The 54,435-nt window shown below is 57.9% G+C and carries 59 protein-coding genes, 1 tRNA gene and 1 riboswitch (2 of these 61 only partly in view); of the genes, 25 read left to right on the forward strand and 35 right to left on the reverse strand.

The window, feature by feature from the left end:
- The 4 genes in view from ACR0JI_RS00265 to cbiE are tightly spaced (each overlapping or abutting the next) and all read right to left on the reverse strand, a layout consistent with a single transcriptional unit that may run on beyond the window.
- Positions 1-660, reverse strand: the 5' end (the start) of a protein-coding gene (locus tag ACR0JI_RS00265) for a cobyrinic acid a,c-diamide synthase CobB (protein WP_480473509.1). It extends 663 nt beyond the left edge of the window; the window shows 660 of its 1,323 coding nt (coding positions 1-660); it begins with the start codon at positions 658-660; the stop codon falls past the left edge of the window.
- The gene (gene cobM / locus ACR0JI_RS00270; protein WP_480473508.1) at positions 647-1,441 is read right to left on the reverse strand and encodes a precorrin-4 C(11)-methyltransferase; all 795 of its coding nucleotides are present in this window, start codon (positions 1,439-1,441) and stop codon (positions 647-649) included. Before cobM ends, ACR0JI_RS00265 begins: the two co-directional genes overlap by 14 nt.
- Positions 1,438-1,806: a cobalamin biosynthesis protein gene (locus tag ACR0JI_RS00275; protein WP_480476793.1), complete on the reverse strand. Its 369-nt coding sequence runs from the start codon at positions 1,804-1,806 to the stop codon at positions 1,438-1,440. The genes cobM and ACR0JI_RS00275 overlap by 4 nt, the downstream gene beginning before the upstream one ends.
- The gene (gene cbiE / locus ACR0JI_RS00280; protein WP_480473506.1) at positions 1,803-3,002 is read right to left on the reverse strand and encodes a precorrin-6y C5,15-methyltransferase (decarboxylating) subunit CbiE; all 1,200 of its coding nucleotides are present in this window, start codon (positions 3,000-3,002) and stop codon (positions 1,803-1,805) included. The genes ACR0JI_RS00275 and cbiE overlap by 4 nt, the downstream gene beginning before the upstream one ends.
- Between cbiE and ACR0JI_RS00285 the strand changes: the two genes are divergently transcribed.
- Entirely contained in the window at positions 3,001-3,732 is a 732-nt protein-coding gene (locus tag ACR0JI_RS00285; protein WP_480473504.1) for a cobalt-precorrin-6A reductase, read from the forward strand. The two genes, cbiE and ACR0JI_RS00285, sit on opposite strands and share 2 nt — an antisense overlap.
- On the opposite strand, the gene cobJ is transcribed toward ACR0JI_RS00285, so the two are convergent.
- The 7 genes from cobJ to ACR0JI_RS00320 are packed head-to-tail and all read right to left on the reverse strand — an operon-like array spanning position 3,723 to position 11,687.
- The gene (gene cobJ, locus ACR0JI_RS00290; protein ID WP_480473502.1) at positions 3,723-4,487 is read right to left on the reverse strand and encodes a precorrin-3B C(17)-methyltransferase; all 765 of its coding nucleotides are present in this window, start codon (positions 4,485-4,487) and stop codon (positions 3,723-3,725) included. The two genes, ACR0JI_RS00285 and cobJ, sit on opposite strands and share 10 nt — an antisense overlap.
- A complete protein-coding gene (locus ACR0JI_RS00295; protein WP_480473500.1) occupies positions 4,484-5,212 on the reverse strand; it encodes a precorrin-2 C(20)-methyltransferase in 729 nt (242 codons plus the stop codon). Before ACR0JI_RS00295 ends, cobJ begins: the two co-directional genes overlap by 4 nt.
- Complete coding sequence (locus tag ACR0JI_RS00300) at positions 5,209-5,838, reverse strand: precorrin-8X methylmutase (RefSeq protein WP_480492895.1); 630 nt, start codon at positions 5,836-5,838, stop codon at positions 5,209-5,211. Before ACR0JI_RS00300 ends, ACR0JI_RS00295 begins: the two co-directional genes overlap by 4 nt.
- Positions 5,838-6,959, reverse strand: a complete 1,122-nt coding sequence (locus tag ACR0JI_RS00305) for a cobalamin biosynthesis protein CobG (protein WP_480492896.1) — start codon at positions 6,957-6,959, stop codon at positions 5,838-5,840. Before ACR0JI_RS00305 ends, ACR0JI_RS00300 begins: the two co-directional genes overlap by 1 nt.
- A complete protein-coding gene (gene cobN, locus ACR0JI_RS00310) occupies positions 6,956-10,249 on the reverse strand; it encodes a cobaltochelatase subunit CobN (RefSeq protein ID WP_480492897.1) in 3,294 nt (1,097 codons plus the stop codon). The genes ACR0JI_RS00305 and cobN overlap by 4 nt, the downstream gene beginning before the upstream one ends.
- A gap of 3 nt (positions 10,250-10,252) precedes the next feature.
- Positions 10,253-11,308: a cobalamin biosynthesis protein CobW gene (gene cobW / locus ACR0JI_RS00315; RefSeq protein WP_480473492.1), complete on the reverse strand. Its 1,056-nt coding sequence runs from the start codon at positions 11,306-11,308 to the stop codon at positions 10,253-10,255.
- Between the two features lie 4 nt (positions 11,309-11,312).
- Positions 11,313-11,687 (reverse strand): DUF1636 family protein, encoded by a 375-nt coding sequence (locus ACR0JI_RS00320; RefSeq protein WP_480473491.1) that lies wholly within the window; start codon positions 11,685-11,687, stop codon positions 11,313-11,315.
- A 94-nt stretch (positions 11,688-11,781) separates the two neighbouring features.
- Positions 11,782-11,986, reverse strand: a riboswitch (cobalamin riboswitch).
- A gap of 102 nt (positions 11,987-12,088) precedes the next feature.
- Between ACR0JI_RS00320 and ACR0JI_RS00325 the strand changes: the two genes are divergently transcribed.
- Positions 12,089-13,084: an NAD(P)-dependent oxidoreductase gene (locus ACR0JI_RS00325; protein WP_480476791.1), complete on the forward strand. Its 996-nt coding sequence runs from the start codon at positions 12,089-12,091 to the stop codon at positions 13,082-13,084.
- A 177-nt stretch (positions 13,085-13,261) separates the two neighbouring features.
- Here the strand turns inward: ACR0JI_RS00325 and ACR0JI_RS00330 are convergent.
- Positions 13,262-13,335: transfer RNA gene (locus tag ACR0JI_RS00330), tRNA-Cys, on the reverse strand.
- A 224-nt stretch (positions 13,336-13,559) separates the two neighbouring features.
- On the opposite strand from ACR0JI_RS00330, the gene ACR0JI_RS00335 reads away from it, so the two are divergent.
- From ACR0JI_RS00335 to ACR0JI_RS00345, 3 genes are all read left to right on the forward strand, one after another.
- The gene (locus ACR0JI_RS00335; RefSeq protein ID WP_480473486.1) at positions 13,560-14,213 is read left to right on the forward strand and encodes a protein-L-isoaspartate O-methyltransferase family protein; all 654 of its coding nucleotides are present in this window, start codon (positions 13,560-13,562) and stop codon (positions 14,211-14,213) included.
- Between the two features lie 94 nt (positions 14,214-14,307).
- On the forward strand, positions 14,308-15,726 hold the full coding sequence (locus ACR0JI_RS00340) for a TolC family outer membrane protein (protein ID WP_480473485.1): 1,419 nt from the start codon (positions 14,308-14,310) through the stop codon (positions 15,724-15,726).
- 73 nt (positions 15,727-15,799) lie between these two features.
- Positions 15,800-16,573 carry a hypothetical protein gene (locus tag ACR0JI_RS00345; RefSeq protein ID WP_480492899.1) on the forward strand — a complete coding sequence of 258 codons (774 nt, stop codon included), beginning with the start codon at positions 15,800-15,802 and terminating at the stop codon, positions 16,571-16,573.
- 3 nt (positions 16,574-16,576) lie between these two features.
- Here ACR0JI_RS00345 and ACR0JI_RS00350 read toward each other — a convergent pair whose 3' ends face one another.
- A complete protein-coding gene (locus ACR0JI_RS00350) occupies positions 16,577-18,034 on the reverse strand; it encodes a cobyric acid synthase (protein ID WP_480492900.1) in 1,458 nt (485 codons plus the stop codon).
- Positions 18,035-18,196: 162 nt separating this feature from the next.
- Entirely contained in the window at positions 18,197-18,517 is a 321-nt protein-coding gene (locus ACR0JI_RS00355; RefSeq protein WP_037310273.1) for a DUF6280 family protein, read from the reverse strand.
- 219 nt (positions 18,518-18,736) lie between these two features.
- Here ACR0JI_RS00355 and efp point away from each other — a divergent pair, with 219 nt between their 5' ends.
- Positions 18,737-19,300, forward strand: a complete 564-nt coding sequence (gene efp, locus ACR0JI_RS00360; protein ID WP_480473482.1) for an elongation factor P — start codon at positions 18,737-18,739, stop codon at positions 19,298-19,300.
- A gap of 53 nt (positions 19,301-19,353) precedes the next feature.
- Here efp and ACR0JI_RS00365 read toward each other — a convergent pair whose 3' ends face one another.
- Complete coding sequence (locus ACR0JI_RS00365) at positions 19,354-20,295, reverse strand: ABC transporter transmembrane domain-containing protein (RefSeq protein WP_480492902.1); 942 nt, start codon at positions 20,293-20,295, stop codon at positions 19,354-19,356.
- A 106-nt stretch (positions 20,296-20,401) separates the two neighbouring features.
- Complete coding sequence (gene ygfZ / locus ACR0JI_RS00370; protein ID WP_480473480.1) at positions 20,402-21,145, reverse strand: CAF17-like 4Fe-4S cluster assembly/insertion protein YgfZ; 744 nt, start codon at positions 21,143-21,145, stop codon at positions 20,402-20,404.
- A 73-nt stretch (positions 21,146-21,218) separates the two neighbouring features.
- Between ygfZ and ACR0JI_RS00375 the strand changes: the two genes are divergently transcribed.
- Positions 21,219-21,893: a TIGR04283 family arsenosugar biosynthesis glycosyltransferase gene (locus ACR0JI_RS00375; protein ID WP_480473479.1), complete on the forward strand. Its 675-nt coding sequence runs from the start codon at positions 21,219-21,221 to the stop codon at positions 21,891-21,893.
- Between the two features lie 1,003 nt (positions 21,894-22,896).
- On the forward strand, positions 22,897-23,736 hold the full coding sequence (locus tag ACR0JI_RS00380) for an EamA family transporter (RefSeq protein ID WP_480492904.1): 840 nt from the start codon (positions 22,897-22,899) through the stop codon (positions 23,734-23,736).
- 28 nt (positions 23,737-23,764) lie between these two features.
- Here ACR0JI_RS00380 and ACR0JI_RS00385 read toward each other — a convergent pair whose 3' ends face one another.
- The 3 genes from ACR0JI_RS00385 to parE form a co-directional block, all read right to left on the reverse strand.
- Entirely contained in the window at positions 23,765-24,736 is a 972-nt protein-coding gene (locus tag ACR0JI_RS00385) for a UDP-glucuronic acid decarboxylase family protein (RefSeq protein WP_480492906.1), read from the reverse strand.
- A gap of 314 nt (positions 24,737-25,050) precedes the next feature.
- Positions 25,051-25,965 (reverse strand): abortive infection family protein, encoded by a 915-nt coding sequence (locus ACR0JI_RS00390; RefSeq protein ID WP_171228422.1) that lies wholly within the window; start codon positions 25,963-25,965, stop codon positions 25,051-25,053.
- Positions 25,966-25,980: 15 nt separating this feature from the next.
- Entirely contained in the window at positions 25,981-27,939 is a 1,959-nt protein-coding gene (gene parE / locus ACR0JI_RS00395; RefSeq protein ID WP_480492908.1) for a DNA topoisomerase IV subunit B, read from the reverse strand.
- A 152-nt stretch (positions 27,940-28,091) separates the two neighbouring features.
- Here parE and ACR0JI_RS00400 point away from each other — a divergent pair, with 152 nt between their 5' ends.
- A complete protein-coding gene (locus ACR0JI_RS00400) occupies positions 28,092-28,700 on the forward strand; it encodes a carboxymuconolactone decarboxylase family protein (RefSeq protein ID WP_480484211.1) in 609 nt (202 codons plus the stop codon).
- 70 nt (positions 28,701-28,770) lie between these two features.
- Here ACR0JI_RS00400 and ACR0JI_RS00405 read toward each other — a convergent pair whose 3' ends face one another.
- Positions 28,771-29,649, reverse strand: coding sequence for an alpha/beta fold hydrolase (locus ACR0JI_RS00405; protein WP_480492910.1), 879 nt, complete (start codon positions 29,647-29,649; stop codon positions 28,771-28,773).
- A gap of 121 nt (positions 29,650-29,770) precedes the next feature.
- On the opposite strand from ACR0JI_RS00405, the gene ppk2 reads away from it, so the two are divergent.
- Both ppk2 and ACR0JI_RS00415 read left to right on the forward strand, forming a co-directional pair.
- On the forward strand, positions 29,771-30,694 hold the full coding sequence (ppk2, locus tag ACR0JI_RS00410; protein ID WP_480473473.1) for a polyphosphate kinase 2: 924 nt from the start codon (positions 29,771-29,773) through the stop codon (positions 30,692-30,694).
- A gap of 107 nt (positions 30,695-30,801) precedes the next feature.
- A complete protein-coding gene (locus ACR0JI_RS00415) occupies positions 30,802-32,172 on the forward strand; it encodes an MATE family efflux transporter (RefSeq protein WP_480476787.1) in 1,371 nt (456 codons plus the stop codon).
- On the opposite strand, the gene ACR0JI_RS00420 is transcribed toward ACR0JI_RS00415, so the two are convergent.
- Both ACR0JI_RS00420 and ACR0JI_RS00425 read right to left on the reverse strand, forming a co-directional pair.
- Positions 32,169-32,570 (reverse strand): hypothetical protein, encoded by a 402-nt coding sequence (locus ACR0JI_RS00420; protein WP_480473472.1) that lies wholly within the window; start codon positions 32,568-32,570, stop codon positions 32,169-32,171. The two genes, ACR0JI_RS00415 and ACR0JI_RS00420, sit on opposite strands and share 4 nt — an antisense overlap.
- A 2-nt stretch (positions 32,571-32,572) precedes the next feature.
- On the reverse strand, positions 32,573-33,775 hold the full coding sequence (locus ACR0JI_RS00425) for a pyridoxal phosphate-dependent aminotransferase (protein WP_480473471.1): 1,203 nt from the start codon (positions 33,773-33,775) through the stop codon (positions 32,573-32,575).
- Positions 33,776-33,867: 92 nt separating this feature from the next.
- On the opposite strand from ACR0JI_RS00425, the gene ACR0JI_RS00430 reads away from it, so the two are divergent.
- From ACR0JI_RS00430 to ACR0JI_RS00440, 3 genes are all read left to right on the forward strand, one after another.
- Positions 33,868-34,260 (forward strand): helix-turn-helix domain-containing protein, encoded by a 393-nt coding sequence (locus ACR0JI_RS00430; RefSeq protein ID WP_480473470.1) that lies wholly within the window; start codon positions 33,868-33,870, stop codon positions 34,258-34,260.
- 29 nt (positions 34,261-34,289) lie between these two features.
- Positions 34,290-34,514, forward strand: a complete 225-nt coding sequence (locus ACR0JI_RS00435) for a succinate dehydrogenase assembly factor 2 (RefSeq protein WP_480476785.1) — start codon at positions 34,290-34,292, stop codon at positions 34,512-34,514.
- 78 nt (positions 34,515-34,592) lie between these two features.
- Entirely contained in the window at positions 34,593-35,090 is a 498-nt protein-coding gene (locus tag ACR0JI_RS00440; protein ID WP_480473469.1) for a MarR family winged helix-turn-helix transcriptional regulator, read from the forward strand.
- Here ACR0JI_RS00440 and ACR0JI_RS00445 read toward each other — a convergent pair whose 3' ends face one another.
- Genes ACR0JI_RS00445 through ACR0JI_RS00455 form a run of 3 tightly spaced genes read right to left on the reverse strand, consistent with a single transcriptional unit; the run spans position 35,091 to position 36,927 of the window.
- Entirely contained in the window at positions 35,091-35,804 is a 714-nt protein-coding gene (locus ACR0JI_RS00445) for a DUF1194 domain-containing protein (protein ID WP_480492912.1), read from the reverse strand.
- Positions 35,801-36,502: a DUF1194 domain-containing protein gene (locus ACR0JI_RS00450; RefSeq protein ID WP_480492914.1), complete on the reverse strand. Its 702-nt coding sequence runs from the start codon at positions 36,500-36,502 to the stop codon at positions 35,801-35,803. Before ACR0JI_RS00450 ends, ACR0JI_RS00445 begins: the two co-directional genes overlap by 4 nt.
- Positions 36,499-36,927, reverse strand: a complete 429-nt coding sequence (locus ACR0JI_RS00455) for a VOC family protein (protein ID WP_480473466.1) — start codon at positions 36,925-36,927, stop codon at positions 36,499-36,501. The genes ACR0JI_RS00450 and ACR0JI_RS00455 overlap by 4 nt, the downstream gene beginning before the upstream one ends.
- 176 nt (positions 36,928-37,103) lie before the next feature.
- Between ACR0JI_RS00455 and thyX the strand changes: the two genes are divergently transcribed.
- Both thyX and ACR0JI_RS00465 read left to right on the forward strand, forming a co-directional pair.
- Positions 37,104-38,012 (forward strand): FAD-dependent thymidylate synthase, encoded by a 909-nt coding sequence (gene thyX / locus ACR0JI_RS00460; protein ID WP_480473465.1) that lies wholly within the window; start codon positions 37,104-37,106, stop codon positions 38,010-38,012.
- Positions 38,013-38,161: 149 nt separating this feature from the next.
- Positions 38,162-38,374 (forward strand): hypothetical protein, encoded by a 213-nt coding sequence (locus tag ACR0JI_RS00465; protein ID WP_480625024.1) that lies wholly within the window; start codon positions 38,162-38,164, stop codon positions 38,372-38,374.
- 84 nt (positions 38,375-38,458) lie between these two features.
- Here the strand turns inward: ACR0JI_RS00465 and ACR0JI_RS00470 are convergent, their stop codons facing one another.
- A complete protein-coding gene (locus ACR0JI_RS00470; RefSeq protein WP_008758035.1) occupies positions 38,459-38,665 on the reverse strand; it encodes a cold-shock protein in 207 nt (68 codons plus the stop codon).
- A 215-nt stretch (positions 38,666-38,880) separates the two neighbouring features.
- Here ACR0JI_RS00470 and ACR0JI_RS00475 point away from each other — a divergent pair, with 215 nt between their 5' ends.
- Complete coding sequence (locus ACR0JI_RS00475) at positions 38,881-39,198, forward strand: ArsC/Spx/MgsR family protein (RefSeq protein WP_480473464.1); 318 nt, start codon at positions 38,881-38,883, stop codon at positions 39,196-39,198.
- Positions 39,199-39,239: 41 nt separating this feature from the next.
- A complete protein-coding gene (locus tag ACR0JI_RS00480; protein ID WP_480473463.1) occupies positions 39,240-39,608 on the forward strand; it encodes a hypothetical protein in 369 nt (122 codons plus the stop codon).
- Between the two features lies 1 nt (position 39,609).
- Here the strand turns inward: ACR0JI_RS00480 and ACR0JI_RS00485 are convergent, their stop codons facing one another.
- The 5 genes from ACR0JI_RS00485 to thrS all read right to left on the reverse strand — a co-directional run bounded on the left by ACR0JI_RS00485 (position 39,610) and on the right by thrS (position 44,295).
- A complete protein-coding gene (locus tag ACR0JI_RS00485; RefSeq protein WP_480473462.1) occupies positions 39,610-40,128 on the reverse strand; it encodes a DoxX family protein in 519 nt (172 codons plus the stop codon).
- Positions 40,125-40,886 carry an HvfC/BufC family peptide modification chaperone gene (locus tag ACR0JI_RS00490; protein WP_480473461.1) on the reverse strand — a complete coding sequence of 254 codons (762 nt, stop codon included), beginning with the start codon at positions 40,884-40,886 and terminating at the stop codon, positions 40,125-40,127. The genes ACR0JI_RS00485 and ACR0JI_RS00490 overlap by 4 nt, the downstream gene beginning before the upstream one ends.
- Positions 40,883-41,740, reverse strand: a complete 858-nt coding sequence (gene bufB / locus ACR0JI_RS00495; protein WP_480492916.1) for an MNIO family bufferin maturase — start codon at positions 41,738-41,740, stop codon at positions 40,883-40,885. The genes ACR0JI_RS00490 and bufB overlap by 4 nt, the downstream gene beginning before the upstream one ends.
- A 72-nt stretch (positions 41,741-41,812) precedes the next feature.
- A complete protein-coding gene (locus ACR0JI_RS00500; protein ID WP_267365389.1) occupies positions 41,813-42,115 on the reverse strand; it encodes a BufA1 family periplasmic bufferin-type metallophore in 303 nt (100 codons plus the stop codon).
- Positions 42,116-42,336: 221 nt separating this feature from the next.
- Positions 42,337-44,295, reverse strand: a complete 1,959-nt coding sequence (thrS, locus tag ACR0JI_RS00505) for a threonine--tRNA ligase (protein ID WP_480492917.1) — start codon at positions 44,293-44,295, stop codon at positions 42,337-42,339.
- Between the two features lie 194 nt (positions 44,296-44,489).
- Here thrS and ACR0JI_RS00510 point away from each other — a divergent pair, with 194 nt between their 5' ends.
- From ACR0JI_RS00510 to ACR0JI_RS00525, 4 genes are all read left to right on the forward strand, one after another.
- Positions 44,490-45,239, forward strand: a complete 750-nt coding sequence (locus tag ACR0JI_RS00510; protein ID WP_480473458.1) for an alpha/beta fold hydrolase — start codon at positions 44,490-44,492, stop codon at positions 45,237-45,239.
- Positions 45,239-46,231: an alpha/beta hydrolase gene (locus tag ACR0JI_RS00515; RefSeq protein WP_480492919.1), complete on the forward strand. Its 993-nt coding sequence runs from the start codon at positions 45,239-45,241 to the stop codon at positions 46,229-46,231. The genes ACR0JI_RS00510 and ACR0JI_RS00515 overlap by 1 nt, the downstream gene beginning before the upstream one ends.
- 41 nt (positions 46,232-46,272) lie before the next feature.
- Positions 46,273-46,887 carry a hypothetical protein gene (locus ACR0JI_RS00520; RefSeq protein ID WP_480493155.1) on the forward strand — a complete coding sequence of 205 codons (615 nt, stop codon included), beginning with the start codon at positions 46,273-46,275 and terminating at the stop codon, positions 46,885-46,887.
- An 82-nt stretch (positions 46,888-46,969) separates the two neighbouring features.
- Positions 46,970-47,686, forward strand: coding sequence for an alpha/beta fold hydrolase (locus tag ACR0JI_RS00525; RefSeq protein ID WP_480492921.1), 717 nt, complete (start codon positions 46,970-46,972; stop codon positions 47,684-47,686).
- Here the strand turns inward: ACR0JI_RS00525 and ACR0JI_RS00530 are convergent.
- Together ACR0JI_RS00530 and phaZ are read right to left on the reverse strand one after the other, a co-directional pair.
- The gene (locus ACR0JI_RS00530) at positions 47,677-48,264 is read right to left on the reverse strand and encodes a DUF6151 family protein (protein WP_480492922.1); all 588 of its coding nucleotides are present in this window, start codon (positions 48,262-48,264) and stop codon (positions 47,677-47,679) included. The genes ACR0JI_RS00525 and ACR0JI_RS00530 overlap by 10 nt on opposite strands.
- 5 nt (positions 48,265-48,269) lie before the next feature.
- Complete coding sequence (phaZ, locus tag ACR0JI_RS00535) at positions 48,270-49,541, reverse strand: polyhydroxyalkanoate depolymerase (RefSeq protein ID WP_480492923.1); 1,272 nt, start codon at positions 49,539-49,541, stop codon at positions 48,270-48,272.
- 111 nt (positions 49,542-49,652) lie between these two features.
- Here phaZ and ACR0JI_RS00540 point away from each other — a divergent pair, with 111 nt between their 5' ends.
- The 3 genes from ACR0JI_RS00540 (at position 49,653) to phaR (ending at position 52,720) form a co-directional block, all read left to right on the forward strand.
- Positions 49,653-51,455: a PHA/PHB synthase family protein gene (locus ACR0JI_RS00540; protein ID WP_480492924.1), complete on the forward strand. Its 1,803-nt coding sequence runs from the start codon at positions 49,653-49,655 to the stop codon at positions 51,453-51,455.
- Positions 51,456-51,586: 131 nt separating this feature from the next.
- On the forward strand, positions 51,587-52,033 hold the full coding sequence (locus tag ACR0JI_RS00545) for a phasin family protein (protein ID WP_209503426.1): 447 nt from the start codon (positions 51,587-51,589) through the stop codon (positions 52,031-52,033).
- A 135-nt stretch (positions 52,034-52,168) separates the two neighbouring features.
- Positions 52,169-52,720, forward strand: a complete 552-nt coding sequence (phaR, locus tag ACR0JI_RS00550) for a polyhydroxyalkanoate synthesis repressor PhaR (protein ID WP_480473452.1) — start codon at positions 52,169-52,171, stop codon at positions 52,718-52,720.
- 48 nt (positions 52,721-52,768) lie between these two features.
- Here phaR and ACR0JI_RS00555 read toward each other — a convergent pair whose 3' ends face one another.
- Both ACR0JI_RS00555 and ACR0JI_RS00560 read right to left on the reverse strand, forming a co-directional pair.
- Positions 52,769-53,983 carry a DegT/DnrJ/EryC1/StrS family aminotransferase gene (locus tag ACR0JI_RS00555; protein WP_480492925.1) on the reverse strand — a complete coding sequence of 405 codons (1,215 nt, stop codon included), beginning with the start codon at positions 53,981-53,983 and terminating at the stop codon, positions 52,769-52,771.
- Positions 53,984-54,096: 113 nt separating this feature from the next.
- Positions 54,097-54,435 carry the end of an NAD(P)/FAD-dependent oxidoreductase gene (locus ACR0JI_RS00560; RefSeq protein ID WP_480492926.1) on the reverse strand. Its footprint extends 966 nt past the window's final position, so 339 of the gene's 1,305 nt are visible here — the last part of the coding sequence; its start codon lies off the right edge, out of view; the stop codon is at positions 54,097-54,099.

Below are 54,435 nucleotides of genomic sequence, written 5' to 3' on the forward strand. Positions count from 1 at the left end.
ATGTTCTCGTAAAAACGCAGCATAGCCTACAATGGCGCTTTCCAGATCGGGGTGTTCGACCGCCTGAATAAGTCCCAGATGCCGCTCTGGCAGGGTCAAATCACCACGGCGGGGCAGCACGCCCAGAACAGGCAGGCCCGCGCGCTCCATTCCCAGACGGGTCAGGCGTTCGTGGCGGGGGCTGGCGCATCGGTTCAGGATCACTCCGGCAAAGGGCAGATCGGGATTGTACATCCTGAACCCCAGCGCCGTTGCCGCCGCTGATTGTGCCTGCCCGCCCACATCCAGCACAAGCACAACGGACCAGCCCATGCGCAGGGCGGTCTCGGCGCTCGAACCGTGCCCAACTTCGCCAGGCTTTGCGACACCGTCGAACAAACCCATCGAACCCTCGGCCACCACAATGTCAGCGCCTTCGGCCTGAGCAGAAATTGCACTGAGCAGGGGATCTGCCATCGCCCAGCTGTCCAGATTGAACGAAGCCCGCCCGGCAGCTGCCCGGTGAAAGGCGGGATCGATATAATCCGGCCCGCTTTTAAAGGGTTGCACGGTCAGGCCGTCTTCGGCCAGCGCGCGCAAAAGGCCCAGCATGACCGTCGTCTTGCCAGTACCCGAAGAGGGTGCTGAAATCAGAATACCCGGAGGGTTAGTCATCACCATGGCTCCAGCTTGACCAAGGGCTGTCGGTACTTTGCGGGCGATAGCGGCGGTCGTAATCTCTGGAATAAAGACAGCTTTCGTCAAAACCCTCACCGGCCAGCGCAGGGCCGACCATGATCAAAGCCGTGCGCGAGATGCTTTCATCCAGCGACCCTTTCAGAGTTTCCAGCGTTGCGCGGATGATCTGTTCATCCGGCCAGCTTGCGCGATACACAACGGCCACCGGGCAGTCCGGGCCATAAGCCGGGGTCAGGTCTGCAATAACCTTGTCCAGATTGCCGATTGACAGATGAATGGCCAGTGTCGCGCCGGTACGGGCAAAATTAACCAGGGTTTCACCTTCGGGCATGGATGACGCGCGCCCCGGCGTTCTGGTCAGAACCACCGACTGCGCTAGTCCCGGCAGGGTCAGTTCGGTGCCCAGGGCCGCTGCCGCGGCGGCAAAGGATGGTACGCCAGGGGTCACACTGACCGGAATGCCCAAGTCTTTCAGGCGGCGGATCTGTTCGCCCATCGCCGACCAGACTGACAAATCGCCCGAATGCAGCCGCGCCACATCCTGACCCGCTTTATGCGCGACTTCGATCTCGGCCATGATCTGGTCCAGATCCATGGGCGCAGTGTTGATGATTTTTGCGTCTTTGGGGCAGTGGCTCAGAATTTCCGCTGGCACCAGCGACCCGGCATAAAGGCACACGGGGCACGAGGCGATGATGTCGCGCCCACGCAATGTCAACAGGTCTGCAGCGCCCGGTCCGGCGCCGATGAAATGAACGGTCATGTTTGTCCTCCGATGGCGATGGCGCAGGTGGCCAGCCGGTCGTCCGAAATATGTCTGGGTGAAAGCAGTCGCGCGCCGGACCCGGCGGCGGCAAGGGCCGATGCTTCGGCAACGCTGCCGGTGCCATAAGCGGCACGGCTGCGGTTCGAGCATGTCAGGGTGCGTTGTCCGGCCAAATCGGCAGCCGCCACGAAGTGCAGCGGAAGAGCAAGGCTTTCCGCAAAGGCCACCAGCGCAGAGTGGCCGTTTTTGTCAGCGACCGTCGCCAGAGCTTGGACATCATGGCTGGCCGCTGCCGCGTCATAGGCGGCGCGCAAACTGTCTGCCGTCGCGTCGGATGAAAAGCCCAAGCCTGCCACGATCATAACGTCACGCTCCACTGGACAACCGGATAGGCAGATTTCCAGCCGCGCCGCGGTCCGAGGGGTGCAGAATGAGCCAGTTCGATCCGCAACAGGTCTCCGCCCAGATCTTGGTGCCATCGCGCCAACAGGGCTTCGCTTTCCAGAGTTACCGCGTTGGCGATCATCCGGGTGCCAGCGGGCAGGGCGTCGCGAAGCCACGCCAGCAGGCTGGCGCTTAGCCCACCGCCGATGAAAACCACATCCGGAAGGGGCAAACCGGCCAGCGCTTCGGGTGCTGTGCCGTGGACAACCTGTAACCGATCCTGCCCCAGCGCGTCGGCATTGCGGCGAATGCGTTCGGCCCTGTCGGCGCGGGGTTCGATACTGGTGGCTGTCAGGGTCGGGTCGCACATCAGCCATTCAATACTGATCGAGCCGGTGCCACCGCCAATGTCCCACAGATGTTCGCCCCGCTGCGGTGCCAGTGCGGACAAGGTCAGTGCCCGGATCGGGCGTTTGGTGATCTGGCCGTCGGTTTCAAAAAGATCATCCGGCTTACCCGAGGCCTTGGAAAGTCCCCGCCCAGTGCCGGTCACTTCCAGCCCGACGCAGACAGGATGATCGAAGGTTCCCAGCAGAGCTTCGGTCAGGCTCACTGTCTGGATGCTTTCCCGCGGGCCGCCGAGGGCCTGCATCACATGCAACGCGCTGTCGGCAAAACCGGTTTCGCTCAGATATGTCGCCAGTTCAGCAACCGCCTTGCCGTCACGCAAAAGCACAATGGCATGAAGATCCGGGGCCAGATGCGGCCGCAATCGGGTCAAAGGCGCAGCGTGCAGGCCGAACGTCGGCGTGCTTTCCAAAGGCCAGCCCAGCCGCGCGGCGGCCAGCGAAAACGTGGACTGGCCGGTCAGGGCGGTCCACTCGTTGGCATCGAAGTTACGCGCGATGACGGACCCCGCGCCAAACCAGAACGGATCACCTGACGCCAGAACCACCGTCTGCCGTCCGCGCAGGCCTTTCAGGATCGGCAATCCGTCCGAGAACGGCACCGGCCATTCGACTCGCTCAGCCTCGTTTTCCGGCAGCAGCGACAGGTGACGAGGCGGCCCCATGATCACTTCGGCCCGGTCCAGCACTTGACGGCTTGCAGGCGACAGGCCATCAAGCCCATCTTCGCCCAATCCCAAAACGGTCAGCCACGGAGACTCAGACATGCCCAACCTCCTGATTCTTGGCGGCACGACCGAGGCCAACGCTTTGGCCAAAGCTGTTGCGGAACAAGGGATTACGGCTGTGTATTCTTATGCGGGACGGGTGGAAACCCCGCGTCCGCAGCCGTTGCCGGTGCGAGTTGGCGGGTTTGGAGGCCCGGAAGGTCTGGCCCACTACATCCGTGAAAACGCGATCACCCATGTCGTGGATGCGACCCATCCATTTGCGGCGCAGATGAGCCGGAACGCGATTGAGGCGTGTCACACAACTCAGGTTCCACTGGCCGCCTTGACCCGCGCGGCGTGGAAGCCGCAACCCGGCGATGTCTGGCACCGCGTGCCCGATATCCCTGCCGCCGTCGATGCGCTTGCAGGTGATCCTCAGCGTGTGTTCCTGGCTGTCGGACGTATGCATCTTGAAGACTTTGCTGCCCAGCCCCAGCACCACTACCTGCTGCGTCTGGTGGACGAACCCGACAGCGTGCCCTTGCCTCTGGCGCAGATTGTCGTGGCCCGGGGTCCTTTTGCAGAAGCCGATGACCGCGCACTGATGCAGCAACATAGGACGCAACTTGTGGTGTCCAAGAATGCGGGCGGCTCGGGCGCGCGCGCCAAGCTGGACGCAGCGCGGGCGCTGGGCCTGCCAGTGCTTATGATCGAGCGCCCTGTTCTGCCTAAGCGGACCGAGCTTTCGGCTGTCACACAGGTTCTGGACTGGGTGTCTCATCCCTGATCCTCGACCGGGGTGAAGCGTGGCGTATAGACGATCGGCGTGCCTTTGCGTTCGATGACTCGGGTGCGCGACGAACCGACAATAACCACGGTCTGCATATCCGCCATCTCGGGCGTGGCCTCGGCCAGAGTAGAAACCCGGATCACCTCATCCGCTCGTGACACGGCGCGCGCAAACAGGATCACCCGCTCGGGCTCGCATTCTTCGCGTAGGATTTCCAGTGTCTTTACAAAGCCTTCCGGGCGGGATTTCGAGCGGGGATTATAGAAGGCCATCGAAAAATCGGCTTGCGCAGCTAAGCGCAGGCGTTTTTCGATCAGCGACCAAGGCTTTAGGTTGTCGCTAAGGTTGATGGCGCAAAAATCATGCCCCATCGGAGCGCCTGCGCGGGCAGATGCGGCCAGCATCGCGGTGATCCCCGGCAGCACATCTATCTGAATGTCACGCCATTCTGTTGGGCCATTCTCCAACGCTTCGAACACAGCTGCAGCCATAGCAAACACACCGGGATCGCCCGAGGACACAACAACCACCCGCCTGCCGTCGGCGGCCATTTGCAGCGCGTGTTGCGAGCGGTCGATTTCAACCCGGTTGTCACTGGCGTGCAGGGTCAGGCCGGGGCGGTCGGCCACGCGGGCCACATAAGGGATATAGCCCACCACATCAGTGGCGTCGGCCAAAGCCGCTGTAACTTCGGGGGTGACCAGCGCTTCGTCCCCCGGACCAAGGCCTGCGATCTTGACCCAGCCGCTCATGGTCGGCGCCCTTGACCATGAACAACGATGATCGAGAAATACGGGGTGATCTTCTCGCAGGCCTCAGACAGTTTTGTCACCGTCTGGTTCGGCATTTGCGCGTATTCGACAATCCATGCGCGGTCGTACAACCCGGAGGTTTTCAGTGCGCGTTTCACCTTGTCGATGTTCCGCCCGATCTTCATCACGACCAAAGCATCTGTCTTCGCCATGCGTTCAGCCAGAACCTCCTCGGGCAGGGTGCCGACCAGAACGGTCAGCACATCATCCCCCCAGGTGATCGGATCGCCGGTGGCCGTCCATGCACCGGACATACCGGTGATGGCTGGTACAACCTCGACCGGAGCTTCGTCACGCAACCGATTGTAAAGATGCATGAACGAGCCGTAGAAAAACGGATCGCCCTCACACAATACCACCACATCCTCACCCTGTTCCGACAGCGTCTTCAGGTGTGCTGTGCACTCTTCATAGAACGCGGCCAGCAACTCGTTATAACGCGGATCAGTGACCGGGATTTCGGTGGTCACCGGGTATTCCATCGGGAATTCAATCGCGCCTTCGGGGATCATCCCGTTGACGATTTTGCGGGCCTGACCGCTGCGACCCGGTTTGCGAAAGAATGCCACGTGTTTGGCGTTGCGTAGAAGGCGATCGGCCCGGACACTCATCAGATCAGGGTCACCGGGGCCAAGGCCCACGCCGTATATGGTACCCATTTTCATTCCGCCCGGCTTGCGATGGCGTTGATGGCTGCAACGGTGATGGCGCTGCCACCCAGACGGCCTTTGACAATGCAGGAGGGGACGGGTTGCGCCTGCCACAACGCGTCTTTGGATTCCACCGCTCCGACAAATCCGACCGGGCAGCCGATGATCGCAGCAGGGCGCGGGCAATCCGGGTCTTCCAGCATGTTCAGCAAGTGAAACAGCGCGGTGGGCGCGTTTCCAATGGCGACCAGAGCACCTTCCAGATGCGGACGCCAGAATTCCAGCGCAGCGGCAGAACGGGTGTTGCTCATCTTGGTGGCCAGAGGGCGCACGCGTTCGTCATGGAGGGTGCAGATCACCTGGTTGTCGGCAGGCAGACGGAAGCGGGTCACACCTTCGCTGACCATGCGCGCGTCACACAGGATCGCCGCGCCGTTTTCCAGCGCCGTGCGTGCGGCCTGCACAAATCCGGGTGAGAAATGTACAAACTCCTCCAGCCCGACCATGCCGGCGGCGTGGATCATCCGAACGGCGACCTGCTCTTCATCGGCATCAAAGCGGGTCAGATCAGCCTCGGACCGGATGGTGGCAAAGCTTTCCTTGTAGATCGCCGCGCCATCAGTTTCGTAAGTGTAGGGCATCAGGTGAAGTCCATGGTCATGAGTGTTTCGGAGGCGAGGCCGCGTTGGCAGGGCTCATCCCCTGCGCGGCCCTGTTTGACAAGATCAAATCGCCCGTTGTTGCCGACCACTGTGATCTCGGCCGGGCCCATATGGGCGCACCCCTTGGCGCAGCCCGAGACATGCAGACGACCGTGAATGCGCCGAGCCAATGCACGGGCGATGTCGCGGGTTTCCACCTGCGCTTGCGGGCAGAACGGCGCGCCGGGGCAGGCGTCGGTTGTCATCATCGGATCGGCTCCGTCCATGACGAAATCCGGGGAGGGTATCGCCGCCCCGCCTTCCAGCAGGATCAGCCGCCACGGGGTGACACGCAGGGCAGAAGCGCCGCTGGCTTCAACCAGTTCACAAAGCTTGCGCGCAGGCAGCGAGCCGAATGCCGCGCCGTAGAGAGAACCCAGTTCACAGGGGCCGGGTTGCAGTTTTTCACCGATAGGACCGGGGGCAAATCCCTGCCAATCCTGTGGCAGCGCGTGGGCGACCCGCGCCATGCGGCGTGTCTCGGCCGTATAGGTCTGGGCAAACCAACGGGCCAGCGCGATCACGTGGTCGATGGCGTCGCCTTCGGCCACACACCGCCCGGTTTTGCAGCCGTCGGCGCGCAGGATCAGACCGTCAGCACCCAGTTCCAGACGAATATCTGCGGAATCCGAGGCCAACAGGCGCGTCGGGCCTGTATCTATGGCAAAACCGAACTTAGCGGGCAGAGCAGGCAGTTCCGCCAGTCGATCGATCAATTCCTGTGTCAGCCGCGCGGTCAAATCGCCCGCCTGATAGAGCGGAGTGACCAGAATATTGCGGCGTACTTCGATGCCGGGTTCCGCATCAAGCAAGTCCAGCGCCGCAAGCTCCACAAGCAACGGCTGGTGGTCGCGCTCATCCACACCGCGCAGCTGCAGGTTGGCACGATTGGTCAGGTCAATGGTGCCGTTGCCAAACTGTTCAGCCAGTTCGCACAAGCCAATAGCCTGCCTGGCATTCAGTCGCGCCAGACGCGGACGGACCCGCACGACCAGCCCGTCGCCTGACATCATCGGGCGATGCGCGCCGGGACACCAGCCTTGAACGATAGGTGCACTCATCTCAAACCTTCCAAATCGGCCCGGATCGAATTCCGGCGCGTGTTCCAAAGCCCCGCTTCCAGCAATGCACGGAACCTGTCTTGCATGGCCTGATGGGCCTTCGGGTTGGTCTCTTGCAGAAAGGTATCAACGGCCTCATTACCCAATGTGGCTTCGTGATAGAGATCAAAAAGATGCGGAGCGACAGTGCCGGACAGATGCGCGAAAGAGGCCATGTGATCCAGCGTCGCAGCAATCTCGGCGGCGCCGCGAAAACCATGGCGCTGCATCCCCGCAATCCAGCCGGGGTTGGCAGCGCGGGCATGAACGACGCGGCTGATTTCTTCCGGCAGAGTCCGGGCGCGCGGATTATCTGGGTTGGTGTTGTCCAAATGGTAAAGCTGAGCGGTGCCCCCAGCGACCTTTTTGGCGGCGGCAAAACCGGCTTCATGCGTGGCATAGTCGTTGGCCAGCAGCAGGTCAGTTTCCGTCAGATCCTGGAGGTGAACAAAACTGTCGGCATTGGCGACACGATTCGTGATCCCCGCTTTGTCCTGCGCGATGTGTTCACCTTCCAGCGCGTACGAGCTGGCCTCAAGCCATGCCTCCCCGGCTTGGGCGCGCGCCTCGTCCGTATAGGTCTCGGACAGATGGGTCATGTTCAGGCCGTAACTGCCGGGTGCCGGGCCAAACACCCGCGTAGCCGGGGCGTGACCGGCATAGGGGTTCCAGTCGGTCGCTTCGTCACGCTCTGACAATGCCCGAACCGCCTGACCATAAAGGGCTGACAATGTGGGGAACACATCGCGAAACAAGCCCGAAACCCGCAGGGTGACGTCCAGACGCGGGCGGCTCAGGTCGGTGATGGGTAAAACTTCGATACCCGAAACCCGCTCGGATCCCTTGTCCCAAACCGGCTTTACACCCAGCAGGTGCAGGGCCATGGCGAATTCTTCGCCCGCAGTGCGCATGGTGGCCGATCCCCACAGATCGACAATCAGCCCTTTCGGGTAATCACCTTCCTCCTGCAAGTGCCGCCGTACCAGTTCCTCGGCCAGTTTCACGCCTTGCGTGTAAGCTGCGCGGGTGGGCACAGATCGCGGATCGGTGGTGTAAAGGTTTCGCCCGGTCGGCAGCACGTCAAGGCGGCCCCGATAGGGCGAGCCGGACGGGCCAGCCTCGATCCTCTTACCGGCCAGCGCATTGATCAGAGCATTGCGCTCGGCATGGGCGGATGGGGCAGGGTCGAAACTGCCGGTCACGTCCGGGACACGCCCATAGACGTGCAGCCCGTCGCCAAACTGACTTTCTTTGATATCGCAGACAAAGCGGTCAATGCGCGTGATTGCTTCGGCGGTGCTGGTGGCCTGATCCAGACCCAGATCGTTCTCCAGCCCAATGGCTTGCGCCTCATCCCGGATATCTTCCTGCAACCGGTTACGGCGTCTGGGGTCAAGGCCGTCCGCGTTTGAAAATTCGTCCAGCAGGGCTTCCAGCCGCACCATCCGGTCAGGCGTTCCGCTTTCTTTCATCGGCGGTGGAATATGGCCCAGTGTCACCGCGCCGATCCGGCGTTTGGCCTGCGCGGCCTCGCCCGGGTCGTTGACGATGAACGGGTAGATCACCGGCAGGTCACGGATCAGTGCCTCGGGCCAGCAGTTTGCCGATAGGGCGACTGATTTGCCGGGCAGCCATTCCAGCGTGCCATGCGCACCGATATGGATCAGCGCATCCGCTCCAAGACCTTTGCGCAGCCACAAATAGAAGGCGACATAGCTATGGCGCGGGGTGCGCGAAAGGTCGTGATAGTCGTCATCGCGCAGCTCGGGTGTTCCGCGTTCTGGTTGCAGTGCGACCAGTGCCTTGCCGCGTCGCAAAGCAGTGAATTGAAACGCGTCATGAGCGAAAATTGGGTCTTGCTCGGGATCGCCCCATACGGTGTGCAGATCGGTGCGCAGGGTCTCGGGCAATTCAGCGAGTGCACTCAGATAATCCTCAAGCGGCCACGATACCCGGGCGTCCAAGAGTGTGTCGGCAATCGGTTCGGCAGCCGTGATGTCGTAGCCTTCACCGTGAAGATCAGACAGCATCGCTTCGGCTGAGGCCAACGCGTCGAGACCGACCGCATGGGCCATCTGCCAGTCTTTGCCTGGATATGTGGACAGTACCAACGCGGGGATCTGGTCTGCCTTGGGTTTGTCATTCAGGGCGAGCCAGCCCGATACCCGGTCGATGATCGCCTCGATCCGGTCCGGCTCGGCCCGATGCGCAAAACGCGAGTATTCCAGATGCGGATCGCGCTTGCCCGGCTCTTTGAAGGAGGCAATGCCTGCTGATATTCGCCCGTCCACTTCGGGTAATACCACATGCATGGCGAGGTCGGCAGGCGACAGGCCGCGTTCGGCCTCGGCCCAAGCCTTGCGTCGCGAGGTGGCGAGGGCGACCTGAAACACCGGCACATCCGCCGCGTCCAAAGGCGACGTGCCAGACGCGCCCTTTCCCGAGAATGAAGTGGCGTTGATGATGGCCGATGGTCTCAGGGCAACGACCTGTTCCCTGAGCCAGTTGGCAGCGGCCGGGGCCTTGAGCGACGGGGCGAACAAACCCACCGCCTGGAGCCCGCGGGCGCGCAGGCTGCGGATCAGGGCCGCGACCGGGGCTGTGTCTGCTGATGTCAGATAAGCGCGGTAGAAGGTTACGAGAATGCGTTTAGCATCGTTCACGAACGCGCAATCCACCGGGATGACACCCTGTTCCGGGCACCACGCACCGCATTCGGGCAGGGTTTTCGCGCCCATCACCGGGCCGGCATAAAGCCCTGCTGCTAACGCCATCTGTGCCAATGCGGCCTGCGCGGCGACTTCTCCGCCGGTATCACACAGATGTGCCAGCCGCCGCAGGGTCGAGAGGGGCAGGGTCGAATACTCATCCAACCGAGTGTCTTCGCGCCCATCCGCCGGTAAAACGGCCAGCGCGATGCCTTTGGCCTGTGCCAGTGCCAGAACCTGTTGCAACCCGTAAGACCAATAGGGCACGCCACCGATCAGACGGATCAGGATGCCCTTTGCGCCTTCAAGTGTCTGTTCAACATAGGTGTCGACGGACAGTGGGTGTTTCAATGCTGCAAGATTGGCCAGTCGCAAGGTTGGCATCCGCCCCTCAGGTCCGCCGCCGCGATGCCAGCCCGCCGCGAAAGCGCCCAGGTCACTGTCGGAAAAGGACAGTACAACCAGATCAGCCGGGCTTTGGCCCAGATCGGTTGGGGTCTCGGTTTCCTCGAGCCCGTGGCTTTCGCGAAAGACGACGTGCATGACTTACTCGGCAACCTCGGTCACACCCACTAGGATATCACGGATCTCAGCCTCTTTGATGTCGTCATGTTCGGCAATGACGACCAGGCGCGAGCGGCGCTCTTCACCGGGCTCCCACGGGCGGTCGTATTGGTGACGAACCCGTACGCCGACAGCCTGAACCAGCAGGCGCATCGGTTTGCCAGTGACGGCGGCATAGCCTTTGACGCGCAGGATATTCAGCTCAGTTGCCAGACGTTCAATCCTGGCAACCAGTTCCGCCGGGTCGGTCTGTTCCGGCAACTCGACGATGATGCTTTCGAAATCGTCATGCTCATGATCGTGATGGCCATCGTGATGTGACGGGCGCGCGTCCATGTCATCTTCGGCGGCAGCCTCAAGGCCAAGCACGACACGAACGTCGACGACACCCTCGGCAACCTCGACGACGGGAAGCGGGCGCGGCGCCTCAGCGGCGATGATCTGTTTAGCTTTCGCGACACCTTCGGGACCTGCCAGATCGGGCTTGGTCAGCAGGATGATATCCGCGCACGAGATCTGATCCTCGAACACCTCGGACAAGGGTGTTTCGTGGTTGATCGAGTCATCAGCCAGCCGTTGGGCATCCACCGCTTCAACGTTCGGAGCAAAGCGACCGGCGGCCACGGCCTCGGCATCGGCCAGCGCAATAACGCCATCAACGGTGATCTTCGAACGGATATCAGGCCAATCAAACGCTTTCAGCAGCGGTTTGGGCAGTGCAAGGCCGGATGTTTCGATCAAAATGTGATCCGGGCGCGGTTCCAGCGCCATCAGCGCCTCGATGGTCGGGATGAAATCATCGGCCACGGTGCAGCAGATGCAGCCGTTTGCCAGTTCCATGATGTTTTCCGCAGGGCATTCCGGAATCGCGCAGGACTTCAGGATGTCGCCATCAACACCCACATCGCCAAACTCGTTAACAACAATCGCAAGGCGCTTGCCCTGCGGGTTCTGCATCAGATGGCGCACCAGCGTGGTTTTGCCCGAGCCCAGAAAGCCGGTGATCACAGTGACGGGGAGTTTTTCAAGGTTCGACATGATCTCAGGCTCCAATCGGGGGAATGCGCGAGGCGCAATTTTTGCGGAAATGTTCAGGACGGTCGCGCCATTTCACCAGACCATCGCCTGTGGCCAGATACTTAGTCGCGCCATCGATGATGACATCGACGTGATCGATTTCGTTCAGATTCTCGTAAACAAAGGTCCAGCGATCCGGCCCGCCCCGAAGAACGATGGAACAGCCCTGATCGCAGTTCGAAAGGCATTCGACCGGTTTCAGAGTGATACCATCCGGCAGGACAGCCTGTTCCAGGGCCTTGTGCAACAATGTGCCGGGTCGCTCAGCGTCATCCTCGACGGGCAGACCCCGGCGGCAAGTCGTGCAGACCAGTAGCTCTACCGGTGCGTTCTCGGTCATGTCTCTCATCCCCCCAAATCCTCTTCGCGGGGGACGGGGTTTCATGCGGGCACCACGTCTGCACATGGACCCGACACCGGAACACCCCGCCCGGTTTCAACTTCGGGTGTTGGCAGGTCTCCCGGCTTGCGGATGCCAGAGCGGTCGCTCTGTCGGATGTCCCGCCTTCCCGGCACAGGCCAGTGGCATTGGGCATCCTCTCCGGTCACGGTCGCGGGGGCGGCTGCGCTTGGCGGATGAACCGTTGACGCATTCCCTTTTCATCGGCTGTCGCCGACACCAACGAAAGGGACATGCGGCACCGCTGACCCGCTTGTCAAGCGGTTCGCGCGCAACAAATAAGCCAAGGAGAAAAAAGCGACCTGTAGGCGTCGTTCGGCGGCATGAAGAATGTGTTCGGTATGTGGTCGCATGACGGGAAAACGACGAACTTGGAGATGCGTCATATGAAAGTGGGATTTATCGGTCTGGGTAACGTAGGCGGCAAGCTTTCGGGATCCCTTTTGCGCAACGGCATTGATCTGACTGTGCATGACCTGAACGCGGATCTGGTGGCCGAGTTTGTCGCCAAAGGTGCAAAGGCGGCTGAGGGGCCCGCCCAGTTGATGCGCGATTGCGATGCGGTGATCACCTGTCTGCCGTCTCCGGCAGCATCGGACGCAGTCATGCAGGAGATGTTGCCCGAAGTGGGCCCCGGCAAGATCTGGATGGAGATGTCGACCACGGACGAGGCCGAAGTCAAACGCCTAGGTGCCGAAGTCATATCGCGCGGCGGTGCGGCCGTCGATTGCCCGGTTTCTGGCGGGTGCCACCGTGCCGCGACGGGCAATATCTCGATCTTTGCGGGCTGTAACCGGGAAACGTTTGAACGAATTCTGCCGTTCCTGACGACAATGGGTCGTCGGGTTTTGCACACCGGCGAACTGGGCTCGGCCTCGGTGCTGAAAGTGATGACCAATTATCTTGCCACCGCCAACCTGATCACCTGCGCCGAAGCACTGGTTACGGCAAAGGCTGCGGGGATGGATCTGAACACGACCTATGAGGCGATCAAAATCTCGTCCGGCACGTCCTTCGTGCACGAAACCGAAAGTCAGGTCATCTTGAACGGGTCGCGCGATATTTCCTTCACCATGGATCTGGTGAAGAAGGATATCGGTCTGTTTCAGGAGGTCGCCGACCGCGCCGGGGTGCCGCTGGAAATAAACCCGGTGATGATCAATATCTTTAACGATGGTATCGCACGCTATGGCGAACGCGAGCTTTCACCAAATATTATCAAGCGGCTGGAAGAGGCAACTGGCCTGGATATCACCGCCCCGGGCTTCCCTGCCGAAATGACGGATGATGAGCCGGAGGAGCCGGGATACGAGGTTGTGCCACAAGGGCGCGCCTGAACGTAAAGCACATACCAGACAAAATCGGGCCCCTTGAACGAGCAGGGGTAGGCAGGAGTTCCGAAAAACACGCCATATCTGGCCCGCAATTCGACAGAATCGCGGGCCTTGAACGTCTTGAAATACCGAGCGTCGCACGCGTGTACTGCGGGGTTAAGTCAGCGATTTTGATGTGATTGGAGGCGAGTACCGGAATCGAACCGGTGTACACGGATTTGCAATCCGCTGCGTCACCACTCCGCCAACTCGCCTTTTCAAGTAAAATCAAATACTTGCCGTGGTGTGATTGGGTTTTTAACAGCTTTCCTCTGGGGCGTCCAGTGGATTGCGTGCGAATTTGCCGGCAAGACTGAAATTTGCCGAAGTCCATGCCCAAGAAGGTGATCACGATTCAGGTTGCGGCAACAGGGGCGTTGCTGGAAGGTTCAGGATATGGCACAAGCCCGACATCTTTGGGAATGAGACGAGATATCCAATGACTGACTTCGCAGCCCGGCGCCGCACAATGGTTGATACACAGATCCGCCCCTCTGACGTCACCAAGTTCCCGATCATTGAGGCTATGCTGAGTGTTCCGCGGGAAAGCTTCGTACCCGATTCTCAACGCGAGGCGGCCTATGTGGACGGCCTGATTGATCTGGGTGGAGGGCGCAGCATGCTGGAGCCGCGGACCCTGGCTAAAATGCTGGACGTGCTGAACATATCCAAGGATGAGATGGTCCTCGATATCGCTCCGGCAATGGGATATTCCACGGCTGTCACCGCACGGATGGCTGAGTTGGTTGTGGGTGTTGAATGCGACGAAACCCTTGCAGCCGAGGCGCAAAACCTCTTGGCCGAGGCTGACGTGCACAACGCCATCATCCACGTCGGCGCGTTGGAACAGGGTGTGGCGGAACACGGCCCCTATGATGCGATCATGGTGCAGGGCGGTGTCGAGCAGGTGCCCGATGCCCTGTTGGATCAGCTCAAGGACCACGGTCGGATTGTGTGTCTGTTTGTCAACAGCAACCTGGGTACCGTGCGGATCGGTCGAAAAACCGGTGGTCGCGTCAGTTGGCGTGATGTGTTCAATGCCCATGCGCCGGTTCTGGAAGGTTTTTCGGCAGAGTGTGCATTTTCGCTATAGTCCGCCGATAGATTTTTCTATCGCCTTGATTAGTTGAAAAGAAGGCCGCAAACTGCCTGTAGGGCAGTGTAATTTCGTTTGAGAGGATTTTGGTATGCGTGGTTCGGCGACAGGTAAGCTGGTCAGGGCGTTTGCTGTGACCGCAGGACTTGCCATGAGCGTGATGCCAGGGCGTGCAGCGTGGGCAGACAACATAACGGATGCGTTCATCGGCGCGTATAACACCAGTGGTTTGCTTGAGCAGAACCGGGCGTTGCTGCGCGCGGCGGATGAAGATGTGGCCATTGCGCTTTCTGCGTTGCGGCCAATCATCAACTGGACCGTGCAGGTCAGCCAGGATTACACCCGTTCGCGGGTCAATAACGTCGTGACGACAAACGAGCCGTCGCGGTTCTTTTCGGGCCTGACGCTGAGCCAGCTTTTGTATGATGGCGGCGCGTCGGTGCTGGGCAAGCAGTCGGCGCAGGAAACGGTGCTATCGACCCGGCAAACCCTGATCGATATCGAACAACAGGTTCTTATCCGCGCAGCAAATGCCTATCTGGGCGTCCTGTTGCAGGAAGAGACCGTGGCGATCCGCCAGAACAACGTGGATGTGTCGGCAGAGGAACTTAGGGCGTCGAATGACCGCTTCGAAGTGGGCGAAGTAACCCGGACGGACGTCGCATTGTCCGAAGCGCAGCTGGCAAGCTCTCAGGCGGATCTGGCTGTGGCACGCGGTGAATTGAGCATTGCCCAGGCCGAATACGTGAACGCGGTCGGAAAGGCACCGGGGCGAACGGCTGGCCAGCCGAGCCTGCCCAATCTGCCGCGTTCCGAAGCTGAAGCTGTGAACCTGGCGCAACGCAACCACCCGGCCATTCTGTCGGCACAGCATCAGGTCAGGGCGTTCGATCTGGTCGTGCAGCAACAGCGGGCCAACCTTGGGCCGAATGTCAGCCTGAATGCCGATGCAGGCGTGTCCGAGCGCTATGACAATAATGACTATGTGAACGACGCGACCGTGTCGCTGAACTTCAATCAACCCATCTACGCAGGTGGCCGGTTGGCGGCAAATGTGCGCCGCGCGATGGCCAGCCGCGATGCCTCGCGTGCGAATCTTCTGAACGTTCAAAAGAACATCACGCAGGGTGTGACCGACCGGTATGCGGCGTTTCAGGCGGCCAGCGCCAGTTTGAGGGCGTCAACCGAGCGCGTTAACGCCTCGCAGGTGGCATTTGATGGCATCCGGGAAGAGGCGACTCTGGGCGCGCGAACAACTCTGGATGTATTGAATGCACAGCAGGATTTGCTGGATGCACAGCTGGCGGAAGTTGCTTCGCGCACCGAACGGTCGCGGGCTGCCTATCAGTTGTTGCAGGCGCAGGGCCTTCTGACAGCCGAGCGTCTTGGGCTGGCGGTGCAAATCTATGATCCGACTTTGTATTACAACCTGGTCAAGAATGCACCTGCACAGGTCAGCAAGCAAAGCAAGGATCTGGATCGTGTTCTCAAAGCGTTGCGCCGGGACTGATCGCCAATACTATTTGTTGTGAGGCACGGATTGTTTGGCTACACTTGATCCAAGGATAGAGCGGTAGAGAACAATGTCTGATAATGTCGTGAAAGCAGGGATCGAAGACGTTCTGTCATCGGTCAAACGTCTGGTCAGTGAAGACAGTCGTGATAAATCCGTCTCGGATCAAACGACTAAGGCACGCAAGCCGGGGCGGCTGGTGCTTACCGATGCTTTGCGGATCAGCACACCAGATCAGTTAGGAGTGATTCCCGCTAAAGCTGTATCCAAAGCCGAAGTTACAGATGCCGCCAAGCCGATGTTGCTGCGAACCTGTGACATCGTTCAGACGGGTCAACCCGCGAACGCCGACGAGGACAAGCCAGAAGCAGCCGAGACGAAACACGCCCCGTCGGATGATGCTGCAATCAGCCTGAGTGCAAAGATCGAAGCGTTGGAAGCGGCCATTGCACAAACAGAAGACCAGTGGGAACCGGACGGTGACAGCCAGGATGCATATTCGGGCACACCGTCTCATGCGCTGCCATGGGATGTCGAAGAAGAATTTGCCGCTGCGATGTCGATTGATGCTGCTGGAGGCGACGAACCAGAGGCGGCTCAGCAGGACGAAGGTGCACCTTATCAGGCGAAATTCATCCGGTCGTCTCAGGCTGTTGTGTCTGATGCTGATTCCGACGAAAACGTCAGGACGATCGACATGGACGAGGACGCTCTGCGCGCCCTGATCGCAGAGGTTGTCCGCACCGAACTGCAAGGAACGATGGGCGAGCGAATTACAAGAAATGTGCGCAAGATGGTCAGACGAGAGATCGCCCGCGCTCTTGCGGCTCAGGATCTGGAGTAACGATCAGCTGCGGTGCGGGGGCTGCGCGAGGCTGAGCAGCAGGTCAAGGTCCATGTGGTGCTCCAGATGATCGGCCAGATCGTCCAGCGCCTGCTCGACGCCATCTTCATAGGACAGGTCCGAGGTCACGCCTAACGCTGACAGATACCGCGCCCGGAATGCGTCGGACGAAAAGATACCGTGCAGATAGCTTCCCTTGATCCGCCCGTTTGCGCTGGCCGCGCCCTCGGGGCGGCCTTCGACCTCAAGCCATGCATTGGCGCAATCCGGCCCGTCTGTATGACCCATGTGGATTTCGTATCCGGTGACTGGCTCGCGGTCCGGCAAGGCATGGGCCTTACGCAGGACAACTTGCTTTTGTCCTCCCATGACCGTGTCTACATCCAGCAACCCCAACCCTTCGACCTTACCCGGTCGACCGTCTACGCCATCGGGGTCGGAAATGGTCTTGCCCAGCATTTGAAAGCCACCACAGAGACCCAGAACATGCCCGCCGCGCCGAACATGACCGTACAGGTCGATGTCCCAGCCTTGTGCACGGAAATAGGCCAGATCTCCGATGGTGGATTTGCTGCCCGGTAGCAAAACCAGATCGGCATCGCCCGGCAATGCGCGTCCGGCCGGTATGATCTCGACACTCACACCGGGTTCGGCCGACAATGGATCAAGGTCGTCGAAATTCGCCATCCGTTCAAGCTGTGGCACAACAACCTTGCATGTGCCGCCTGTGTGAGAGCGGATGTCCATCATATCTTCGGCCGGAAGCTTCCAGGCGTCGTGAAACCATGGCACAACCCCCAAACAGGGCCACCCGGTAAGAGAGGCGATGTCATCGCGCCCTTCGTCAAAAAGGGACACATCACCCTTGAACCGATTGACGGCGAAGCCCCGAATTCGCGCAAGATCACCCTCATCCAGAACCGCCTGAGTGCCAACGATCTGTGCGATCACACCGCCGCGGTGAATGTCGCCGACAAGTATAACAGGTATATTCGCAGCGCAGGCAAAGCCCATATTGGCGATGTCACCCTTGCGCAGGTTGGTTTCGGCCGGGCTGCCCGCACCTTCGATCAGAACCAGATCCGCATCGCTGCACAGTCGGTCAAAGCTTTCCAGTGCGGCGCTTAACAGCCTGGATTTATCCTTGCGATAATCACCGGCCTTCATGGTGCCCGCGCGCTGCCCCTGAACGATGATCTGCGCGCCGGTATCTGTTTCAGGTTTCAGCAATACAGGGTTCATATCCGTATGCGTCGCCCGCCTTGCCGCCCGTGCCTGAAGGGCCTGTGCGCGACCGATTTCCCCACCGTTTTCCGTAACAGCAGCATTGTTCGACATGTTCTGCGGCTTGAAGGGCGCAACCCGAAGACCTCTCCGTGTAAAAGCTCGCGCAAGCCCCGCCACCAGAACGGATTTTCCGACATTGCTGCCGGTGCCTTGAATCATGATGGCGCGAACCATGGATTGTCTCCTACCTGTCAAAGCGCAGATGACCTGATTTGGGCGGGCAGGGGAAGCCCCGAACTCACCTTGACGCCCGGGATCGGGATTGTGGCGGTATACGCATAGAAAAACGCGCTCTGATGGCAGAGCGCGTTTTTTCTGAGTTGAAACAGCCTTCGATCAGGCAGCTTCAGCCTGCTGAGCGGCGTTGCGACGCTCGCTTTCTTCACGCGACAGCGCGACCGAGGTCCGCACGCCACGGCCAACGAACTCCATCAGTCCGCTGACAACCCGTTCGTTCGGGTCGATTCCCGCGCAAGACAGCACTTCGCGTCCATCGCGCGAGCGCGCCCAACGGGCGATTTGTTCCGGACCATTGCCATATTTCTTGTCATCGGCAATGGCGTCATCGAGTGCGGCCAACACAACGGCCGCGAAAAGTTTGCGAGCACGATTGCCTTGTTCGTTGTTAAAGGCAGTGCCGTCAACGAAATCTCTCATCTCGTCTTCCTTGTTTTTCTTGCTCTTGCAATTTTCGGCGTGACGGTCCTTATGACCGATAAAGTGCGATTCGGATACAGCTAATATGCATAGTTGCGTTGCGTCACTTGCATATCTCGCTGCACCTGCAGCACTAGGTTTGGTTGTCTTGTCAGGTATGTTCCCGCCAGATATAGGAGGCGCAACTGACGCATCAACCGTTTGTGAAGGATTTATGTAATGCCCAAGATAAATGGGAACGAAATTCGCCCCGGCAATGTGCTTGAGCATAACGAAGGCCTTTGGGCCGCGGTCAAGGTTGACCATGTGAAGCCCGGCAAGGGCGGCGCTTTCGCGCAGGTCGAACTGCGCAACCTGCGCAATGGTTCAAAACTGAACGAACGGTTCCGCTCAGCTGACAAGGTTGAGCGTGTGCGCCTTGAGCAGAAGGATCAGCAGTTCCTGTATGAAACCGATGGCATGCTGGTCTTCATGGATGCCGAAACATACGAACAGATTGAATTGCCAGCGGATTTGCTGGGCGAGCGTCGTCCGTTCCTTCAAGATGGCATGACGATTGTTGTCGAATTCTACGAAAGTGAAGCGCTGAACGCGACGCTGCCGCAGAAAGTGACCTGCAAGATCGTCGAAACTGAGCCGGTCGTAAAAGGTCAGACCGCCGCGAACTCGTTCAAGCCTGCAATTCTGGACAATGGCGTGAAAGTCATGGTGCCGCCGTTCATCGGTCAGGATGAAATGATCATCGTGAACACCGAAACCATGGAATATTCCGAACGCGCGTGACGTTTCGTCGCTTTTAATATCAGACCGCGCAGACAGCCGCTGCGCGGTCTTTTTTATGCACTGTTGCGGTACCGGTAATGCGCGGGGTCCGGGCCGAATAGTTCTAGCATCAGCTCGTATTTGATGCGGTTGGCACTGACTTGTCTGTAAAAGGCGATCAGGAACGCGGTCGGGCCCTGTATCCGGCCAAGCCCGCTGGTCGCGGCCACCACCGTGCCGACATCGGTCTTTCCTTGCAGCACCAGATAACCGCCCAACATCAGAATACCTACGGTTCCGGCGCCGTTGATTACGCTCAGCAGGAACTTGGCCGAAAGTTTCCAAAGAAACATGCGCCGCCTTGTGTCATAGATGTCGTCGAACAGGGCATTGATATCCCGCTCGACGGCATCGATATCCTCGGTGGTCAGCCTATCAGTGGCGCTGCGCAAAAGGCGGACGCGTTCGGCGACGAACGTGTTCACTTTGCGTTGCGACACCAGAACGATAATGATCTGGGGCACAATCATGGAAAACGCGATAAGGCCAAGGCCAGGCTGCGTTGAGGATATATACCCGATCACGCTGATCAGCGTTCCAACCTGAACCACCGGGTCCGAAAATGCGCCCCCTGCAAACTTGCCCAGTTCCTCGGCTTCGGCCGAGATGGCGGTCGTCATGGTGCCCTTGCGCAGGTTTTCACCCGTTTCCTTAAGGTCGGTCGCGCGCCAGAGCAAGCGTTGCCGGATCAGCCGGATCATGTCTTCGCCCAATATCCCTGCGCGAAAACCCAGAACCCATTTCAGGGCGAGGCTCAGCAGGATGACAATCATCATGCCGATGCCCAGCAGAACCAGCTTTTCGACGTGAAGATCATTGGACGTAAGGTGGTTGACGATATCGCGCTGAAATTCAAGCGGAACAGCGGCAAGCGCCGCAATGGCAATGGATAACAGGATGAGGATAATCTGCCGCCCGGCGCTGGCGCGCCAAATCGCGGAATAAAGCTGAAACATGCGGGTATCCGTGTTGCCCCTGTGCCGACACATTGGCAGGGCTGGGTAACGGGTTCAAACTTTATGAAACATACGGCGGATAAGGCCGTGCCGATTTGGCAACAAGTTACGCTTGGTCCGTCAGGCGAACCACGACGTCTTCGGCCAGCATGTCAGCACTCGCACGGTCAAAGCGCAGATACGCGATTCCTTGGCCGCCTGATTGCGTGAACAGGGTGCCGACGGGTTTGCCGTTTGCGGTAATCTCAGTCCCCGCCGGAACCGATCCTTCGACAAAGACCCGCCGCAAGCCTTTGCGCAACTCGGTCTTGTGCTTCATGCGCGCAGTCACTTCCTGACCGACATAGCAACCTTTTTTGAAATCCACACCATTCAGCGTCTCGAACCCGGATTCGAGGATATAGCTGTCTGGCGTCAGTTCAGCGCCCGCCTCGGGGATGCAGTGTCGAACACGCAGCGCGTCCCAGTCGGTTCCGTCATCGCCTTCTGGGGCTGTCGAGTAATCGCGCCAACCCATATCCGGATGACGGGGGTCGGGCAGGGCAGTGTCCGGTGCTGGCCCAGTGCCGCGTTGCAGATGTAGATCCGTGCCTTCGATCACCACATCCGCACGGAGTTTGTACATGTTCAGGCGCTTGATCAGGTCATCTGCAAGTGGCTCGGCCACGTCCAGCAGCACGCCACCGTCATCGCGTTTCAGAAAGAAATCTGCCAGATACTTGCCCTGTGGTGTAAGCAGTGCGGCATAGACCAGCCCATTGCCCAATCCCTGAACGTCATTGGTTACAAGGTCCTGCAAAAAGTTTTCGGTGTCCGAGCCGGTCAGGCGCAGGATGCGGCGGGTGGGCATGGCTTGGTCCTCGTCATTGCCTTTGGCCTCGTGATATAGGAAGTCTCGCAGCCAAGACCAGAGGTTATCGGACGTGCCCGCACCCCTCACTGTAGTGATTCCAACCTTGAATGCCGCCGGTTCCTTGCCTGCGTGCCTTGAGGCCCTGATGGAAGGGGTGCATTCCGGGCTGATCCGGGACCTGATCGTCAGCGATGCAGGCTCAACTGACCAGACGTTGAGAATAGCAGAAGATGTTGGCGCGCATGTCATTAGAGGTGAGCCATCGCGCGGCGGTCAATTGCGCCGGGGGTGCGCGCATGCTGATGGAGACTGGCTTCTGATCCTTCATGCAGACACCGTGTTGCAAGAGGGATGGGCCAAGAGCGTAAGCGCCCATCTGCCATCCAACGCACCAGCGGCGTTTCGGTTGGCTTTTCGCGCGCGTGGGCTTGCGCCAGCCTGGGTGGCCGGATGGGCCAATTTGCGCAGCAGGCTGTTCGGTTTACCGTACGGAGATCAGGGGTTGCTGGTTCCGCATGAGGCCTATCTGGCGGCTGGCGGGTATCCGGACCAACCCTTGATGGAAGATGTGGCGCTGGTGCGCGCATTGCCACGGATCAAGATACTCGGGTCGCATGCCTTTACGAGCGCGGAGCGCTATGAACAGGCAGGTTGGTTTCGGCGGGGCACGCGGAACTTGTGGACACTTCTGCGCTATTTTCTGGGGGTTGATCCTCAGGTGTTGGCGCGGGGCTATCGGCGTTAAGCTTCGTGCGCAATTCGACCAAAGATTTTCCCAATCGAAAGGGGGCCGCAAAGCTAACAAGACAAAGCGCCACGATTTGCAGCACCAGAATATGGGCGTTGGCCTGCAGGTATTCCCATTCGTTCTTCAACTTGCCGACTTGCTCGATCAGGTCGTCATAGCTTTGTGCTAGGATCTGATAATCTCCGGCAATCGCGGGCACCTTACGGCGCATGTTGTCGATGGCTACCTGAGTTTTGTCGTCCAGGGACGTGAATACGAGAAACTGGTCGATATCGAAAGCATCGGCTTTGGCCGTCATATCCCGTAGCTCGTCCATTTCATCCTTGGCCTGACTTCCGAACAGGAAGTGCAGGCCCTGCAGGGGGGCTACTTCGTTGGTAACGGCGATGAACAGGGGCAATTCCGAGTTGCTGGCAGTTGAAGCCGACAGAAATTCAACCTTGTCGCACAGCACTGCCGTGTCAGGATCGTAAGCAGGGTCGCAGAAACGCAGACGAAACCGTGCGGCATCCCTGTCGAATGCCAATGTTGCCGCGTAGGCCACATCAATCTGACGATCCAGTCGCGAACTGTCCGACGTATAAAGCCCTGCCAGAACAGCCACCAATGCGCCGATACCACCCAGCACGACCCAGACCAGATCGGCCAGTTTCCACGCCCGGTGCCCCGCTGGTTTGCGGAACAAAAAGGCGGTGCCGATCGATCCTGACAGAAAAAACAGGATAAGCAGGGGCAATTGGTTGTCTGTCACAAAACTCATGTGCCCGATCTTAGAACCTGATGCACGTCCTGCAACCGGGATCACGTGCAGTTGTAACTTCTTACCGGGCACAAAGGCGCAGGACGAGACCGGAAACGGCTTGCGGACACATTCCCAACGGTGGCGGTATTTTGACCACTGGAATCCTGCTTGACAAAAATCCCGGTTTTGGCAGACACCACCCCCAAGTGAATAGGGCCCAAGACCCTTGTTGCGCGTATTCTGCGGGAAAGGTCGGGCATGACCCTGTTCGTCACTCTGATTATTCTGTCGGCGGCGTTGCTGCATGCCGTATGGAACGCCATCGTGAAAACGGCGGCGGACCGCACCACGATGCTGGGTCTGGTCGCGTTGGGTCAGGTCTTGCCAGCGGCGGTAATGGTGATGGTCCTGCCCCTGCCGAACACGCAGAGCTTTGTCTATATCCTGCTCTCGACCGTCGTGCATTTCGGTTATTACTTCATGCTGAGCAAGGCCTACCAGCATGGCGACCTGAGTGTGGTTTACCCGATTGCACGCGGGATTGTTCCGGCACTGGTCTCGCTTTGGGCGATGGTGCTGGTGGGCGAAGTTCTGCCCTGGCAGGCCTGGGGCGGGATCGCCCTGATCGCGGTTGGCATTCAGCTGAGCAGCTGGGCCGCGCTGCGTTCGGGCGTCGGGCGCAGCGCGCTGGGATTTGCGCTAGGCACCGGGTTCTGCATTTCGATCTATTCGGTGGTTGACGGGGTCGGGGTGCGGCTGTCCGGCAATACGCTCAGCTATTGGGCGTGGGGGGCCTTTCTGCACCTGTTCATAGCAGGGTTTATCGGGGTCAGGAAACGCGCCACCCTGAAAGACCTGCCCGTCAGAATATGGATGACGGGCCTTTTGGGCGGGCTGGTTTCGATGACGGCGTATGGTCTGGTGCTTTACGCCAAGAACTTTGCGCCGCTGGGGGCGGTTTCGGCCCTGCGGGAAACCTCGGTTATCTTTGCGGCGCTTATCGGGTTCATTTTCCTGAAGGAAGGCAATTGGATGCGACGCCTGGGTGCCGCTGTCCTTATGGCCATTGGCGTCGCGCTGATCGGCACGGCGGTCTGACCCGGTCCCCGAGCCACGGTGAGACGCGTTATCCGGCTGCGCCTTCTGACTGAAGCGCCCGGAAATACCGGATCGTTGCGTCCAACCCTTCCTTCAGCTGCACCGTAGGCTCCCAGTTCAGCAGGGTCCGCGCCAGCGTGATATCGGGCTGACGTTGTTTCGGGTCATCCTCGGGCAACTCTTTGAAACTGATAGGGGTTTCCGCGCCAACAAGCGCCTGCACTTCGCTGGCCAGCTCGTTCATCGAGAATTCGTTGGGATTGCCCAGATTGACCGGGCCGGTGACCTCCTTGCCGGTATCCATCAGGCGGATGAAGCCTTCGATCAGATCATCCACGTAGCAGAATGACCGGGTCTGCGTGCCGTCGCCAAAGATCGTGATCGCCTCGCCGGTCAGGGCCTGCATGATGAAATTCGACACGACGCGCCCGTCGGCGGGGTGCATTCGGGGCCCGTAAGTGTTGAAGATGCGGGCGACCTTGATCTCGAGCCCCATCTGACGGTGATAGTCGAAGAACAACGTCTCGGCACACCGCTTGCCCTCGTCGTAACAGGAGCGCGGACCAACCGGGTTGACGTTGCCCCAATAGTCTTCGGTCTGCGGATGGATCGTCGGGTCGCCGTAAACCTCAGACGTTGAGGCTTGAAAGATCTTGCATTTCAGACGTTTCGCCAGACCCAGCATGTTGATCGCGCCATGCACGCTGGTCTTGGTCGTCTGCACCGGATCGTGCTGATAATGCACGGGCGAGGCGGGGCAGGCGAGGTTATAGATCTCGTCCACTTCCACGAACAGAGGGAACGTCACGTCGTGGCGCATAAACTCGAACCGCGGGTTGCTGTGCAGATGGTCGATATTGCGCTTGGTGCCGGTGAACAGGTTGTCGACGCACAGAACCTCATGCCCCTGATCCAGAAGCCGGTCGCACAGGTGCGAGCCCAGAAATCCGGCCCCACCGGTTACGAGAACACGTTTTCGACTGTCATAAAGGCGGGCCATTGCAAATCCTTAATCGTTAAATCCAAGCCAGCTTGTCACGGGGAAGCCGGGTCTTGATCTGATTAGTAAACTGAAGGGATTTGAATTGCAGCAGATTTTGGTTTTTTCAGGGCGCGTGTGGTGTTGGGGTGTTGTCCAATCCACCCGATGCATGATGCAAAGCATCATACACGCACCCTATTCGCTCGCATGGGCAGGCGCGATGGTTGTGATCAAGTAGGATGGGTGTTTGTTCCCATCTTGACGCGGGGAAATGGATGGGTGCGAGCCCCCATCAAACGCTTGCTTTCCCAAGGTCACAAGAAGGCTTATCCTCAGCTATCCTTATGGCGTTGCAAATAGGTTTCTGTAGCGAAATCCACAAATGCTATTGCACAGGAAGCTGCAAGCCTCGCGTGCCTTGGTTCGAGGCCAATGTGCTTTCCGTCGCGCCCATGCCCTGAGCCGTATAAACCGCGCAATTCTGATATTCCTTTTGTAATAGATGCTAGATTGCTTAGCGTCCTTTTGATACTGCCCGCTCCCTTTGCTTCTTTTGGGACACCCTCAGGAACTAGCGCCAAGGCTTTGCAGAGTTTTTTTGAGAGTGTCGGTAAATCATCAGATTTTTGCGGAGCATCTGCATTTGGCAGTTGTGCAAGGATTGTCTTACAGCAAGATTCGACTAAGTCCTTCGCAGTTCCGATTGCCAAGGCTGGGTCAGTTTCGATAGAGTCTTGAATCCGTCTGATTTCGGCTTGCATCCAATTGGAAGACAATTTTTCTGCCACGGTGCTTGCTCGCTGAATCTGGCTGTGAAACTCGTTGGTTCGCTGGGCGATGAAGACGGCTCTTCCCGCAATCTTTTGAGATTCTACTAGCTTCCAGCTTGCTCGGCCCAATTGATCATTATAGTGGCCGACGATCTTTGCCGCCTCGAAGGCGTCAGGTCGAACGACAGGGTGAACTGTCTCGCACAGAAAGCGTAAGAAGGCGTCATCAGAACAGCCAAGTAGATTAAACCTAGCGTCCGCAAACACCCAGTCTATTGGCCAATCGTTGTTGTTCTCACAATGCTGCCAAATATCTTGGTCAGCAGTTTTGAACCGTTGATCGTAACTTGGGAGCTCACGCAAGTCGTAAAGGCGGCCCAAAAAATCTACGTCGCCAAGTTCGCCAGCGTAAAATATCCGCTCTAATCTGAGACCATCAAAGATATTATTTCGAATTTGTCTTGTGATCTTTTCCAATCGAAATCTTCCAATTCAAACATCCAGCTCCTCCACAAACCGCGCGTTCTCCTGAATGTATTGGAACCGCAGTTCGGGTTTTTTGCCCATCAGGCGCTCGACCAGATCGCCGGTCTCGCCGGGTTCGTCCTCGTCAATGGTGACCCGGATCAATTTCCGGGATTTGGGGTCCATCGTGGTTTCTTTCAGGTCCTTGGCGTCCATTTCGCCCAGACCCTTAAAGCGGGACACGTCGATCTTGCCCTTGCCGCCCAGACCTTTTTTCAGCCATTCGTCGCGCTCAGCCTCGTCCAGACAATAGACGCGTTTGGCGCCCTGGGTCAGGCGGTACAAAGGCGGGCAGGCCAGGTAAAGGTGGCCCGCGTCAATCATTGGGCGCATCTGGGTAAAGAAGAACGTCATCAGCAAGGACGCGATATGCGCCCCGTCCACATCCGCGTCGGTCATGATGATGACCTTGTCATAGCGCAGTTCGTCGACGTTGAACTTGGTGCCAAGCCCGACACCCAGCGCCTGGGTCAGGTCGTTGATCTCGGCATTTGTGCCCAGTTTCGAACTGGCCGCGCCCAGCACGTTCAGGATCTTGCCGCGCAGGGGCAGCAGGGCCTGCGTTTTGCGGTCACGACCCATTTTGGCCGAGCCGCCCGCAGAATCGCCTTCAACGATGAATAATTCGGTGCCGTCGCGTGTTGAACTGGAACAGTCCACCAGCTTGCCGGGAAGACGAAGTTTCTTAGTGGCGGACTTGCGTTGTGTTTCCTTCTCGGCCCGACGGCGCAGGCGTTCCTCAGACCTCAGGATGAGGAAGTCGAGGATCGCTCCGGCGGATTTCGTATCAGCCGCCAGCCAGTTGTCGAAATGGTCGCGGACCGCGTTTTCGACCAGCCGCTGCGCCTCGACCGTGGCCAGACGGTCTTTGGTCTGGCCTACGAATTCCGGCTCGCGGATAAAGCACGACACCAGCGCGCAGCCACCGGTCAGCAGGTCGTCGCGGGTGATCTGCGCGGCTTTCTTATTGTTGATCAACTCGCCATATGCCTTGATCCCCTTGAGGATCGCAGCCCAGAATCCAGCCACATGGGTGCCGCCTTCGGGGGTGGGAACGGTGTTACAATAGGATTGGATGAATCCATCACGCGACGGTGTCCAGTTGATCGCCCATTCGACCTTGCCGGGGGTGCCGAATTTCTCGTTGAAATCCACGGTGCCCGCAAAGGGTTGCTCGGCATAGGTGGACGAGCCGTTCATCGTCTCTTTCAGGTAATCAGACAGGCCGCCGGGAAAGTGGAACGAGGCCTCAAGCGGGGTTTCACCGTCATCGATGGCGGTTTTCCAGCGGATTTCGACGCCCGAGAACAGATAGGCCTTGGAGCGGATGGATTTGAACAGCCGCGCGGGCTTGAACTTGTGATGGCCAAAGATGTCCGGGTCGGCGTGGAAGGTCACCGTTGTACCGCGCCGGTTCGGGGCCGCGCCAACCTTTTCGACCGGGCCAAGCGGGATACCGCGCGAGAAACGTTGTTCATAGAGAGTTTTGTCCCGCGCCACCTGCACGACCATCGAATCAGACAGCGCGTTCACCACCGACGCACCGACCCCGTGCAAGCCGCCCGAGGTCTGATAGGCCTTGCCCGAGAACTTGCCACCCGCGTGCAAGGTACACAGGATCACCTCCAACGCGGACTTGCCCGGAAATTTCGGATGCGGGTCGATCGGGATACCGCGCCCGTTGTCACGGACGGTCAGGGCGTAGTCGGAATGCAGCTCTACCTCGATCCGGTTGGCAAAGCCTGCCACAGCCTCGTCCATCGAGTTGTCGAGGATCTCGGCCAACATATGGTGCAGCGCACGCTCATCCGTGCCGCCAATATACATGCCGGGGCGTTTGCGAACCGGTTCCAGCCCTTCGAGCACCTCGATCGAGGAGGCGTCATAGGTAGAAGTGGCGCTGGGCGTCAACAGATCTTCGGGCATGGGTGCTGCTCTTGTTTTTGGGTTTCCGCCATTATGGCAGGTGATGTGGTCCGGGGGAAGGGGGACGCGAGGTGTTGTGGATTTTCTGTCAAGCCGCTTGCAATCCGTGCAGATAACCAGTCCTTTGATCCCGGTAAAGCGGAGGTGAATAAATGAGCTGGATCAGAACCGTTCCGTTCGAAGACGCGACTGGAAAGTTGAAGAAACTCTACGAACGCGTGACCGGGCCGAACAATAACGTAGACAACATCATGATGGCACACAGCCTTCGCCCGCATTCGATGGAAGGCCATATGGCCATGTACAAGGCAGTGCTGCATCATTCGGGCAACAAGATACCGAAATGGTTTCTGGAAGTGCTGGGGGTTTGGGTCAGCTCACTGAACCGGTGCGGGTATTGCGTCGAGCATCACTTTGCAGGTCTTCAGCGCTTGCTGGGTGATACGGTGCGTGGCAACGCGATCAGGGCAGCGATTGAGGCGCGCGATCCCTCGGCTGCACCGCTGGATGCGGCGCAAATGGCTGCGATGGATTATGCTCGCAAGCTGACCGAAGCGCCGGGCGATCTGGTCGAGGCGGACGTCGCTGCCCTGCGCGACGCGGGGTGGGATGATGGCGAAATCCTCGAGATCAATCAGGTCTGCTCCTATTTTTCATATGCAAACCGGACGGTTCTGGGGCTTGGGTGCTCAACCGATGGTGATGAGTTGGGCTTGTCGCCGAACAACTCTGACAACCCTGACGACTGGGGGCACCGGTAAGGTGCTAAAGATGTCGTTGGCGCTGCGACAAAGGCTGCTTGGCTTGCCGTTGCGCGCGGGCGGGGCCTGATTACGTCAGGCCAGTCCATTCCAGAATGGCCTGCGCCACGGACCTCGGGTTTTGATGATGCAACCAATGATCGGTCCCAGGGATCGTGACACGGGTGAGGTAGGTGGCAAACGCCTCCAGCCCCTCAGTGGATTCGGGTAAAAGGGCTTTGTCGTCCGGCCCCCAAAGCAACAGGTGCGGACACCTGACATGCAACCGGTCGAGCGGCAGGTCAGGCAGACCTGTTGCGGGGACACCGGGTTTGGCGACAACGAGCGGAGAAGCTCTGTACCAATTCAGCATCGCCTGCAGCCGACCAAGTCGAGCCCATTCAGTGCGGTAGTCGGCCATGCGAGCTTCGGTCAACCAGTCCAGTCCCATACCATGGCGAAAGAACTGTTCCAGCATCGCAAAGTTGTTTTCGGACAGTTTTTGTGCGGCATCAGGTGCCCGCAGCAGATTGATATATTGCGAGGCTGTGGATTGTGCGCCACCCAAGGCCATGGCGCGTTGAAACGGCACCGGATGTACGCCGTTTGCAATGATTAGCCGATCTACGAGTTCCGGGCGGAACATGGCGACGCCGTAACCTACCGATGCGCCCCAGTCGTGACCCAGCAGCGCAACAGGCGCACCGCAGGATTCTATCAGCGCCGCTATGTCCGTGACCAGTTGCGACAGGGTATAGTTCTGCACCCCTTTGGGACACCAGCTTTGGCCATAACCGCGTTGGTCCGGAGCAATACAATAAAAGCGTTCGGCCAGATGAGGCGCAAGATCGGCCCAGGCGCCGCTGTATTCGGGGAAACCATGCAGCATCACTAACGGTGGCGCGGCTTTGTCGCCCCATGTCCTGACGTGGAAAGAATGGCCGTTCAGCTTGAAAAAAGACGTTTGCATTGGAACAAGTGATCCGCGCTGGAAACTATGGGTTTTTGAGGCATCTATTTGATACCAATCAAAGCGCATTTCCGAGCTTTCTGCTAGCCACCGTTCGGGACAGTAGAAAAGGACAGGATGTATGGACGCCATTGCCACGACCAACGCAGAACCCACCCAGATCAAGACCACGCTCGCCAAAGACACCGACCCCTCAGCGCCCAGCCCCGAGAAAATCCGGCAGGCATTTGAAAGTGGGAAATACCCCTATGGCCGCAAAATGGCCCGGTCGGTGTATGAGACGCAAAAAGCCAATCTGCAGGCCGAGCTTTTGAAGGTTCAACTGTGGGCGCAGGAAACGGGGCAGCGGTTTGTGTTGTTGTTCGAAGGGCGCGATGCCGCAGGCAAAGGGGGTACGATCAAGCGGTTCATGGAGCACCTGAACCCGCGTCAGGCCCGTGTCGTTGCATTGAACAAACCCACCTGGGAAGAGAAAGGCCAGTGGTACTACCAGCGCTACATTCAGGAGATGCCGACCGTAGGCGAAATGGTGTTCTATGACCGGTCCTGGTACAACCGTGCGGGTGTGGAACGGGTCATGGGGTTCTGCACGCCCAACGAATATCTTGAGTTCATGCGGCAAACGCCCGAGTTGGAACGGATGCTGGTGCGCTCGGGCATTCAGCTATACAAATACTGGTTCTCGGTTACACAGCAAGAGCAGCAGCGCCGTTTCAAAAGCCGCGAAACCGACCCCCTGAAGCAATGGAAACTGTCACCGATCGACAAGGCGAGCCTCAGCAAGTGGGATGACTATACCGAGGCGAAAGAGGCCATGTTCTTTTACACGGATACGGCTGATGCACCCTGGACGATTATCAAGTCGAATGACAAGAAACGCGCGCGCCTGAACTGTATGCGTCACTTCCTGTCCTCGCTGGATTACCCTGGCAAGGATCACGATATCGTGTGCGAGCCTGATCCGCTGATCGTAGGGCAGGCGCATCACGTTATTCACCGATCCGAGCATATTCTGGGCACCGCGTTGCATCCCGACGCCCGCTGAGCATCAAAATGCCCGGCCACAGGGAAAGGACGGGCACCAAAGTCTCAATCTGAAATTTTGCCGATCCGCTCTTGTCCCGCGCCAAAGCCGCGCATATGGCTGGAGCGATGACAAAGGTGATGACATACCCGGCCCATTTTCGGGCTATTGCCGTTCTTGGCCTGCCACTGGTTGGCGGTCATCTGGCGCAATACGCGATCGGTTTGACCGACACCATCATGCTGGGTTGGTACGGGGTCGAGGCGCTGGCGGCCGTTACCTTGGCCAACAGTTATTACTTCGTGTTGTTTTTGTTTGGCGCGGGATTTGGCTGGGCAGTCATGCCCATGGTGGCCACAGCAGCGGCGGAAGGGGACGAAACCAGCATTCGCCGCTCGACCCGGATGGGTCTGTGGTTGTCGTTGCTGTATGCCGTGGTTGTCATGCCCTTGCTGTGGTGGTCCTATCCGATCCTGATCGCCATGAAGCAGGAACCGCAAGTCGCTGCAACCGCAGCCGAATACCTGAGAGTCGCCGGTTGGGGATTGTTTCCGGCCCTCATTGTGATGGTGTTGAAAAGCTATCTGGCTGCATTGGAGCGAACGCAGATCGTTTTGTGGATCACAATTGCGGCGGCGGCTGTGAACGGGCTGACCAATTATGCGTTGATTTTCGGCAACTGGGGCGCCCCCGAACTGGGCGTGACAGGGGCGGCAATCGCCTCGATCACGACACAAGTTGTTTCGCTGATCGCGGTCGTTATCTACGTGGTCCGGACGTTGCCGGAGCACAGCCTCTTCCAACGGTTCTGGCGACCGGATTGGGAAATGTTTGCCAGCGTATGGAAGCTGGGTGTGCCCATCGGCTTGACCACATTGGCCGAAGTTTCACTGTTCGCGACTTCTGCGGTGATGATGGGTTGGCTGGGTCAGGTCCCGCTGGCTGCGCATGGGATCGCCTTGAACCTGGCTTCGGCCACCTTCATGGTTCACCTGGGCTTATCAAATGCAGCGACCATCCGGGCTGGCAATGCGCTGGGTCGTCGGGACAGGGCGCATTTGGAAAAGGGCGCAATCTCCGTGACTGGTATGTCGCTGGTCATGTCGGTGGCAACCATCATCCTGTTCCTGACTTGTGCCGAGCCTTTGATTTCCCTGTTCATGGAAGCAGATGATCCGCAGCGGGGACAAATCCTGACCATCGGTACCGGTTTGCTTGCCATGGCGGCTTTGTTCCAGCTGGTCGACGGCGCGCAGGTGATTGCGCTGGGCCTGCTGCGCGGGTTGCAGGATGCCAAGATCCCAATGGTCATGGCGGCGCTCAGCTATTGGGTCGTGGGAATTCCGGCGTCGTATTATTTCGGCTTTGTTCGTCATATGGACGGCATCGGCGTCTGGCTGGGGCTGGTGCTTGGTCTCGCCTTCGCGGCCGTGCTTCTCATGACCCGGTTTTGGATGTATTCGGTACAGCAGATACAGATATCAGCCGAGCCCGCTTAGTCTTTGTCCAGACGATCTGCCTTTTTCCGGACCAATACCGTACGCAGGTCGTGCATGGCCATCAATAACCTGTCGGTCACATCCTCCAGCTGCGTGTCGCTGGCCTTGGACTGAGCCCATTGCGTGGTCAGATTCAGATAGTCGACCGCGCGATGAATGTCGTCGATGTCGCGCTGGGCCAGCAGGGCCCGGCGCTCTTCCATCCATTGGGCAATCTCGGCCTGATCCCGGTCTGACAGCGTCCGCTGCCCGTGCGGCTTGACCTCGCCATTGCGGATATTGATGACGGCAATCTGATCCATTTCGATCCGACGCTGACGGTTTTCAGTATCGATCCGAAACACCGCAGCACCGTTTTCACGTATGCGAAAGTAATACTCAGGCAGTTCGGCGGACATGGTCACCTCAGAGAAGCACAAAAACGCTGGATGCGGCTGCAAGCTTCGGTCAGTGCCGCGTCGGACGTAGCATAGCTGACGCGGAAATTCGGCGACAGGCCAAAGGCGGCACCAAACACAACGGCCACGTCGGCTTCTTCCAGCAGGGCGGTTGCAAAGGCTTCATCGTCTACAAGGACCGTCCCTGCCGGCGTCGTTTTCCCGATCAATCCGGCGATAGACGGATAGACATAGAAGGCCCCTTCAGGCGTTGGGCAGGTGACGCCGTCGATCTCGTTCAGCATCCGAACCACCAGATCGCGTCGGCGCCTGAATGTCTCGTTATTCGGGGCCAGAAAATCCTGGGTTCCGTTCAGGGCCTCAACAGCAGCCCATTGGCTGACCGAACAGGGGTTCGACGTTGATTGCGACTGGATCTTGCGCATGGCCGCGATGATCTCGACCGGGCCGGCGGCATAACCGATGCGCCAACCTGTCATGGCATAGGCTTTTGAAACCCCGTTGCAGGTGAGGGTCCGGTCAAATAGACCGGGTTCAACTTCGGCCGGGGTGCAGAACTCGAACCCGTCATAGGCCAGATGTTCGTACATGTCGTCCGACATGATCCAGACATGCGGATGACGCATCAGTACATCGGTCAGCGCCTTCAGTTCATCCCGACTATACCCTGCACCCGTCGGGTTCGAGGGCGAGTTAAAGATGAACCACTTTGTTTTGGGCGTGATGGCGGCTTCCAGTTGTTCTGCGGTCAGTTTGAAGCTGTTTTCCAGCGTCGTTTCGACCACAACAGGGGTGCCCCCCGCCAAAAGCACCATATCGGGATAACTGACCCAGTACGGCGCAGGGATGATTACCTCGTCACCGTCATTCATCGTCGCCATCAGGGCATTGTACAGCGTTTGCTTGCCACCGGTCCCGACCGAGATCTGGGCCGGCGAATAGTCCAGCCCATGATCGCGTTTCATCTTGGCACATGCCGCTTGTTTCAGTTCGGGGATGCCGTCCGGCGCGGTGTATTTGGTTTTGCCTGCTGCGATGGCCGCAACAGCGGCGTCTTTGATGTTCTGTGGCGTGTCAAAATCCGGCTCACCGGCGCTCAGGCCGATGACATCACGCCCGGCGGCCTTCAGCTCGGCTGCCTTGGCTGTCATAGCGATGGTGGGTGAAGGTTTGACGCGTGACAGTGTCGCAGACAGAAAACTCATGCTCGGCCTCGGTTTGTATGTTCAGCCCGACTGTCATAGGGTGCGTCAGAGTGACGATCAAGCCGTATAGATAAAGTGAATTGGAGACCCGAATGAATGATGAAAACGACTGGTATGGTCCGGATTCTGCGACATTCGGAGACCGTCTGGCCGGTGCACGCGAAGCCGCGGGAATGACACAGGCGCAACTGGCACGGCGTCTTGGGGTCAAGAAGGCGACAATTTCAGATTGGGAAAACGATCTGTCCGAACCCCGGGCCAACAGGCTGTCGATGATGGCGGGCATGGTCAATGTCTCGATCATGTGGTTGTTGACCGGCGAGGGCGACGGCATGGATGCACCTGTGGGTGAGGGCGAAGGTGGAACGGAACTGTCCTCGGCCGTGGCCGAACTGCGCGCCATCCGCGCTGAGATGCGCGCATGTTCCGAACGCGCGGCACGTCTGGAAAAGAAAATGCGTCAGATGCTGGAGCAGAAGAATTGAGCGAACCCCGGGATGTGCGCATCAAGCGCATGCAAATGCGGTCGATGCGACGCGGCATCAAAGAGATGGACATTATCCTGTCAGCCTATGCTGGGCGCAATCTGGCCGACATGGATGCCGACGGTCTGGATATCTATGATGCGCTGTTGCACGAAAACGATCAGGACCTTTATCAATGGGTTACGGGGCAGGTGCAGCCTCCGGCGCGATTTGCCAGCCTGGTTGCAGACATAGCGCAAACCTTTCAGAAATAAGGCAAAGTTCCGCTTAACCGATTTTTCGGATTTTCGGTTCATCGTGTGTCAAACAGCGCGACGGAATCGGAGGGTCGGATGAGTATGGAAATGCAGGTCTCCACACCAGAGACTAAGGGCTTCATAACCAGCTATCTTGAGGCACTGGTCCTGGTGGAGCGTCTGCACCGGTTGTTGCTGGATGTCATCAAGGACGAGTTTGAGCGCGTCGGCGTATTGGAAATCAATGCGGTTCAGGCGTTATTGCTGTTCAATATCGGTGATCACGAAGTTACGGCAGGCGAACTGAAAAGCCGTGGATACTATCAGGGCAGCAATGTCAGCTATAACCTCAAGAAACTGGTTGAGATGGGCTATATGCACCACCAAAGATGCGAGATTGATCGCCGTTCAGTTCGCGTACGCCTGACGCCGCAGGGCAGAGAAATCCGCAATATCGTGTCCAAGCTGTTTGCACGTCACGCCGAAGGCCTGCAAGGCAGGGGGGTGCTTGGGCTTGACGGTATTGAGGATATCACCAGTTCGCTGCGTCGCGTTGAACGGTACTGGACGGATCAGATACGGTATATCTATTGATCAGTGGCGGGCGTCAGACAGAACAAGGCTGTCCAGCTCACGAAGAAGTTTGCGGGTCATGGCCTCTTCATATGCCTCAAAGCCCAGCGCCACTTCTACGAATGCGTTTGGCCCCAAAATGACCCAGGCTGAATAATAGGCTGATAGTTCACCGACCTGAACATATCTCCGATCACCTTCTTTCGGATCGTCGGCACCGATCACCAGCCCGTTAATTGTGATCCCGTCATGTCGTAAACTAGCTTTCACATCACGTGGATGCGGTCCGAGGTTATGTTTGCCATCACCGGACAGATCCAGCGTACGGCGCCAGCATCCCCTTTGCTGATCAAGCAGGGAAGAGCCAAATAACATGGCCGACCCTAACGCCGTTCCTTGCGGCGCTGCGCTGCGCGAGGTTCGGATTAAACGATCACTGATTGCGATCAGGTCGGCGGGGGACCGTACTTCTGTCCACTTCAGCAGCATCCGTTCATGTCCCCGCTCGCTCCATTCGAAAATCGCCAGACGCAAGGAGGTTGCGCCGTCCGACAACATCAGTTGGCCAACTTCGGGGCGGCTCAGGGCCGCCGCCAGCCCGTCCAGTTGCAGCCTGTATTCCCGGCTGTCGACCGAACCCGACACATCCAGACCTAGCGCAAGGGCCTGGCGGCATTCGCCAAAGGCAGGTCCTGATAACAGGCAAGCCAGAAAGACAATCACGCGACGTATCATGGGCCTTCAATCCGCAAAACACCGATCTGCAAGCCGCTCAGTTCCCGCTTCAGTTTCTTTCGCATGGCGCGCTCGAAATCTTCAAACCCGGTGGCAATTTCCAAAAAGGCGCCGGGCCCGTGCAGGACGTTATTTTCGAAGAAAGGGATCAGGAACAGCTCTCCCTCGAAATCGGCTGCGTTGATCACAAGCCCATTCACGACAGTGTTTTGAAAGGGAAAGTGCCGATAGGCGATCTGCGGCCCATAGCCATCGTTGTTCGTGCCGTCGCCGGACAGGTCAATGGTTTGAAACAAGCATTGCGGCGCTTGCTCCATAAGGGTTGCACCGTATGCCAACGCATAGCCCATAGCTGTTGCTGATCCGCTGTCAGATCGGACGGATTGGCTGACCTGGCTGGATGCGAACAGCAGATCACCAACATCATCGATCATTGTCCAGTTCAGGACGACATTTTGGGTTGAGCGGCCACTCCACTCATATACCGCCAGGGCAACCGGCATCGGTGAAGAAAAGAAGGCCTCTTGCACTTCGGGCGCAATCAATGCGGCGGCTAACCCCTGCCGTTGTAACACATCTTCGGCCTCATCGACTGAAACGGAAATATCCATCGCCAAGGCCAGCGCCAAGCGGCATTGCTCGGCCTTGACAGGGCTGGCCTGAACGACCAGCCCAATTGCTATCAGCCAACGGATCACCAGTGACCACTGCTCTCCATGCTGGTCCAGGGTTCGGCTGGTTCCAGTGCTTCGCCATTCTGCAAAAGCTCAACCGAGATATTGTCGGGCGATCGAACAAAAGCCATGCGACCATCCCTTGGCGGGCGATTGATCGTAACACCGTTGTTCTGAAGATGTTGGCAAACCTCGTAGATATTGTCGACACCGTAGGCCAGATGGCCGAAGTGACGGCTGTCGGCGGGCAACTCGTCATCACCGTCCCAATTGTACGTCAGCTCGATCGGGGCGTCTTCCTGTCCCGGAGGAGCCATGAAGATCAGAGAAAATCGCCCGGCTTCACTGTCATACCGACGTGTTTCTTTCAGACCCAGAAGCTCGTAAAATGCCATGGATTTTTCCAGATCCTTCACGCGGACCATAGTGTGAAGATATTTCAACGCCATTTCGGCCATCCTTTTTCGACTCACATTGCCAAGAGCTTAGCGCTCCTCCTCGACGTGTCGATAGAGCCCTCAGCAGCAATTTGTTTATTGCGTCCGCTGCGGCATATATCGCGGTTCCTGTGCCGGGATCGGCGATATATAGTGGCAGGCGACTCATTGCCAGAAAGGAAGATTCGATGCCGCTGTCCCCTGATCAACAGGCCGAGATCGACGCGCAACGCGCGCAATCGCATCCCACGCGTCGAGTTGTCTCGGCGGGAATGGAAGACCACCTATACACAGCGCATCAGGTTTTGGATCATGGCTTTGTCCGCGTGATCGACTATATGGGTGACGATGCCGCCATCTGTCAGGCTGCGCGCGTTTCATACGGCACAGGCACCAAATCCGTTCAGAATGACGAGGGGCTGATCAGGTATCTGATGCGGCACTGGCATTCGACGCCATTCGAAATGTGCGAAGTCAAATTGCATGTGAAATTGCCGGTGTTTGTGGCGCGGCAGTGGATCCGGCACCGGACCGCCAATGTGAATGAATACTCGGCACGGTATTCAATTCTGGATCGCGAGTTCTATATCCCTGCCCCTGAACATGTGGCAGCACAGTCCGAAGTGAACAATCAGGGCCGTGGGGCAACGTTGGAAGGTGAAGAGGCCGCGCGCGTATTGGAAACCCTCAAGGCGGACAGCACGCGGTGCTATGACAACTACGAGTCCATGATCAGCCAGGACGGGCAACAGGGGCTTGCCCGTGAACTGGCCCGCATGAACCTACCCGCAAACGTTTATACGCAGTGGTATTGGAAGGTGGACCTGCATAATCTGTTCCACTTCCTGCGCCTGCGTGCCGACCCACATGCTCAGTATGAAATCCGCGTTTATGCCGAGGCGATGTGCAAGATCGTCGCTGATTGGGTGCCGTTTGCGTATAAGGCGTTCGAGGATTATCGGCTGGGTGCGGTAAACCTGTCTGCCCAGATGGTCGAAAGCCTGCAACGAATGCTGGCAGGAGAGGCGGTCACGCAGGAAAACTCGGGGATGACGGCGCGCGAATGGCGTGAGTTCGAGGCGATCATTCGCAGATAGAACCGACAAGCTGCATAGCTTTTGTCTATACGTGTCGTCATGGAATTGTTACATTGGTTCCATGGCCCGCTTTTTGAACCTTGCTCTGTTATGTCTGGTTTTTGGTTTTGCCCTACCTGTGCGAGCCAAATCCCCATAGCTGAGGTTCTGTGCGAACTGACGCCCCGGCTGCACCAGAAACTGGAAAGTCAGTTCGGCGCGTGGCATCGGGTGTTCGCGGGCCGGAACAGGTTATGGAAGTCTGGGCAAGTCAGCGCGGGGACTGGACAATGGTTGTCACCTACGCGACAGGCACATCTTGCATCGTGGCTACGGGCGAAAACTGGAATAACCACGCCGACGCCAAGCCCGCGCGAGGGTAATGGAACGAAACCGGTGGGGGATGGATAACGGCCGGAAATTGGCCGTCATCCTTAATGATCTACCGCGTGTTTAGCGGGAAGTCGTTACAGTGGTTTCAAATCAGCTGCCATTTGGCGGCCGTCGCGTCCGTCCTGCAACTCGTACGAAACTTTTTGGTTGTCTGCGAGTCCGGTGAGGCCGGACCGTTCTACGGCCGAGATATGTACAAACACATCTTTGCCCCCTTCGTCAGGGGCAATAAATCCATAGCCTTTGGTGGTATTGAACCATTTCACGGTGCCGGTTGGCATGTCCCGTGTCTCCTTCTACTTACGCATTGTCCCACAAATTGGTGGGGGCTGTGGTCAGCGTCACCACACAAAAAAACTGCGTAGCGTATGCTGAACAGTCCAATTCGTGCGTTTCGCCTTTTTCAACATTGCACGGTGAAGTAAAAAATCAAGAATAACCGCAAGAAACGGGCAAGATTGCCTAAAAAGGAAGCAAGGGCAGGAGCGTCAAAGACATGCAGCTTTATGGATTGAAAAACTGTGACACCTGTCGCAAGGCATTGAAATCACTTCCAGACGCCAAGTTTTTTGACGTACGCAGCGACGGTGTGCCGGATTCGGTGCTGTCACGGGCCTTTGCTGAGTTCGGCAATGACTTGCTTAATACCAGATCGACGACATGGCGCGGATTGGACGAAACCCAGCGTGCCAAGGCCCCTTTGGAGCTTTTGAGAGAGCATCCGGCCCTGATGAAACGCCCACTGATCGAAGCGGATGGCAGGCTGTTGTTGGGCTGGACGGCTGAAACCCGTGCTCAGCTTGGCATTTCTTGAACGAGTGCCTATCTGCCTGAAAGCAACAATGAGGATTTTCAATGCGTAATGCCGCAATGTTATTGGGTGTAATCGCCGGGTTGATCGGCATGATCGTCGGGTTCTTCGGCTATGCGAAGGTGGTCGTGGTTGACCATGTCGGTGAAATTGAAGGCATGCTAAGCCAGGTCGACAATCCTGATCTGGTGCAAGCCATTTCGATTATCGCGCCCCTCTTGGCAATCGCGGGCGGGGCCATGGCGCCAGCGCGCGCGTTGATTGCCGGGGTCTTGTTGCTGGTGTCGGCGGCCGCGATGTACTACGCGTTCGGCTTTGGTGTTTTCACCATGTTCCCGATCACATTTGCTGCTGTCGCCGGAGTACTTGGGCTGGCCGCAGGAAAACCGGACCAGCCCAAGGCGCATTTCTAAGTTACTTAAGGCGCAGGATCCGGTCGAGTGAGATCGGGCCTGCGCCGTTGACGACGATCACCAGCATCAGGAAGGTCCACATCGTGCGCTGATCCATCAGGGACGGGGCCGCGTCGAACAGGCTGCCCAGTTTCACGCCATGTCCGGTGACGTCGACAAGGGTCTGCACCCAGATAAAACCGATCATGCCCAAAGCCGCCAGACGCGAGAACAGTCCAACCAGAAGAAGCGTCGGAAGCACAAATTCTGCAACCGTTCCCATGAAGATGACGATGCGTTGGAAGAACGTCATTTGGGACACGTCATACAGAACAGCTTCTGCCGCTTTGGGGAAAATCTGACCAAAGGCACCTGCCGAAGGCGAAAAGATCGATCCGTCGATCTTCAGCATGGCCGAGTTCCAGTAATAGACCAGAAGAACCGCAACAAAGACCAGCCGTGCCAGCGTAGGGGTCAACCAGCCAGACGCAAAGTCCAGTTTTCCCATGGTGTTATTGTAGGTTGAGATCAGAGCAGTCATGTCTTGGGCCTTTCGATAGTCACAGAGGTTATTGCACCACCCTTCAGAAGCAGTGCCAGAGTGGTTCCAAGATCAAATTCAGGCAGTTCAGCAGTCGTTTTTTCAAATGCCCCGCCGATTGTGTCGCCGTTCTGCATATAGGCGATCCAGTCTGCACCACCCGCTGGAAGCGGATTGGGTGTCGGGTCGAACTCGGCGCGCGTGATCAACACATCCTCGGCCCGTGCATCTGGTTTCGGGGCATCGGCTTCCATGTTGAAGCGCCAGATAGCGTGAATGGGCCAGTCCGAGCGGATCACCTGCATGGCCGGTGCAAACTGCAACCGGGCCTGCATGACCTGCTCGGGCTCGACCGCTAAAACGTCTGCCGGCGCAGGTTCGCTGTCGGCGGCGTGGTAGGACTTGCGCAAGGCAATCTCTAACCGGGCCACGTCGGGCAGGTATCCGAGATGGGCAAGTTGGGGCATTCCGGCCAGAAAATCAGGAAACGCCTCGCCATAAAACATCATCAGAGGAGAGGAGGGCGGGTGTTGACGCAGGAAAATCCCGGCCAGCCCATCCATGTTCTGCGCCCCTAGCAATTTGGCAATCACGGGAAACGCCTGATGCATCGCCTCGGTCAGCGACACCGCAACATTGTTGCGGTACACGCTGAACCGGCGACCGGCGGGGCGCGCGCCACCGTCCAGCAATCCGCCGGGAACGGGCGCTGACGCATCCATCATGGCCGCGCGGAATTCAGATTGCGAAACACTCATACCGGTATCCGGTCCAGTGCGGATTGCGCGCGAACGGCCTCATCTCGCAGAACGGGCCAATCCGGCACATCAGTGTCCCATTCGATCAGAATGGGTTTTGGCCCCGAACGCTCCAGCACATAATCCAGCAGGGTCCACACCGGGTCGACCACTTCTCGTCCGTGACTGTCGATCAGCAGCGGATGACCGTGATCGTCTTCATCCTCATCATGGCCGCCAAGGTGGATTTCCGACACTTTTTCAAGCGGATAGGCGTCAATATAACTTTGCGGCGAGAATTCCAGATTGGTGGCCGAGACAAAGACATTGTTTACGTCCAGCAACAAGCCGCAACCGGTGCGCCTGGCAATCTCCCTCAGGAAATCAGGTTCGGACCAGGTGCTTTCCTCGAAGGCCAGATAGCTGGACGGGTTTTCCAGCAGCATCTGGCGCCCGACCGTGTGCTGGACCTGGTCGATATGTTCACAAACCCGCGCAAGAGTTTCGTCGGTATAGGGAAGGGGCAGCAGGTCGTTGTAAAAATGGCTGTCATGGGTGGACCAGGCCAAATGTTCGGAAAAGCTTGCAGGGTTCAGCCAGCCTACCAGGTGTTTTAGCCGGGCCAGATGATCAGGGTCCAGCGCGCCTTCACCGCCAATGGAAAGGCCAACGCCATGGACCGAGATTGGGAACTTTTCGGAGAGGTGGCGCAGCTGCGCCAAGGGCCGCCCGCCGTCGCCCATATAGTTCTCGGCATGGATTTCCAGCCATGCAACAGGCTGTGCGTGTTCAAGTATCTGAGCAAAATGTTGCGGTTTGTAACCTACGCCCGGCGCTGCAGGCAGGCGGTTTGACCGGTGGGTGTCATCCAACATGGGCCAGTTCCTCGATCACGAAAGGGAAAGGGCGGGCGATGGAGCCCGCCCCTTGAAATCGTCAGGCCAATCTTATGCCGGCAGGTCGCGTTCCAGCGCTTCCAGCGAACCTTTGCGCGGTGTGCCGTTTGCTTCTGCTGGCAGTTCGATGTCGGCGCAAGTGCCTGCGTCAACCAGGGTCCATGCGTTGCCCTGATAATCAACGGTCGAGGTGCCCGCGCATGTGGTTCCGGGACCTGCGGCGCAGTCGTTCTGGCCGGCCAGCGATACACCGTAGCACTTTTCTTTTGCCTGTGCGCTTGCTGTGGTTGCGGCACCAGACACGGCGGCTGCGACTGCGGTTGCGATAACCAGGGATTTAGCTGTTTTCGACATCTCGGTAATCCTCTTGATGACTGGGTATGTCTGCTTGTGACAATGACAAAGGTAGTGGCTTGATGGGCAGAGTTGAATTCACGAGCCCGTGTCTCACAAGCGCGTCATGGGGCGGCCTGCCCCCTTGCAGCGTAATTCACTGTTTTTGATGAAGAAAGGGTGAAATGTTACAATCCGACCCCATAGGAGGGGTCGGATTTTTTTGGATATGGTGCTGTTTGTTACAGCAGATCTGGCGGGGTGGCGGCGCGTGCCAGCTCTTTTGTTACAACATCAAGCGGTTGTACCTGAGTCTGTTTTTCACCCAGTCGCCGCACGCTTACGGTGCGCTCGTCAACTTCGCGGTGACCGACGGCCAGAATTACAGGTACTTTGCCGACCGAATGCTCACGGACCTTGTAGTTGATCTTTTCATTACGGATGTCGGCCTCGGCTCGCACACCCGCAGCACGCAGGGTTTCGACCACTTCGGTGACATAGTCGTCCGCGTCGGACGTGATGGACGCGACGACAACCTGACGCGGGGCCAGCCAGAACGGCAATTTGCCTGCGTGTTCCTCGATCAAGATACCGATGAAGCGTTCGAACGAACCAAGTGTTGCGCGGTGCAGCATGACCGGGCGGTGCTTGGCCCCGTCGGCGCCGATATAGGTGGCATCCAGCCGTTCGGGCAGAACGAAATCGACCTGGAAGGTGCCGCATTGCCAGTCACGCCCGATGGCGTCCGTCAGCACGAATTCCAGTTTCGGACCATAGAATGCACCTTCGCCCGGGTTCAGTTCCGGTTCGATCCCGGCGGCACGGGTGGCGGACAAAAGCGCCGCTTCGGCCTTGTCCCAGACATCGTCCGATCCGGCGCGGGTTTCGGGACGGTCTGAGAACTTCACCGAAAAATCCTCGAATCCCAGATCCTTGTAGATCACACTGAGGAAACGGATGAATTCGGCGGTCTCCGCCTCGATCTGTTCTTCGGTTGAAAAGATGTGGGCGTCGTCCTGCGTGAACCCACGCACCCGCATGATGCCATGCAACGCGCCAGAGGGTTCGTACCGGTTGCACGACCCGAACTCGGCCATGCGCAGCGGCAGGTCGCGATAGGATTTCAGGCCTTGCTTGAAAATCTCGACATGGCAGGGGCAGTTCATCGGTTTGAGCGCGTTGACGGCCTTTTCACGGGCATGTTCCTCGTCCACTTCGACGATGAACATGTTCTCCTGATACTTGTCCCAGTGGCCTGAACGTTCCCACAGTTTGCGGTCAACGACTTGCGGCGTGTTTACCTCAACATACCCACCCTTGCGCTGCTGACGGCGCATGTAATCCTGCAACTGGGTGTAGATGGACCAGCCATTGGGGTGCCAGAAGATCTGACCGGGGGCTTCTTCCTGCATGTGAAACAGGTCCATCTCGCGGCCCAGTTTGCGGTGGTCGCGCTTTGCGGCCTCTTCCAGCATATGCAGGTGGTCTTTCAGCTTTTCCTTGCCGGTGAAGGCCACGCCGTAGATGCGTTGCAGCATCGCGCGGTTGCTGTCGCCGCGCCAATAGGCACCGGCGATGGACATCAGCTTGAACGCATCACCGGGAACCTGACCGGTATGTTGCAGATGCGGACCGCGGCACAAATCCTGCCAGTGGCCGTGCCAGTACATGCGCAACGGCTCATCCCCGGGAATGGCTTCGATCAGCTCGACCTTGTAGGGCTCGTTATTGGCCTTGTAGAACTCGATGGCCCGTTCGCGGTCCCAAACCTCGGTGGTGACAGGGTCGCGCTTGTTGATGATCTCTTTCATCTTTTTCTCGATGAGACCAAGATCTTCGGGCGTGAACGGTTCTTCCCGGTCGAAGTCATAATACCAGCCGTTTTCGATAACGGGGCCGATGGTGACCTTGGTCGCAGGCCAAATTTCCTGCACGGCGCGGGCCATGATGTGGGCCAGATCGTGGCGGATCAGTTCGTTGGCCTGCGCGTCATCCTTCATGGTGTGGATGGCAATCTGTGCATCGGCTTCGATCGGCCATTGCAGGTCCCAGTGTTTGCCATCAACGGTGGCCGAGATGGCCTTTTTGGCCAGCGAACTTGAAATATCGGCAGCCACCTGCGCGGGCGTAACCCCTGCGTCATAGGAACGTGCATTGCCATCTGGGAAAGTGAGAGAGACGGATTTTGAATCCAGGGCCATGTTGGCTCTCCTCGTCGGTTTGGCGCCCACTGAACGCCCGGTTGCGGGTTATTTGCGTCTGGCTGATGTGGCAGGTGCAGCAATTCCTGTCAAGGGTCGCAGGGTACGGTCACTGACGCCACGACACCCCGAATTCGGGAATTGCGACCAACGGGCTGCCGTGCATGATGTTCCCCAAAGCGTAAGAGGGTTTTATGGCGGCGACGGATTTTCTGGAAACAGCACAAGGGCGAAAACTGGCCTATCACAAGACCGAAGGGGCAGGGCCGACCCTGGTTTTTCTGGGTGGGCTCATGTCGGATATGGAAGGCACCAAGGCAGTCCATCTGGAAGTTTGGGCGCAAGCGCGGGGGCGGGCCTTTTTGCGGTTTGATTATTCCGGTCACGGCGAAAGCTCTGGCGCGTTCACGGATGGCTGCATTGGGGATTGGCATGAGGACACTGTCGCTGCGGTCGATGCCTTGACCAAAGGGCCGCTGATCGTTGTCGGCTCGTCCATGGGGGGGTGGCAGGCGCTTTTGCTGGCCAAGGCCCTGCCGGACCGGATCGCAGGTATGGTCACGATCGCCGCCGCGCCGGATTTCACGGAAGATGGCTATTGGGCTTCATTCACCGATGACCAGAAAGCCGACCTGGAAACGGTCGGGCATGTCGAGTTGCCGTCCGATTACATGGAACCTTACATCGTCACCAAAAGGATGATCGAAGATGGGCGGCAGCGCCTTGTACTGCGCGACACGTTGAACCTGCCGTTCAAGGTTCGTTTCCTACAGGGAACAGCGGATACGGCCGTTTCGACTGAAACGGCCGTTCGGTTGCTGGACCACGCAACAGGGCCGGACATGCAGCTTCTTTTGGTCAAGGATGCCGATCACAGGTTCTCGGATGATGCATGTCTTGGCTTGATCGAGGCGGCGGTTCTGGATGTGTTGGGAGACGCGTGATGCGGCGTTTGGGATGGCTTCTGGGGCGCTTGTTCCTTGCGTTGATTGCCGTCGGCGGCCTTATCTACTGGTTTGGCCCGCGCGAAGAGGTGAACCTGAGCCCAAGCTTTGATCCGCGCAAGTTCGGTGAGGGCGTACAGGTTTATTTCGAAAGCACCGAAGCCGCGTTTGATGATATCGTTCCGGGTGTCGAAAAACGAGTGATCTGGCAGGATGGCTTTAACGAACGGCGCACCCCGTATTCCGTTCTTTACATCCATGGCTTTTCAGCAAGTTCCGAGGAAATCCGGCCAGTGCCGGACCTTGTGGCAGACGCGCTGGGGGCCAATCTGGTTTACACACGCCTGCAAGGTCATGGGCGAACCGGATCAGCCATGGCGGAAGGCACTGCCTCGGGCTGGATGCAGGACACCGCCGAGGGATTGGCGGCCGCGCGTGCTGTTGGGGACAAGGTGATCGTAATCTCAACTTCGACCGGTGCGACGCTTGCAGCCGCCGCCGCTTTGGATGCCAGCCTCAGCGAAGATGTTGTCGGCATGGTCTTTGTCTCTCCGAATTTCGGGGTCAACACGGCCGCGGCATGGATTCCCACTTTGCCATGGGCGAGGGATTGGTTACCGGTCCTGATGGGGGACGAACGCGATGTATCGGGGCCAGACCCGGAAAAGAACAAATATTGGTCTACGGTCTATCCGTGGGAATCGGTCGTGCCGATGTCCGTTCTGGTCGAAAAAGTCTATGCGCTGGATTTCTCGAACGCCCTGGTGCCCGTGCTGTTCTGGTTCTCGGACAACGATCAGGTGGTGCGCCCTGACCGCACACACGAGGTCGCCGAAGCGTGGGGTGCGCCAGCATCCGTCAAACTGGTGACAATGGGTCCCGAGGATGATCCGTCATCTCATGTTATTGCCGGTCGCCTGATGTCGCCAGGGCAGACCGACGCGGCTGTGGCCGGTATCCTGGATTGGTTAAAAGGGCTGGGGGTGGAATGATGGCGGCCTCGGGTCGCGGTAAGATGCGTAAGCCGGGCAGTATGTGGAGCCTTGAGACCTTAGGGCGCGTTCGTCTGTCCCGGTATTTCTTCATGCGCGATTTCCTCTATTCCGAGATCGGGAACTTTCACCAAAAACAGAACATTCCAGACAATCCGGATCTGGCTATCGAGACAGGACGTGCGTTCTGTGAAACTCTGCTGGACCCGCTGGAAGAGACCTTTGGCAGGATCGCTGTGCGCTCGGGCTATCGCTCACCGTCGCTAAACAGGTTTGGCAATGAAAACAAACTGAACTGTGCCCGAAATGATCACCCGTTGGAATGCCACATCTGGGATCGTGGGGACGGGGATGCGCGGATTGCCGGGGCGTCTATTGTAATCCCCTGGTTCGCGGATCAGTATGCGCAGGGCAGGGATTGGCGGGATCTGGCATGGTGGATGCATGATCACCTGGATTACTCCGAGATCTGGTTTTTTCCGAAACTCTGCGCTTTCAATCTGGTGTGGCGCCCTAAACCGCAGCGCCGGATTGACAGCTACATTGCGCCACGCGGATGCCTGCTGAAACCCGGCGCTGAGCCCGAGGAAAGTGCGACTTCACGACGGTCCCGCTATGCTGACTTTCCGGTTTTTCGGGCAATCGCCTATCCGTGACGTTCCGCCGTTTGAATGTGATAAACTCTCAACCTGACTACAAACCCAAAGGCTCGGAATACCGAGCGCAAGGAGGCCCCGTGTGATCGAGCCGCTGGTACTGCTACCTGGACTGATGTGCGATGCCCGACTGTATCGCCCTCAGATCGAGGTGTTTTCGCAGACGCGACCCGTAACCGTTGCGCCGATTTCCGCAGGTGAGCGTATCGAAGAGATCGCCTCGGGTCTGCTGGACCAGCTTCCACATCGGTTTGCACTGGCTGGATTAAGCATGGGTGGTGTGGTGGCGTTAGAGCTGATCCGCCGGGCACCGGAACGTGTGTCACGCCTGTGCCTGATGGCCACTGATGCACAGGCGGACACGCCTCAAATGGCTGCCAGTCGCGAAGACCTGATCATTGGCGCGCAGGGTGGCCGGTTGGAGGAGGTCATGCGGAAACTTGTGGGGTCCGACACGCTGGCACCGGGCCCGCAGCGCATTCCCATCCTGAACGGCTTATTGGCAATGGCACAGGATTTGGGTGTTGAAACCTTCGTGCGTCAAATGCGTGCTCTGCAACGCCGCCCGGATCAACAAGCCGCATTGCGTCGCATCAAGGTGCCCACGTTGGTTCTGTGCGGTGCGCATGACACTCTGACACCGGTCAAACGGCATTCTTTCATGGCAGAACTCATTCCCGGAGCGGAACTGCTGGTTATTGAAAAGGCTGGTCACTTGCCGACCCTCGAAACGCCCGACCTCGTCAATGAGGCGCTGCAAACCTGGTTGGACGCCCAGCAACGGTTTGATTACTGGTAAAGCGTCGCGCGTTCGGTCTTTGAAATGACAGTTGGCGTCACCACGGGTTTACCAGTATTTTGGTCGAAAAACGGTGTGTTCTTCCACCGCCCGGACAGGCGCGATCCGGCGGCCCTGCGCAACAGCCCAAGAATGGCGGGGCCAGGTTTTTCGTGCTTCTGCTTTCCGTCCGGTTGGGGAACAAACCCACGTGTCGTGACGGGTCCCAGCGCCGAAGCTCCACCCGCAACCCGGCCGGCGATAACGCCAGCAAACGGGAATTTCGCGGTTTTGGGCGTCGCCGCCAAAGGTGCGTCACAGCAACTGGCGTACCAACGCAGCATGCCCTTGGGGCTGAGTTGAATCGCCGCAAGATACTGACTTCCTGTGCTGATTTCGATCTCATCCGGTGCGATCTGAAAAATCCCGACAGGTCCGGGTGCCGGGTCCGGCTGCTTGAAGTATAGTTGAGCGGCCCGGCAATCATGGCAGAAACACTCAACATGTGTGCCTTGCCGAACACCGCGGGGTGAAATACGCCCCTGCAACGCGCCGCATTGGCAGGAAAAGGTAAGGCCATTTTGCGCTGGCCCGCTCATGTCGCTTAGGCAACCTTGTTGGAATTGGCCGCGCGACGGTTTGGTTTTCGCGCATTTTCGTTCATGAAATCAATCACAAGGGGACGAATGTTGTCGCGCCAGCTGCGGCCTGCGAAGATACCATAATGACCTGCGCCGGGTTCGACGTGGCTTGCCTTTTTGCTGTCGGGCAGGCCGGTGCACAAATCCAGCGCAGCAATACACTGGCCGGGTGCAGATATGTCATCATTTGCACCTTCGACAGTCTTCACCGCAACATCAGTAATCTTACTGACGTCCACCTTGTGACCCGCGACCACGAACTCGTTTCTCGCAATCTCTCGGTTCTTGAAGACCCGCTCGACCGTCGAAAGATAGAACTCTGCAGTCATGTCCATCACGGCCAGGTATTCGTCGTAGAAGCGGTTATGGGCATCCTGATCCGAGGCTTCGTCCCGCATGACGCGCTGAATCTGGTCGGAAAACGCTTTGGAGTGACGATCTGCATTCATGGACATGAACGAGGCCAATTGCAGCAGGCCCGGATAGACCATGCGCCCTACGCCCTTGTACTTGAAGCCAACGCGCTGAATCATTGTTTCTTCCAACTGGCCCATGGTGACGCGACGGCCAAAGTCTGTCACATCGGTCGGCGTTGCGTCCGGATCGACGGGGCCACCAATCAGTGTCAGAGTGCTTGGCTGCGCTTTGGGTTCGATTTCGGCCAGGTATGCCGTTGCGGCCAATGTCAGAGGCGCAGGTTGGCAAACGGCAACAACATGGGTGTCCGGTCCAAGCTCTTTCATAAAATCGACAAGGTAGAGCGTGTAGTCTTCGACATCGAATTTACCTGCGGACACAGGGATATCGCGCGCATTATGCCAATCTGTGATGTAGACTTCGCAATTGACCAGAAGGCTTTTGACCGTCGAGCGCAGCAACGTTGCATAGTGCCCGGACATCGGGGCAACCAACAGCACTTTGCGGGGTTGTTCTTTCCGGCCATTGACGCGGAAATGTACCAGATCACCAAAAGGGCGTTCCAGAACAGTCGTGATTTCAACCAGATGATCCTTGCCATCTTCGCAGGTGAACGTGCGAATACCCCAATCGGGCTTTGCAACCATCCGCTGGAACGTACGCTCGGTAACCTCGCCCCAGGCGGCCATCCAGTTGAATGCGGGGTTCGGCACCATCGAAAACATCGGATAGGACGCCATCGCGCTGGCGGTTGCACCAAGCCATTGGTTGGTGTTTCGCGCAGTTTCCATCAGGTCGTAGGTCATCATATAGCGCATAAACGGGGCCTCCTGAGTGTCAGCCTGATAGTTCGGACCATTCGTCGCTTTGCCCCCCAGCACCCACGACGTTATTCTGCATAGCAGCGAGGTTAGGGGGGAATTGTTAAAATGACAACTAGTGAAGACCACATGCCAGACGTATCCGAAGAACACATTGAACGCCTTAAAGAAAATATGGATAAGGTCGAGAAGTTATCGAAGCGCCTGATTGAGGTCATGGCTGTAAAACGGCCCCACACTCCCGCGCTGGACGGCCCGAATCAAGAGCTTTTCGCACGAGCAGCAAGTGCCTATTGGGCCGAGGCTTGGCAAAATCCCGCCAAATTACTGGAACAGCAGATAGAATTCTGGGGCAAGTCAGTGCTGAACTTTGCCGAGGCGCAGAAAGCGCTGACTGCGTCTGACGCGGAAGACGAAACACCCAAGCCAGAAGACAAGCGATTTTCGAACCCCCTTTGGGAAACTAACCCCTATTTCCGTCTGATCCGCCAGCAATACCAGACCAATGCGCAAGCGATCGCGCAGGCTGTTGCGTCCGTGGACGATCTGGATGCCAAGGACAAAAAGCGGCTGCAGTATTTCTCGCAACAAATCGTCGACATGATGGCGCCGACAAATTTCCTGGCGACCAACCCGGATGCCTTGCAAAAAGCGGTCGAAACCGAGGGCCAGTCACTGATCAAGGGGTTGGAAAACCTTGTGTCAGATCTTGAGGCCAACAATGGCGAGCTGGTCGTCAAACTGGCAGATGAGAGTGCCTTTGAGGTCGGCGGTAACCTGGCGACGACGCCGGGGGAGGTGGTTTATCGTAACCGGATGATGGAACTGATCCAGTACAAGCCGGCGACCGAAACTGTATATGAGACACCGATTGTCCTGTTCCCGCCCTGGATCAACAAGTTCTATATTCTGGACCTGAAAGCCCAGAACAGCATGATCAAATGGATCACCGAACAGGGATATACCCTGTTTGTAGTGAGCTGGGTCAATCCGGACGAAAGTTATGCCGAAACCGGCATGGAAGACTACATTCAGGACGGTTTCCTGACCGCGATCGAGACGGCCAAGAAGATTTGCAAGGTCAAACAGGTCAACGCGGTGGGGTATTGCATTGCAGGTACCACCCTGAGCCTGACGCTGTCTCTGCTGAAACAGCGAGGAGACAAGTCGGTCAAATCGGCGACCCTGTTCACCGCATTGACGGATTTTTCCGATCAGGGAGAGTTCACGCCTTTCCTACAAAACGATTTTATCGACGGAATCGAAGAAGAAGTGAAAAAGGAAGGTGTTCTGCGGTCGTGGATCATGGCGCGCACAATGTCATTCTTGAGGTCACGTGACCTTATCTATGGCCCGGCCATTCGCAGTTACATGATGGGGGAAGTGCCCCCGGCCTTTGATTTGCTGTACTGGAACGGTGACGGAGCCAACCTGCCTGCGAAAATGGCGGTGGAGTACTTGCGTGGGCTATGCCAGCGCAATGAATTCGCGACCGTTGGCTTTGAGGTACTGGGGCATAAGCTGAAGCTCGGTGACGTTGATGTGCCCCTGATGGCCATCACATGCGAAACCGATCATATCGCGGCGTGGAAAGACTGCTATCGCGGTGTGCAAAAGATGGGCTCGAGATCAAAAACTTTCGTGGTTTCCGAGTCGGGTCATATTGCGGGCATCGTGAACCCGCCCAGCAAGAAAAAGTATGGGCATTACACCAACCCGGATTTGAAACCAGACGCCGCCACCTGGTTAAAGGAAGCCGATTTTCATGAAGGGTCATGGTGGCCCATGTGGGATGCCTGGCTTAAGAAACGTTCAGGCAAGCAGGTACCGGCCCGTGAACCTGGCGATTCGAAGCACCCGAGCCTGGCTGCTGCACCCGGAACGTATGTAGTGGCAAAACCAAACGCCTGATTTCATTCTGAAACTTAATTTTTTCTGCAGCGCAGCAAGAAAAAACTTGCAATGCTGCGTTGCAGCAATCATATTGTCCTCAAGCTGATGAAACCCGGGGTGGGCCCGGACTGGCTAAAAGGATTATGACAATGGCTAAGACCCAAGACTTTACCGCGATCATGAAAGACATGATGGGTGCATTCCCCGTGGACACAACCGCAATGGAAGGCGCATTCAAATCGACCGCTTCGCTGAATGAAAAGCTGTCGGGCGTTGCTCTGGAAGCAGCAGAGAAATCGGCAGAAATCTCGAGCAAATGGACCAAAGACACGCTGGCCAAACTGACCGAGATGTCGAAAGCCAAGGCAGAGCCGGCCGACTACGCAAAAGCAGCAACCGATTTCGCAAGCGCGTCTGCTGAAGTTGCAGCCGAGAACATGGCCGCTTTCGCAGAAATCGCGAAAAAAGTTCAGACCGAAACCGTCGAACTGCTGATGGCTGCTGGTAAAGAAGCTGCGGAAGAAGCATCCGCCGCTGTTAAAAAAGCAACCAACGACGTGACCACAGCCGCTAAAAAAGCTGCTGCTGCGAAGTAAGAAAAGTCAGCGAAACGCACCCGACCCTCCCTATAGGTGCAATCGCGTTGGGCAGGTCCATTGACCTGCCCTTTCTTTTTGTGCTGCACTCGCATAACCTGTGCTGCAACGCATCATCCTTGGGGAGGGTACCCGGTGTCGGACCAAGAAAAACCGCTGCTGATCAAGCGCTATGCCAGCCGTCGGCTGTATAACACCGAGACCAGCGATTACGTGACGCTCGAAGATATCGCAGGATTCATCCGTGACGGGCGCGAAGTACAAATCATCGACCTGAAATCCGGCGACGACCTGACGCGGCAGTATCTGCTGCAAATCATTGCTGAACATGAAAGCCGCGGCGAGAATGTGCTGCCTGTCAATGTTCTGAACGATCTGGTGCGCAGTTACATGCTGCCGGGCGGGGGCATGATGCCGCAATTCCTGCAAAGCTCGTTCGATATGCTGCGCGAAAGCCAAAGCAAGATGATGGAAAACATGAACGCCATGAACCCGATGTCCCAGATGCCGGGTTTTGAAGCGTTGAAAGCACAGCAGCAGGCCTTTCTGAAGGCTATGACTGGTGGGTTGTCTGGCAGATGGTCCTCGCCAGAGAAGGAAAGCGAAAAGTCAGAGCCGAAAGAGGATCTTGACGATATCAAGAAACAGTTGGCCGAACTTCAACAGAAGCTTTCAAAACTGAATTAAGGTGAGCCTGAGGAAAAGGCCCACCATTTAAGTGGGTCAGTTCTAGTCTCAGGTGCCGTAGACCGGCATTGGGCCGGTCACTTCGCCGACCGCGGCCAGCAGAATATCGGCGATCACGTCCAGCTCTGCGCGTGTCAGGCGTACGGGCAGTCGGACGTCACACGCTTTCATCAGCATGTCACGCGTTTGCGGCAGCTCGAACGTCTCCGGCAAGAATTGCCAGTTCCAGAAGGCGCGCGCATTGTCCTGACTCAGGCCAAAGACCTGAACTTTGACACCGCGTGCCTCGGATGCGGCGGCAAATGCGCGAATCTCGTGTTCCTGCAACCCAACCAGATTGAATTGAATAGAATCCGGCGCGCGCTGCTCGGGGGGCAAGGGCGCGGGCACATTGATATGGGGTGAGGTATTCAAGCGCCCGGCAACGTAGTCGTGATTCGCAAGACCATCGCGGACACGACGGGCCAGTTCCGGGATCTGCGGGCGGATCACAGCGGCGCTCAGGTTGTTCAAGCGCAGGTTATACAGTGGCAACTTGTTCTGCCAGCGGGCGAAGGCCTCTTCCAATTCGGGCGAGTTGTCGCCGTACGGTCCTTTATGTTTCTTCCAGTTATGTTCGTACGCGCCCGACATGATGACGGCACGGGCCACCAGATCAGCATCGTTTGAGATCAGAATACCGCCTTCGCCCGCATTGATCATCTTGTAGGACTGAAACGAGAAACAGCCGACCTTGCCGATGGTGCCGATATTCCTGCCATGCCAGGTCGTGCCCAGCGAATGCGCAGCGTCTTCGATTACCGGGATGTCACGCGCGTCGCACAGCGCCATGATCGCGTCCATATCAGATGTGTGGCCGCGCATGTGACTGATGATCACCGCCTGAACGCTGTCGAGCTTGGCCTCGAAATCGGCCATGTCGATGCGATAATTCTCACCCACTTCGCATAGGACCGGGATGCAGTCCGCGTGGGTGACCGACGAGGGAACCGCGGCAAATGTGAAGCCGGGGATCAGGACGCGCGCATCACGCGGCAGACCCAGTGCCTTGAGCGACAGAAACAGCGCAGCAGAACAGGATGAAACAGCGAGAGCGTATTTTGTGCCCAGAAGTTCGGCAAACTCGGCCTCCAGCAAAGACACCGGGGCATCTTGCGGGGCGGTATAGCGAAACAAGTCGCCCGACTGCATCAGGGCGTCGATGGCTTCTTTTGCTGCTTCTGGGATGGGTTCGGCGTCATGAACGTTTGGTGGAAGCGTCATATTTGGAATTCCCGAATTCTATCTTTGGTAAAGATAAAGCTATTCAGGCGGCAATCCAAGCCCTCAATCGCCGCGCCAGCGGAAATTCACCAATATGTCACAAGTAACGTGGATCAGATCCCAAGCCGGTCCCGCATGGCGAACCATGTCATTGCCAGCACAAGCAGCGGGTTGCGCAGGGCAGACCCGCCTGGGAAGGGCAGGGTTGGCACGCGGGCCATTGTATCGAACCCTTCAGATTGGCCCTGAATGGCCAGTGCCATCAATTGCCCTGCATGGGTCGCGGTGCCTACACCATGACCGGAATAGCCGGAAGCAGACAGAATATTGGGCGCGATACGCACCAGATAAGGCATCCGCCGCATGGTAATGGCCAGCGTCCCACCCCATGCGTAGTCGATTTTGACATCGCGCAGATGTGGGAAGATTTCGGTCATCGGCTTGCGGACCTT

It is taken from the genome of Ruegeria sp. N10 (assembly GCF_056531545.1).

What these genes read in the sequence shown, in the direction of transcription:
- cobM (WP_480473508.1), bottom strand. Translation starts at nt 1,441, where the DNA reads ATGACCGTTCATTTCATCGGCGCCGGACCGGGCGCTGCAGACCTGTTG.
- ACR0JI_RS00275 (WP_480476793.1), bottom strand. Translation starts at nt 1,806, where the DNA reads ATGATCGTGGCAGGCTTGGGCTTTTCATCCGACGCGACGGCAGACAGT.
- ACR0JI_RS00285 (WP_480473504.1), top strand. Translation starts at nt 3,001, where the DNA reads ATGCCCAACCTCCTGATTCTTGGCGGCACGACCGAGGCCAACGCTTTG.
- cbiE (WP_480473506.1), bottom strand. Translation starts at nt 3,002, where the DNA reads ATGTCTGAGTCTCCGTGGCTGACCGTTTTGGGATTGGGCGAAGATGGG.
- cobJ (WP_480473502.1), bottom strand. Translation starts at nt 4,487, where the DNA reads ATGAGCGGCTGGGTCAAGATCGCAGGCCTTGGTCCGGGGGACGAAGCG.
- ACR0JI_RS00295 (WP_480473500.1), bottom strand. Translation starts at nt 5,212, where the DNA reads ATGAAAATGGGTACCATATACGGCGTGGGCCTTGGCCCCGGTGACCCT.
- ACR0JI_RS00300 (WP_480492895.1), bottom strand. Translation starts at nt 5,838, where the DNA reads ATGCCCTACACTTACGAAACTGATGGCGCGGCGATCTACAAGGAAAGC.
- ACR0JI_RS00305 (WP_480492896.1), bottom strand. Translation starts at nt 6,959, where the DNA reads ATGAGTGCACCTATCGTTCAAGGCTGGTGTCCCGGCGCGCATCGCCCG.
- cobN (WP_480492897.1), bottom strand. Translation starts at nt 10,249, where the DNA reads ATGCACGTCGTCTTTCGCGAAAGCCACGGGCTCGAGGAAACCGAGACC.
- cobW (WP_480473492.1), bottom strand. Translation starts at nt 11,308, where the DNA reads ATGTCGAACCTTGAAAAACTCCCCGTCACTGTGATCACCGGCTTTCTG.
- ACR0JI_RS00320 (WP_480473491.1), bottom strand. Translation starts at nt 11,687, where the DNA reads ATGACCGAGAACGCACCGGTAGAGCTACTGGTCTGCACGACTTGCCGC.
- ACR0JI_RS00325 (WP_480476791.1), top strand. Translation starts at nt 12,089, where the DNA reads ATGTGGTCGCATGACGGGAAAACGACGAACTTGGAGATGCGTCATATG.
- ACR0JI_RS00335 (WP_480473486.1), top strand. Translation starts at nt 13,560, where the DNA reads ATGACTGACTTCGCAGCCCGGCGCCGCACAATGGTTGATACACAGATC.
- ACR0JI_RS00340 (WP_480473485.1), top strand. Translation starts at nt 14,308, where the DNA reads ATGCGTGGTTCGGCGACAGGTAAGCTGGTCAGGGCGTTTGCTGTGACC.
- ACR0JI_RS00345 (WP_480492899.1), top strand. Translation starts at nt 15,800, where the DNA reads ATGTCTGATAATGTCGTGAAAGCAGGGATCGAAGACGTTCTGTCATCG.
- ACR0JI_RS00350 (WP_480492900.1), bottom strand. Translation starts at nt 18,034, where the DNA reads ATGGTTCGCGCCATCATGATTCAAGGCACCGGCAGCAATGTCGGAAAA.
- ACR0JI_RS00355 (WP_037310273.1), bottom strand. Translation starts at nt 18,517, where the DNA reads ATGAGAGATTTCGTTGACGGCACTGCCTTTAACAACGAACAAGGCAAT.
- efp (WP_480473482.1), top strand. Translation starts at nt 18,737, where the DNA reads ATGCCCAAGATAAATGGGAACGAAATTCGCCCCGGCAATGTGCTTGAG.
- ACR0JI_RS00365 (WP_480492902.1), bottom strand. Translation starts at nt 20,295, where the DNA reads ATGTTTCAGCTTTATTCCGCGATTTGGCGCGCCAGCGCCGGGCGGCAG.
- ygfZ (WP_480473480.1), bottom strand. Translation starts at nt 21,145, where the DNA reads ATGCCCACCCGCCGCATCCTGCGCCTGACCGGCTCGGACACCGAAAAC.
- ACR0JI_RS00380 (WP_480492904.1), top strand. Translation starts at nt 22,897, where the DNA reads ATGACCCTGTTCGTCACTCTGATTATTCTGTCGGCGGCGTTGCTGCAT.
- ACR0JI_RS00385 (WP_480492906.1), bottom strand. Translation starts at nt 24,736, where the DNA reads ATGGCCCGCCTTTATGACAGTCGAAAACGTGTTCTCGTAACCGGTGGG.
- parE (WP_480492908.1), bottom strand. Translation starts at nt 27,939, where the DNA reads ATGCCCGAAGATCTGTTGACGCCCAGCGCCACTTCTACCTATGACGCC.
- ACR0JI_RS00400 (WP_480484211.1), top strand. Translation starts at nt 28,092, where the DNA reads ATGAGCTGGATCAGAACCGTTCCGTTCGAAGACGCGACTGGAAAGTTG.
- ACR0JI_RS00405 (WP_480492910.1), bottom strand. Translation starts at nt 29,649, where the DNA reads ATGCAAACGTCTTTTTTCAAGCTGAACGGCCATTCTTTCCACGTCAGG.
- ppk2 (WP_480473473.1), top strand. Translation starts at nt 29,771, where the DNA reads ATGGACGCCATTGCCACGACCAACGCAGAACCCACCCAGATCAAGACC.
- ACR0JI_RS00415 (WP_480476787.1), top strand. Translation starts at nt 30,802, where the DNA reads ATGACAAAGGTGATGACATACCCGGCCCATTTTCGGGCTATTGCCGTT.
- ACR0JI_RS00420 (WP_480473472.1), bottom strand. Translation starts at nt 32,570, where the DNA reads ATGTCCGCCGAACTGCCTGAGTATTACTTTCGCATACGTGAAAACGGT.
- ACR0JI_RS00425 (WP_480473471.1), bottom strand. Translation starts at nt 33,775, where the DNA reads ATGAGTTTTCTGTCTGCGACACTGTCACGCGTCAAACCTTCACCCACC.
- ACR0JI_RS00430 (WP_480473470.1), top strand. Translation starts at nt 33,868, where the DNA reads ATGAATGATGAAAACGACTGGTATGGTCCGGATTCTGCGACATTCGGA.
- ACR0JI_RS00435 (WP_480476785.1), top strand. Translation starts at nt 34,290, where the DNA reads ATGCAAATGCGGTCGATGCGACGCGGCATCAAAGAGATGGACATTATC.
- ACR0JI_RS00440 (WP_480473469.1), top strand. Translation starts at nt 34,593, where the DNA reads ATGAGTATGGAAATGCAGGTCTCCACACCAGAGACTAAGGGCTTCATA.
- ACR0JI_RS00445 (WP_480492912.1), bottom strand. Translation starts at nt 35,804, where the DNA reads ATGATACGTCGCGTGATTGTCTTTCTGGCTTGCCTGTTATCAGGACCT.
- ACR0JI_RS00455 (WP_480473466.1), bottom strand. Translation starts at nt 36,927, where the DNA reads ATGGCGTTGAAATATCTTCACACTATGGTCCGCGTGAAGGATCTGGAA.
- thyX (WP_480473465.1), top strand. Translation starts at nt 37,104, where the DNA reads ATGCCGCTGTCCCCTGATCAACAGGCCGAGATCGACGCGCAACGCGCG.
- ACR0JI_RS00470 (WP_008758035.1), bottom strand. Translation starts at nt 38,665, where the DNA reads ATGCCAACCGGCACCGTGAAATGGTTCAATACCACCAAAGGCTATGGA.
- ACR0JI_RS00475 (WP_480473464.1), top strand. Translation starts at nt 38,881, where the DNA reads ATGCAGCTTTATGGATTGAAAAACTGTGACACCTGTCGCAAGGCATTG.
- ACR0JI_RS00480 (WP_480473463.1), top strand. Translation starts at nt 39,240, where the DNA reads ATGCGTAATGCCGCAATGTTATTGGGTGTAATCGCCGGGTTGATCGGC.
- ACR0JI_RS00485 (WP_480473462.1), bottom strand. Translation starts at nt 40,128, where the DNA reads ATGACTGCTCTGATCTCAACCTACAATAACACCATGGGAAAACTGGAC.
- ACR0JI_RS00490 (WP_480473461.1), bottom strand. Translation starts at nt 40,886, where the DNA reads ATGAGTGTTTCGCAATCTGAATTCCGCGCGGCCATGATGGATGCGTCA.
- bufB (WP_480492916.1), bottom strand. Translation starts at nt 41,740, where the DNA reads ATGTTGGATGACACCCACCGGTCAAACCGCCTGCCTGCAGCGCCGGGC.
- ACR0JI_RS00500 (WP_267365389.1), bottom strand. Translation starts at nt 42,115, where the DNA reads ATGTCGAAAACAGCTAAATCCCTGGTTATCGCAACCGCAGTCGCAGCC.
- thrS (WP_480492917.1), bottom strand. Translation starts at nt 44,295, where the DNA reads ATGGCCCTGGATTCAAAATCCGTCTCTCTCACTTTCCCAGATGGCAAT.
- ACR0JI_RS00510 (WP_480473458.1), top strand. Translation starts at nt 44,490, where the DNA reads ATGGCGGCGACGGATTTTCTGGAAACAGCACAAGGGCGAAAACTGGCC.
- ACR0JI_RS00515 (WP_480492919.1), top strand. Translation starts at nt 45,239, where the DNA reads ATGCGGCGTTTGGGATGGCTTCTGGGGCGCTTGTTCCTTGCGTTGATT.
- ACR0JI_RS00520 (WP_480493155.1), top strand. Translation starts at nt 46,273, where the DNA reads ATGTGGAGCCTTGAGACCTTAGGGCGCGTTCGTCTGTCCCGGTATTTC.
- ACR0JI_RS00530 (WP_480492922.1), bottom strand. Translation starts at nt 48,264, where the DNA reads ATGAGCGGGCCAGCGCAAAATGGCCTTACCTTTTCCTGCCAATGCGGC.
- phaZ (WP_480492923.1), bottom strand. Translation starts at nt 49,541, where the DNA reads ATGCGCTATATGATGACCTACGACCTGATGGAAACTGCGCGAAACACC.
- ACR0JI_RS00540 (WP_480492924.1), top strand. Translation starts at nt 49,653, where the DNA reads ATGACAACTAGTGAAGACCACATGCCAGACGTATCCGAAGAACACATT.
- ACR0JI_RS00545 (WP_209503426.1), top strand. Translation starts at nt 51,587, where the DNA reads ATGGCTAAGACCCAAGACTTTACCGCGATCATGAAAGACATGATGGGT.
- ACR0JI_RS00555 (WP_480492925.1), bottom strand. Translation starts at nt 53,983, where the DNA reads ATGACGCTTCCACCAAACGTTCATGACGCCGAACCCATCCCAGAAGCA.